This window comes from Maribacter algarum (ex Zhang et al. 2020), from assembly GCF_005885635.1.
Lineage (GTDB): Bacteria > Bacteroidota > Bacteroidia > Flavobacteriales > Flavobacteriaceae > Maribacter_C > Maribacter_C algarum.
Genome location: NZ_VATY01000007.1, coordinates 1 through 57,671 on the forward strand (window position 1 = coordinate 1; position 57,671 = coordinate 57,671).

At 38.3% G+C, this 57,671-nt stretch carries 54 protein-coding genes (1 of these 54 running past the window's edge); 31 read left to right on the top strand and 23 right to left on the bottom strand.

The features are described 5' to 3' along the window. The first annotated feature begins 582 nt into the window (after positions 1-582). The gene (locus tag FEE95_RS22210; protein ID WP_171037114.1) at positions 583-756 is read left to right on the top strand and encodes a hypothetical protein; all 174 of its coding nucleotides are present in this window, start codon (positions 583-585) and stop codon (positions 754-756) included. Between the two features lie 561 nt (positions 757-1,317). Here the strand turns inward: FEE95_RS22210 and FEE95_RS21330 are convergent. Next, a complete protein-coding gene (locus FEE95_RS21330) occupies positions 1,318-1,548 on the bottom strand; it encodes a hypothetical protein (RefSeq protein WP_138660078.1) in 231 nt (76 codons plus the stop codon). A gap of 323 nt (positions 1,549-1,871) precedes the next feature. Here FEE95_RS21330 and FEE95_RS21335 point away from each other — a divergent pair, with 323 nt between their 5' ends. Next, a complete protein-coding gene (locus FEE95_RS21335) occupies positions 1,872-2,972 on the top strand; it encodes a slipin family protein (RefSeq protein ID WP_138660079.1) in 1,101 nt (366 codons plus the stop codon). A 37-nt stretch (positions 2,973-3,009) separates the two neighbouring features. Here the strand turns inward: FEE95_RS21335 and FEE95_RS21340 are convergent, their stop codons facing one another. From FEE95_RS21340 to FEE95_RS21370, 7 genes are all read right to left on the bottom strand, one after another. Beyond that, positions 3,010-3,963 (bottom strand): ADP-ribosylglycohydrolase family protein, encoded by a 954-nt coding sequence (locus tag FEE95_RS21340; RefSeq protein WP_138660080.1) that lies wholly within the window; start codon positions 3,961-3,963, stop codon positions 3,010-3,012. A gap of 18 nt (positions 3,964-3,981) precedes the next feature. Then, the gene (locus FEE95_RS21345) at positions 3,982-4,617 is read right to left on the bottom strand and encodes a DUF4291 domain-containing protein (protein WP_138660081.1); all 636 of its coding nucleotides are present in this window, start codon (positions 4,615-4,617) and stop codon (positions 3,982-3,984) included. Continuing rightward, positions 4,614-5,030, bottom strand: a complete 417-nt coding sequence (locus tag FEE95_RS21350; protein ID WP_138660082.1) for an ADP-ribosylation/crystallin J1 — start codon at positions 5,028-5,030, stop codon at positions 4,614-4,616. The genes FEE95_RS21345 and FEE95_RS21350 overlap by 4 nt, the downstream gene beginning before the upstream one ends. Before the next feature lie 9 nt (positions 5,031-5,039). Further along, positions 5,040-5,585, bottom strand: coding sequence for an NADAR family protein (locus FEE95_RS21355; protein ID WP_138660083.1), 546 nt, complete (start codon positions 5,583-5,585; stop codon positions 5,040-5,042). Positions 5,586-5,601: 16 nt separating this feature from the next. Then, the gene (locus FEE95_RS21360) at positions 5,602-6,525 is read right to left on the bottom strand and encodes an NAD(+)/NADH kinase (RefSeq protein WP_138660084.1); all 924 of its coding nucleotides are present in this window, start codon (positions 6,523-6,525) and stop codon (positions 5,602-5,604) included. 1 nt (position 6,526) lies between these two features. Continuing rightward, positions 6,527-7,510, bottom strand: coding sequence for an SPFH domain-containing protein (locus FEE95_RS21365; protein WP_238474638.1), 984 nt, complete (start codon positions 7,508-7,510; stop codon positions 6,527-6,529). 156 nt (positions 7,511-7,666) lie between these two features. Beyond that, a complete protein-coding gene (locus tag FEE95_RS21370) occupies positions 7,667-8,341 on the bottom strand; it encodes an NUDIX hydrolase (protein ID WP_138660086.1) in 675 nt (224 codons plus the stop codon). Between the two features lie 469 nt (positions 8,342-8,810). Here FEE95_RS21370 and FEE95_RS21375 point away from each other — a divergent pair, with 469 nt between their 5' ends. Beyond that, complete coding sequence (locus FEE95_RS21375) at positions 8,811-10,559, top strand: tetratricopeptide repeat protein (protein ID WP_138660087.1); 1,749 nt, start codon at positions 8,811-8,813, stop codon at positions 10,557-10,559. Between the two features lie 78 nt (positions 10,560-10,637). Continuing rightward, the gene (locus FEE95_RS22215) at positions 10,638-10,805 is read left to right on the top strand and encodes a hypothetical protein (protein ID WP_171037115.1); all 168 of its coding nucleotides are present in this window, start codon (positions 10,638-10,640) and stop codon (positions 10,803-10,805) included. A gap of 181 nt (positions 10,806-10,986) precedes the next feature. Here the strand turns inward: FEE95_RS22215 and FEE95_RS21380 are convergent, their stop codons facing one another. Next, positions 10,987-12,087, bottom strand: coding sequence for an adenylate/guanylate cyclase domain-containing protein (locus FEE95_RS21380; RefSeq protein WP_238474639.1), 1,101 nt, complete (start codon positions 12,085-12,087; stop codon positions 10,987-10,989). A gap of 170 nt (positions 12,088-12,257) precedes the next feature. Between FEE95_RS21380 and FEE95_RS21385 the strand changes: the two genes are divergently transcribed. Genes FEE95_RS21385 through FEE95_RS21405 form a run of 5 tightly spaced genes read left to right on the top strand, consistent with a single transcriptional unit; the run spans position 12,258 to position 15,513 of the window. Next, the gene (locus FEE95_RS21385) at positions 12,258-12,548 is read left to right on the top strand and encodes a hypothetical protein (RefSeq protein ID WP_138660088.1); all 291 of its coding nucleotides are present in this window, start codon (positions 12,258-12,260) and stop codon (positions 12,546-12,548) included. Positions 12,549-12,559: 11 nt separating this feature from the next. After that, on the top strand, positions 12,560-13,480 hold the full coding sequence (locus tag FEE95_RS21390) for an NAD(P)-dependent alcohol dehydrogenase (RefSeq protein ID WP_138660089.1): 921 nt from the start codon (positions 12,560-12,562) through the stop codon (positions 13,478-13,480). A 21-nt stretch (positions 13,481-13,501) separates the two neighbouring features. Continuing rightward, positions 13,502-13,954, top strand: a complete 453-nt coding sequence (locus FEE95_RS21395) for a DoxX family protein (RefSeq protein ID WP_138660090.1) — start codon at positions 13,502-13,504, stop codon at positions 13,952-13,954. A 24-nt stretch (positions 13,955-13,978) separates the two neighbouring features. After that, positions 13,979-15,079, top strand: a complete 1,101-nt coding sequence (locus FEE95_RS21400; RefSeq protein ID WP_138660091.1) for a serine hydrolase domain-containing protein — start codon at positions 13,979-13,981, stop codon at positions 15,077-15,079. Beyond that, positions 15,076-15,513, top strand: coding sequence for a hypothetical protein (locus FEE95_RS21405; protein ID WP_138660092.1), 438 nt, complete (start codon positions 15,076-15,078; stop codon positions 15,511-15,513). The genes FEE95_RS21400 and FEE95_RS21405 overlap by 4 nt, the downstream gene beginning before the upstream one ends. Here FEE95_RS21405 and FEE95_RS21410 read toward each other — a convergent pair. The 6 genes from FEE95_RS21410 to FEE95_RS21435 all read right to left on the bottom strand — a co-directional run bounded on the left by FEE95_RS21410 (position 15,460) and on the right by FEE95_RS21435 (position 20,200). After that, positions 15,460-16,323, bottom strand: coding sequence for a hypothetical protein (locus FEE95_RS21410; RefSeq protein ID WP_138660093.1), 864 nt, complete (start codon positions 16,321-16,323; stop codon positions 15,460-15,462). The genes FEE95_RS21405 and FEE95_RS21410 overlap by 54 nt on opposite strands. A 9-nt stretch (positions 16,324-16,332) precedes the next feature. Further along, a complete protein-coding gene (locus tag FEE95_RS21415) occupies positions 16,333-16,728 on the bottom strand; it encodes a DUF6326 family protein (RefSeq protein WP_138660094.1) in 396 nt (131 codons plus the stop codon). Between the two features lie 56 nt (positions 16,729-16,784). Beyond that, on the bottom strand, positions 16,785-17,396 hold the full coding sequence (locus tag FEE95_RS21420; protein ID WP_138660095.1) for a hypothetical protein: 612 nt from the start codon (positions 17,394-17,396) through the stop codon (positions 16,785-16,787). Between the two features lie 93 nt (positions 17,397-17,489). Further along, positions 17,490-18,107 carry a hypothetical protein gene (locus tag FEE95_RS21425; protein ID WP_138660096.1) on the bottom strand — a complete coding sequence of 206 codons (618 nt, stop codon included), beginning with the start codon at positions 18,105-18,107 and terminating at the stop codon, positions 17,490-17,492. Positions 18,108-18,461: 354 nt separating this feature from the next. Further along, on the bottom strand, positions 18,462-19,160 hold the full coding sequence (locus tag FEE95_RS21430; protein ID WP_138660097.1) for a LytR/AlgR family response regulator transcription factor: 699 nt from the start codon (positions 19,158-19,160) through the stop codon (positions 18,462-18,464). 11 nt (positions 19,161-19,171) lie between these two features. Beyond that, positions 19,172-20,200 (bottom strand): sensor histidine kinase, encoded by a 1,029-nt coding sequence (locus tag FEE95_RS21435; protein WP_138660098.1) that lies wholly within the window; start codon positions 20,198-20,200, stop codon positions 19,172-19,174. A 296-nt stretch (positions 20,201-20,496) separates the two neighbouring features. Between FEE95_RS21435 and FEE95_RS21440 the strand changes: the two genes are divergently transcribed. The 13 genes from FEE95_RS21440 to FEE95_RS21495 all read left to right on the top strand — a co-directional run bounded on the left by FEE95_RS21440 (position 20,497) and on the right by FEE95_RS21495 (position 28,611). Continuing rightward, positions 20,497-21,090 carry a Crp/Fnr family transcriptional regulator gene (locus tag FEE95_RS21440; protein ID WP_138660099.1) on the top strand — a complete coding sequence of 198 codons (594 nt, stop codon included), beginning with the start codon at positions 20,497-20,499 and terminating at the stop codon, positions 21,088-21,090. 53 nt (positions 21,091-21,143) lie between these two features. Then, positions 21,144-21,788: a hypothetical protein gene (locus tag FEE95_RS21445; protein ID WP_138660100.1), complete on the top strand. Its 645-nt coding sequence runs from the start codon at positions 21,144-21,146 to the stop codon at positions 21,786-21,788. Between the two features lie 12 nt (positions 21,789-21,800). Next, complete coding sequence (locus FEE95_RS21450) at positions 21,801-22,256, top strand: DoxX family protein (protein ID WP_138660101.1); 456 nt, start codon at positions 21,801-21,803, stop codon at positions 22,254-22,256. Positions 22,257-22,258: 2 nt separating this feature from the next. After that, on the top strand, positions 22,259-22,789 hold the full coding sequence (locus FEE95_RS21455) for an NADPH-dependent FMN reductase (RefSeq protein ID WP_138660102.1): 531 nt from the start codon (positions 22,259-22,261) through the stop codon (positions 22,787-22,789). Between the two features lie 110 nt (positions 22,790-22,899). Further along, a complete protein-coding gene (locus FEE95_RS21460; RefSeq protein ID WP_138660103.1) occupies positions 22,900-23,268 on the top strand; it encodes a hypothetical protein in 369 nt (122 codons plus the stop codon). Beyond that, positions 23,252-23,749: an anthrone oxygenase family protein gene (locus FEE95_RS21465; protein WP_138660104.1), complete on the top strand. Its 498-nt coding sequence runs from the start codon at positions 23,252-23,254 to the stop codon at positions 23,747-23,749. The genes FEE95_RS21460 and FEE95_RS21465 overlap by 17 nt, the downstream gene beginning before the upstream one ends. Before the next feature lie 49 nt (positions 23,750-23,798). Further along, positions 23,799-24,104, top strand: a complete 306-nt coding sequence (locus FEE95_RS21470; protein WP_138660105.1) for a hypothetical protein — start codon at positions 23,799-23,801, stop codon at positions 24,102-24,104. Beyond that, on the top strand, positions 24,091-24,498 hold the full coding sequence (locus FEE95_RS21475; protein ID WP_138660106.1) for a DUF5367 family protein: 408 nt from the start codon (positions 24,091-24,093) through the stop codon (positions 24,496-24,498). The genes FEE95_RS21470 and FEE95_RS21475 overlap by 14 nt, the downstream gene beginning before the upstream one ends. A 60-nt stretch (positions 24,499-24,558) precedes the next feature. Next, complete coding sequence (locus tag FEE95_RS21480; protein WP_138660107.1) at positions 24,559-25,398, top strand: NmrA family NAD(P)-binding protein; 840 nt, start codon at positions 24,559-24,561, stop codon at positions 25,396-25,398. Between the two features lie 63 nt (positions 25,399-25,461). Beyond that, positions 25,462-25,602 carry a hypothetical protein gene (locus FEE95_RS22220; protein WP_171037116.1) on the top strand — a complete coding sequence of 47 codons (141 nt, stop codon included), beginning with the start codon at positions 25,462-25,464 and terminating at the stop codon, positions 25,600-25,602. Between the two features lie 2 nt (positions 25,603-25,604). Further along, the gene (locus FEE95_RS21485) at positions 25,605-26,873 is read left to right on the top strand and encodes a serine hydrolase domain-containing protein (protein WP_138660108.1); all 1,269 of its coding nucleotides are present in this window, start codon (positions 25,605-25,607) and stop codon (positions 26,871-26,873) included. An 88-nt stretch (positions 26,874-26,961) separates the two neighbouring features. Beyond that, complete coding sequence (locus tag FEE95_RS21490; RefSeq protein ID WP_138660109.1) at positions 26,962-27,792, top strand: phosphatase PAP2 family protein; 831 nt, start codon at positions 26,962-26,964, stop codon at positions 27,790-27,792. Positions 27,793-27,858: 66 nt separating this feature from the next. Then, positions 27,859-28,611, top strand: a complete 753-nt coding sequence (locus tag FEE95_RS21495; protein WP_138660110.1) for a hypothetical protein — start codon at positions 27,859-27,861, stop codon at positions 28,609-28,611. A gap of 29 nt (positions 28,612-28,640) precedes the next feature. Here the strand turns inward: FEE95_RS21495 and FEE95_RS21500 are convergent, their stop codons facing one another. The 3 genes from FEE95_RS21500 to FEE95_RS21510 form a co-directional block, all read right to left on the bottom strand. After that, entirely contained in the window at positions 28,641-29,495 is an 855-nt protein-coding gene (locus FEE95_RS21500) for a helix-turn-helix transcriptional regulator (protein WP_138660111.1), read from the bottom strand. Positions 29,496-29,751: 256 nt separating this feature from the next. Then, positions 29,752-30,297, bottom strand: coding sequence for a BfmA/BtgA family mobilization protein (locus FEE95_RS21505; RefSeq protein WP_138660112.1), 546 nt, complete (start codon positions 30,295-30,297; stop codon positions 29,752-29,754). Between the two features lie 329 nt (positions 30,298-30,626). Further along, entirely contained in the window at positions 30,627-31,886 is a 1,260-nt protein-coding gene (locus FEE95_RS21510) for a site-specific integrase (protein ID WP_138660113.1), read from the bottom strand. 609 nt (positions 31,887-32,495) lie between these two features. Here FEE95_RS21510 and FEE95_RS21515 point away from each other — a divergent pair. From FEE95_RS21515 to FEE95_RS21535, 5 genes are all read left to right on the top strand, one after another. Continuing rightward, entirely contained in the window at positions 32,496-35,330 is a 2,835-nt protein-coding gene (locus tag FEE95_RS21515) for a DUF1549 domain-containing protein (protein ID WP_138660114.1), read from the top strand. Positions 35,331-35,371: 41 nt separating this feature from the next. Further along, on the top strand, positions 35,372-36,835 hold the full coding sequence (locus FEE95_RS21520) for a DUF1501 domain-containing protein (RefSeq protein ID WP_138660115.1): 1,464 nt from the start codon (positions 35,372-35,374) through the stop codon (positions 36,833-36,835). 115 nt (positions 36,836-36,950) lie between these two features. Continuing rightward, positions 36,951-38,870, top strand: a complete 1,920-nt coding sequence (locus FEE95_RS21525; protein WP_138660116.1) for a glycoside hydrolase family protein — start codon at positions 36,951-36,953, stop codon at positions 38,868-38,870. A 24-nt stretch (positions 38,871-38,894) separates the two neighbouring features. Continuing rightward, positions 38,895-40,232 (top strand): sulfatase-like hydrolase/transferase, encoded by a 1,338-nt coding sequence (locus tag FEE95_RS21530; RefSeq protein ID WP_138660117.1) that lies wholly within the window; start codon positions 38,895-38,897, stop codon positions 40,230-40,232. A 99-nt stretch (positions 40,233-40,331) separates the two neighbouring features. Further along, positions 40,332-41,744, top strand: a complete 1,413-nt coding sequence (locus tag FEE95_RS21535) for a sulfatase (RefSeq protein WP_238474640.1) — start codon at positions 40,332-40,334, stop codon at positions 41,742-41,744. A 59-nt stretch (positions 41,745-41,803) separates the two neighbouring features. Here FEE95_RS21535 and FEE95_RS21540 read toward each other — a convergent pair whose 3' ends face one another. The 4 genes from FEE95_RS21540 to FEE95_RS21555 are packed head-to-tail and all read right to left on the bottom strand — an operon-like array spanning position 41,804 to position 47,253. Next, entirely contained in the window at positions 41,804-43,504 is a 1,701-nt protein-coding gene (locus tag FEE95_RS21540) for a GMC oxidoreductase (RefSeq protein ID WP_138660118.1), read from the bottom strand. A gap of 9 nt (positions 43,505-43,513) precedes the next feature. Continuing rightward, a complete protein-coding gene (rhaM, locus tag FEE95_RS21545) occupies positions 43,514-43,828 on the bottom strand; it encodes an L-rhamnose mutarotase (RefSeq protein ID WP_138660119.1) in 315 nt (104 codons plus the stop codon). A gap of 9 nt (positions 43,829-43,837) precedes the next feature. Continuing rightward, positions 43,838-44,968, bottom strand: coding sequence for a glycoside hydrolase family 88/105 protein (locus FEE95_RS21550; protein WP_138660120.1), 1,131 nt, complete (start codon positions 44,966-44,968; stop codon positions 43,838-43,840). A 23-nt stretch (positions 44,969-44,991) separates the two neighbouring features. Then, a complete protein-coding gene (locus tag FEE95_RS21555) occupies positions 44,992-47,253 on the bottom strand; it encodes a glycoside hydrolase family 3 N-terminal domain-containing protein (protein WP_138660121.1) in 2,262 nt (753 codons plus the stop codon). Between the two features lie 274 nt (positions 47,254-47,527). Between FEE95_RS21555 and FEE95_RS21560 the strand changes: the two genes are divergently transcribed. The 3 genes from FEE95_RS21560 to FEE95_RS21570 all read left to right on the top strand — a co-directional run bounded on the left by FEE95_RS21560 (position 47,528) and on the right by FEE95_RS21570 (position 55,154). After that, entirely contained in the window at positions 47,528-50,566 is a 3,039-nt protein-coding gene (locus tag FEE95_RS21560) for a SusC/RagA family TonB-linked outer membrane protein (RefSeq protein ID WP_212748474.1), read from the top strand. 11 nt (positions 50,567-50,577) lie between these two features. Continuing rightward, a complete protein-coding gene (locus FEE95_RS21565; RefSeq protein WP_138660122.1) occupies positions 50,578-52,131 on the top strand; it encodes a RagB/SusD family nutrient uptake outer membrane protein in 1,554 nt (517 codons plus the stop codon). A gap of 260 nt (positions 52,132-52,391) precedes the next feature. Next, the gene (locus FEE95_RS21570) at positions 52,392-55,154 is read left to right on the top strand and encodes a glycoside hydrolase family 78 protein (protein ID WP_138660123.1); all 2,763 of its coding nucleotides are present in this window, start codon (positions 52,392-52,394) and stop codon (positions 55,152-55,154) included. Positions 55,155-55,161: 7 nt separating this feature from the next. On the opposite strand, the gene FEE95_RS21575 is transcribed toward FEE95_RS21570, so the two are convergent. After that, on the bottom strand, positions 55,162-56,925 hold the full coding sequence (locus FEE95_RS21575) for a sulfatase family protein (RefSeq protein ID WP_138660124.1): 1,764 nt from the start codon (positions 56,923-56,925) through the stop codon (positions 55,162-55,164). A gap of 337 nt (positions 56,926-57,262) precedes the next feature. Here FEE95_RS21575 and FEE95_RS21580 point away from each other — a divergent pair, with 337 nt between their 5' ends. Then, on the top strand, positions 57,263-57,671 hold the start of the coding sequence (locus tag FEE95_RS21580) for a hypothetical protein (protein WP_138660125.1). Its footprint extends 506 nt past the window's final position; only the first 409 of its 915 coding nucleotides appear in the window; its start codon is at positions 57,263-57,265; its stop codon lies beyond the right edge, outside the window.

A 57,671-nucleotide genomic window follows, 5' to 3' on the forward strand; every position in this document is an offset into this window, starting at 1 on the left:
TACCTCTTTAGCTTAAAAGGAAGAGCTGTGGTAAAAGCTATTGATCGTAGCCACGGAGTGATTGGAAGATGTTGTTAGCGGCGTGCCTGCTAATGAATAGAATTTGCAGAAGCACCGAAATGGTCAAAAATCAAAGTAGGGAAGCGCATTTATAGCCAATCTGTTCGTTTCGACGAAAGTGTCAGTTCGAATCTGGCAAGAGGTACAAAGTTCATTGAAATTAGAGGTTCCACAATGGAGCTTCATCGTGTAAATCGTCATTTCTTTTAAATGACGGGGCGGCTTATCGTCCTTAGATAAACTTGGTAACAAGGATAAATCTGTTAGCTGGCACAGCAAGCGGAGACTGTTTTTTGCAATACAGTACAGGTAAGCAAGCAACCAACATAAGTCATGATTTGCCAGGGGCGACCGCTTAAGCAGATTAGGACTTATAGCTAATACTTTTGGGTAGGCTTGAGATGGAGACATCAATAGGTGAAGTTGTGGTAATGGGTTACGTATAGGTCATCCAACCTAGCGGAGCTTATTGCAGCATTAAAGGTACCCGGCGGGAAACTGTTCGGTAGCTTAAAGTGCTGTGTGTCGGGAGACATACAAGAAGAAGGTTGGTATTTTGTAGGCAAAATCTACGGAGCCATTCTCGAAGCCCTTCTTCTAGGCCAAATATGTTTAGGTTCGAATCCTAGAGAAACACCTTTTAGTTCTTTTAGCTCAATTGGTGAGCAATACAGCAAAAGACTTCGAGCATTGTAGCAGCTAGTAGTTGCCTAAACCCATTGTGATATATGGGGTGGTAGAGGTGGCAAGCCTATACCATGCGGTGAACATTCTAATAGGTCGCCCTAAAAAGGGACACCTATGAACGGTGGGGGAGCCAACCCCTGTAGTTGCAAAGCGTGACTAAATAGTCACTATGCAAGCCAAGTCTAAGTTGCCGAACAGTTGTAATGATTTATGGCATCGGACAAATACGTGATTTCCAAAGCAACGGAGAAAACGTGGAAAAGTAGGGAACGCTTCGGCTATAATCCTACGAAAGTTTGTCCATAAGCGTGGGTATTCCCAGAACGCTTATTAAAATATTTTCAAACCACTTCGTGGTTTGCTAGAAGTTCCCCGCAACAACGAGGGGTGTTGTGGGGCATATCAAAAGTTCATTGAAAATAAGATTCCTGCCTTCGCGGGAACAAGATATCAAGCTAGTCTTGTTGGGTGTTTCTGTATAGCACTATTGTGTGAAGTTTTGCTGAGAAGTATTAGGTCTTCATATACAACTTGACTTGAAGGTTTTGGCTGTTTTCCAAAAAATAGTCACTACTCTGTAGGACATGGGTTCGATTCCCATTCTCGTTTTTGACGAGGTAGTTCAGTGGTAAGAACAACAGACGTAGGTGTCGCGGGTTCGATTCCCGTCAGGTATAAAAACCTGTAGCTCAGTGGGTAGAGCACTACACTTTTAATGTAGGTTATGGACTCAAAATCCATTTTCAACAAGAAGGTCACTTGTAAAAAGACCACCGGACGGTCACTCCGTATAATTGACAAAAAGCCGTAGTTATACCTCGGTTGGTTTTTCTTCGGATGAGCCAACAGTCTTGAAACTACTTTGAATTACTGAATTTTTGATGTGAAAGGCAATTTCTTTTTTGAATATCCTTCCCTCGGAAAAACCAATAAATAGTATTGGAAACACCGACCGAAGCATACCAAAAAACAAGTCGTAACGAGCTTCGAAAACCAATATTTCCGTATCGAATAGATGAGTTATTGTTGCGGTTTTTTAAAAGAGAATTAAACCAATTAATAATAAATGAAAATAGTTTAACCCGTTCGTCCGTCAATCGACTGGCGGACACAAATTTTAAGTAATGAAAAGAGTAAGAATCAATGCAGGAAAAGTAGGTTTGGTCTTCAAAAGAGGCGATTACCAAAAAGTTATTACCCAAGGTACACACTGGGTAGGCTTTCAAAATATGGTTAAGGTCTATGACCTTACCAAAGCCTTTGTTGCTCCTATAGCATTAGAAATCTTGCTAAAGGACCAAGGATTGGAAGCTATGTTGCATATCATCGAAGTTAAGGATGCCGAATTGGCCTTGGTTTCTGAAAACGGAAACTTGAAACAAGTCCTAACTGCTGGTAAGTACGCTTTCTGGAAAGGTCTGATAAACTTCGAGTTCGTTATGGCGGACCTGAGTAAGATCTACATCACAGAAGCTATCAGTAAAGCGATGCTAAGCCATCCTCAGTTGCGAGCGTATGTTCGTACTTTGGAAGTTGCGGCTTACGAGAAAGCCGTCCTTTTGGTCGATGATGTTTATGTCAAAACGCTGGAAAGTGGTACCTACCATTTCTGGAAGAACGACATTTCCATCAAAATCGCCAGAGCGGATATGCGTCAATTGCAATTGGAAATTTCTGGTCAAGAGTTGTTGACTAAAGACAAGGCCGCTATTCGTATCAACTTCTATACACAGTATAAAGTTGTTGATATTGAAAAGGCTTTGCTAGGTAGCAAGGACTATGAAAAGCAATTGTACATTGCGATGCAGTTGGTATTGCGTGCCTACATTGGCACCTATACCTTGGATGAGCTTTTAGAGCGAAAAGAAAGTATCGCTGAAGCCGTATTTGCAGATATCAAAACAGCAGCTACCCAGTTGGGTGTTGAAGTTTTGAGCTGCGGTATCCGTGATGTAATCTTAACTGGTGAAATGAAAGACATCATGAACCAGGTTTTGGTTGCTCAAAAGAGAGCTCAGGCGAATATCATTACCCGACGTGAAGAGACTGCGTCTACCAGAAGTTTGTTGAACACCGCAAAGTTGATGGAAGACAACGAAATGCTCTTCAAGTTGAAGGAAATGGAATACGTTGAAAAGATCGCCGAAAAAATCGGCAAGATTACCGTCTCTGGAAACGGAGGTATGGTAAAGCAATTGAAGGAGATTTTCTCCGTCAATAAGTAGGTTGGTTAGAATGCGTCAATGTGAGTTGGCGCATTTTTTATTTCCATTTTTCTTCAAGTCGATTAGCCAGTTCTTCTATTTGTTTTGTCATTACTAAACCATCAAGCCAATTTTCGGGAAACGATTCATAACCATAATAAATACCAGCCAATCCACCTGTAATTGCAGCTGTAGTATCAGTATCTTCTCCTAGATTCACAGCTTTTAAAATACAGTCTTTATAGCTTTCACTCTTCAAAAAACACCATAAAGAAGCCTCCAAGCTATCAACTACATAACCACTTGATTTAATTTCATTCCTATCTAAATCTTGAATATTGTTTGTAATAATCCTATCAAATTGTTGTGTTTCACTTGTAACGATTTCACGTTCTTGAAAGAATTTATTAATTCGTGTTCTTGTATTAAAATAGGCTGTCGCTTTTTCTCTTTCTTCCATTAACTCATCTACCAAAACTAAATATATTAAACAGGAAATCGCTGCCCTTATATGACCATGGGTCAATGCAGAAACTTCCCATATAATTTCAAATCCTTTTTCAACACCTTCGCCCTTTAAAACATGATAAAGCGGAAGTATTCGCATAAGCGAACCATTTCCATTTGTGAATTCGTCTACTTCATACCTTAAGTATTTCAGGCTTTCCCAATCCTTATCTTGATTGATTTGAATTAATTGATTTATGGCTTTCATTGTTTGAATACCTATATCAAAAACTTCATCATGCGCTGTCCATTTAGCATTGAGTTTCCAGGCTATAAACTGCTTCGCAATATCAGCTAAATCAAAACCGTCACATAAGCTATCGGCTAAACAAAAAGTAAGTGAGCTATCATCGGACCAAGTTCCTGGAGGTTGATGATGAGTGCCGAATCCTTGCATGTCAGTAACTGGGCTTTTATCCAGCATAACTCGAGATTGAAATTCAACAGGCACGCCAATGGCGTCCCCAATGGCTAAACCTAAAATTCCATCCTTAATAGTTTTCATAAAATATCCTATTTAGGCTTATTTTAGTTTTAATCGTTTACAAACCTCCCGTTCCTTTGGCATATATGCGGTTTCCTCTGGAATCAACAGCTTGTCTAAAGTGTTTTGAACTACCCATTTTCGTTGTTCCTTAACATAATTCGAAATATCTTCGATTTTCAGAATATCTTCTTTTGCGAATTTTTCTATTTCCTCATTACGAATCCCTATTTGAATCGCTCTTCTTTCAAGTTTTGCCCCATACGGGTCATGATCAGGATCCCATTGCAATCGTATATTTGAGTTCTTTACCGCTTCAGACCAAACATTTCGATCTCCGTAAATATCTTGTTGGTAGCTTGAATAAACGGCAAGACTTAAGTAGCGTTCAAAAGCTTCGCGTTTTAAGTGAAGCGCTAAAACAACTTCTTGACCTTCTTTTGTTCCCCATCCATTTCGATACATCATCCAGAGAAAATTGGGTTTAATCCAGGTCATTCTGGCTAGACTGAAATCACCTCCAAAATATTGGTTTTTAATTGCAAAATCACCTATGCTTGGTCTATATGATTGGTATACAATGACTTTATCATCATCATACTGGGCCATTATATGATATCCGTTATCTGGCCACAATTCGTTTTGTTCTATATATAATTTCGTTTTTAAGTTCATTTTATTTCTGTTCTTTTGATTATCCCATCAACGACGCTAGTCACCTTGGGAACGAACTGTTTTCCTAAAAAGGTTTTAGTTACATAGATTTTATCTTGAATGTTTTTGTTAAACTCCTCAAGTTCTTTAGACGGAACCCACAGCTCATTATGAATCTTATTCCCCACATTTTGAACTTCGTATTTTTCAATAAAATCCGAACTCATAACAAAGGCAGTAACAAATCCACAATAGCCTGAAAATTCATCAATAGTATTCCATTTAAGAGCTATTTCAATAGCGTAATCTTCATTCATCACTGGATAGAAGATTGGTTGCCAATCTAACCTGGGTGGAAAAGCTTTAAAATCATTTTCTATAATTAGCTCCAATTCTTTTAAACCTACAGGACGATATAAGGTTATATTCTTCATTTTGTATAGTTAAATAAGTTCATCCCTCACCTCCATTAAAGCAAAACCCAACAAGTTTTCACCTCTCCAAAATTCTGGGTTCTGAGCTTTTTCGTTCGATTGCGCCATACCGATTCCCCAAATTCTATCTCTTGGACTTGCTTCTACTAAAACACGGTTTTTTGTATTTAACAAATACTCCTTTAAATCCTGATGCTGTGAGAATTTGTACATATTTCCTTGTTTTACGATTTGATATTTTTGTTTATCCCATTCTTCCGGTATAAACCCAACTACTTTCCTTCCCCATTTTTTGGCTTCGGCAGGAGACTCACAATTAATAATCTCTCCTAAACTATTTCCGTCATTAAACAGTCTTGCCTTTTCTGCCATCATCCAATGTTCTGTACTTTTATAAGTAATTCCATCTACAATAAAAGGAGCAATCCACCATTGACTAAAGCAGCTTTTACCAATACTCCCGTCTTTGTTAGCTGCATGGCCCCAAAAGAATAAAAACTTGATTTTACTTTCGTTATGAAAATCATTAACAAGCTGTTGTCTATTATATTTCATTTTCTATTTAATAAACTTATACTATCAAATTTGCTTTTTCTTTAGCTATACTAATCTCAGCAATACTTCCTGAATTAAAATTCAAAAAATCAGATTCAATTCCATCACTAAAAATTACTCCTTTGGTGGGCATTTTGGACTCGATTTTCAAAGTCTTACCTCTTGTAATGGTTCCATAACCTAAGCCTATCTGCGACATTTTACTGAGAAACGGCTCACGAACCACAAATAATAACTTATCATCTTCCCAATCCACTCCAGAATCAAATTCTCTCTTCTGATTATAAAAATAGCTGTTAATATTATTGGTCATGTTAAAAACAGAACTGATCCATCCGGTGGAGCCAGCGCCTGTTGACACTAAAACACCACTGGAAGATTGGCTTTCTCTTTTTCCTCCAAATTCAAGACTATATCGTGAAGATACATGTGAAGCAGCCCCAATATAAAAATCGTTAAATGCTAAAAGAGATTGTCCGTCATTCATTGTTGCCTTTGCCATGGTTACCATTTTCGATGTATGATTTCCATGAACAAAATTCTTTATTGCTGTTAGAAAAGTCTCTGGGTTATGAGGTAATAAAACCCCATCATAACGTTCTGCATCTGGGTTAACGGCCACCATTGGTAAGCCATTTATATACTTGGCTGTATTGGCAACCAATCCGTCTTGTCCTATAACCACAATCAAATCTCCTTCGGCAAACATATAGGTGGGTAAAAAAGAACGAAACAATACTTTATGCTTAAATGATGTAGAAATTGCTTTTTCAACTTCACTCAGCGAGTTATAAAAAGTATCATGTTCCTTTTCGTAGAACCCAAAGTCTTCCCCTGAACGTTCTAAATAAAACTTGGCTTGAGCTTTTGAGTTGAAACGCTCGATGAGCTGCTCAAGCCTTGTTTTATCTCTGATGACTATTACCTTATCTAGTTCCATCTTACTTATTCTTGGTGCTCATTATTGATTCCAACAACTCTGGCGAAATATTGAGGTTGCCAATTTTATCAGCATTCTCAGCCAATTCTCTAAAGGCAAGTGCAATATGGTTTCTCGGGTCAACACCTTTTGAATTGATAGCCATGAGTGTTTTCCAATCCAATTCTTTATACGGACGAAGATTGGCATGTAAAACATATTCTTTAACATCAGCTTCTTTCTTCTCGTTTTCCACCTTTATTTCGATTAACTTCTGTTTGCTATCTTCAAGTGAAATGTTGGAAGCCATATCCATTTCTTTAAGCTTCTGCTCATTTTCTTGTTTCACCACTTCCGTTTCCATTTGCTTTTCAGCAATCTGTTTTTGTTTCTCCTCAATAGCAATTTCAGTATTCAATTCGGTTTCCTTAATAATACGCTCTTGTTCAACTGCGAAATTTCTTCGTTCATAGATGGCTTGATCAGCTTCTTTTTGAAGAGACTCACGCATTTGAGCTTCTAAAGCCCGAGCCATTTCAGGGTTAGGTGTTACTCCTAAAACATTCACACTCAATATTTCAAGTCCTAGCATATTCACAGTTTTAGAATTTTGAACACTATCCAAAATCTGTGTTTCTATTTGCTGCAGTTGACGCAGTGCCTCTTTCAAGCTCAATTTTTGTATAACTCCAGCACTAGCAGTTTGGGCTTCATTAATGATACGCTGTTGAATTTTTTCGTTATCATCTTTTACATAGTAACCTTTACTATCTACTGTGAAATCAAGAACTTCAGCCAGTTGCTTTGGGTCTTTTACCTTATAGGTTATTTGCCCTTGAATAGAAACTTCTTGGTAGTCTTTCGTTGTTTCGTTAAAAATGAACTGAAAATCTTTACTCTCCATAGGAATGGAAACTATGGAAGAATTCGGAGCAAAGTAGAAAAAAGACAATCCCCTACCTTCATTCCTGATATTTCCATTTTTGAAATAGATAACGTAATTCATTGAATCGAATTTGATATAGTTTATTCCGAACATAATATATAGTTTTAAAAAATTAATTTGTGTATTTATTACGCAAATATAAAATGTGTTTTTGAATCACGCAAGATATTTTGTGTTTTTTTTACGCAAATTAAAATTCAAAGCTTGTAGATAAGGCTATATTTCGAAGATGATACCTTCCATTTTTAGTTGGAAATAGCGTTTCTTATTAAAGCTAAAAAGGCTGGCAGGCCTACCTCTGCCTATAGAAACCTTCTCGTCTAATTCATCTAAAACTTTCAGGCTAGTAATTTTCTTTTTGAAATTTCTTCTATCAATTTCACGATCCAGCAGGGTGGTGTAAAGCTTTTCTAAATCGGAAAAAGGGAACTTTTTATCGAGTAACTCAAATCCGATAGGCTCATATGTAATCTTTCCTTGTAGTCTTTCAATGGCAATTTTTAAGATTTTTTTGTGGTCAAATGCTAACTTAGGCAACCGTTTAATATCGAACCATTCTGCTTTCTTTGCATCAGTAGACGCGGTCAACTTGAAGGCATTTGGTTTGACCAATCCGAAGTAGGCCACTGAGACCACCCTACCCCTCGGGTCTCGTCCTAAATCTCCAAAGGTGTACAATTGTTCCAAGTAGTTAATTTTAGCTCCCGTCTCTTCGGACAATTCTCTTTGAACCGCTTGTTCCAAATTTTCATTTTCCAATACAAAGCCTCCTGGCAGTGCCCAACCATCTTTAAAGGGTTCGTATTTACGTTTGACCAGAAGTACAGATATATTCCCAGAATCATAACCAAATACTACTGCGTCGACGGTAAGTTGAATTTTGTTTTTCATTATATGTGTATAATATACACAAATATAGCTAAGATTGTATTTAATTCTGCTAGATACTTTAAAACAAAAAAGCCAGTTCAAAAAATGAACTGGCTTTTGTCGGGGTGGCAGACTTAAAATAACTCATATACCACTTTGACTTTCAATACTTTACCTCGCTAATTTAAAGCTATACACCGTATTGCAATTTTTAACCTATATAGACACAAATGATGTAATTCCTTATTAGCTAAAAGTAAGAAAATATTTTCTTGAAATCAATAATTGCCAATTGGCTATAATATCATTTGATATTATCATATTATGCTAATTTTAGAGTACAAAAAAAATCGAATTTATAAGGATTCAATTTTTATCTTAGTATAACTAGTAACCACCCAGTCAATCACTGCGTTTTTAAAAATTGAATTTATCGAGTTCTAATATAGCATCCATAGACAAATCCATTGCCGTATTACCTTTTGTGAATATGAGCAATAGCATTGATAATGAATATTTTTGTGACGGTCTTACAGAGGAAATTATCAATGCGCTGGCAAAAGTTAAAGAGTTGTCAGTTACCTCAAGAACCTCTTCATTTTACTTTAAAAACAAAAAAGTAACCTCAAAAGAAATAAGAGAGCAACTAGGGGTATCTGTTTTTATTGAAGGAAGTATCAGAGTATCGAAAGATACAATGAGAATTACGGTTCAGATGATAGACGCTCTTAATGATTTCCATTTTTGGTCAGAAACCTTTGACAGAAACCCAGAAGATGTTTTTGCTATTCAAGACGAAGTAAGTCTATTTATTGCCGAAAAGTTACGTGAACATATAGGTCATATTGAGATTGAAGACAAATTAGTTGAGCCCATTGATGTGCCAATCCATATTTATAGAGAATATCTAAAAGGAAGATATTATTTAATGAAAATGGGGTATGAAAACACGGTTAAAGCAATTTCAATTTTTGAAAGTATTATCCAAAAAGCACCAAACTTTCCGAATGCATATATAGACATAAATCACGGCTATACCTATATGGGAGCTATGGGACTGATGCCTGCTTTTGAAGGCTTTCAAAAAGCACAACCTTTTCTTAAAAAAGGGTTAGAACTTAATCCAAACCTTTATCGTACGCAATTAAATTTATCTTGGATAGAATGTTGGCAAAATTGGAATTTAAAGAAAGCCTATTTGCACGCAAACAAAGCATTAGAAATTCAACCTGCCGATGAGATTTATCTTACTATTTCTAATTATTTAACGGTAGAGGGCAAATTAAATTCTGCTCATAATTATATTGATAAGGCCATAGAACTCGACCCTTTCTCCCCAATGAACATTCATTACAAGGGCTTTTTATTATACCTACAAGAGGATTACAACGAGGCACTGCCATACTTTCAAAAAGCGTTAGCGCTAAATCCCATTTTGCCATTTCCACCATTGTATATTGGAGAATGCCTTTTATTTTCAGATAAAAATCAGGAGGCATTAAATTATTATAAAGGGCTAAATGGTGTCTCCATAAACGATTTAACGCAATTAGGCGGCATCACTATGTGCTATGCAAAAATGGGTGACATTGAAAAATGTAATGAAAAGATTCGTGAGCTAGAATCTTACTTAACATCTGAAAAGATGGATAAAGCCTTCAATTTTTTAATTTTGGTAAATGTTTTATTAGAGAATTATGACAAGGCTTTAGAATGTATAGAGAAAGCTTTTGAAAATCATCTACCTCTAATTTTATTATTGAATACTGAACCTATTTTAAAGCCAATAAGAAATCTTGAGAGGTTTAAAAAATTAATGGTTCAGGCTATACCAGATAATAATAACTACAAATCACAAAAAAAATATAAGCAAATCTTATTGAGTGATGATGAAATTGAAACACACGGCAGTGCGTTGAAGAAAATAATGAAAGAACATAAGTTGTACTTAAATCCAGATGTATCTTTAAAAGATTTAGCTTCTTATCTAGAACTTCCGACTAACTATGTCTCACAACTTTTAAGTCTGGGTTTTCAAAAAAACTTCTCTGAGTTTATCAATACGTATCGAGTTGAAGAATTTAAACAGCGTGTCATATTAGAGGAAAATAAAGGTTTAACCATTATGGCGGTAGCTTACGATAGTGGTTTCAATTCTAAAACAGTCTTTAATACGTTTTTCAAAAAGATTGAGGGTACTACACCCAATTCTTATCTAAGAATGAATAGAAGGAATTAGTTCCGTTTTCTAAACACGAACTTTTTTCGACTAATCCTACTGTAGATTTGTCTCATATTAATCGTAAAACGAAAAATTATGAGAAAGACTAGAAAAATTATACCAGGAGCACGATTGGCATTTGGTATTATCTTAGGTTGTATAGTTGGCTATTTAACTTCAAATACAAAAGTGTGGTTTATTTTGGGTATCGCTATTGGTGCTGCCTTAGAGTACGGCAACAAAAAAGCAACAACCAAACAATAGATAAAGTGAGCTAGTTATTTCAGTTGCAGAAAAACAATCTAATTTCAAACAATCATAATCTAGGCTACACTCCATCTTAATAATAGAGTAATGTCCTAAGGAATCGAAAATAAAAACTAATCGTTAATCAATATTAATTCTTTAAAAAAAAAGAAATTTAATAAAGTGTAGGCTTCCCCTATTATGATAAATAATGAACTGCACATACCTGAATCGACTTTGTTTTACCTTTCAGGATTTTAGTTCCTAAATTTTCCAAACTATAATCTTCCGAAGTTTCCAGCTTTCGCGAAAGCGGTTCAGAAATTAAGATATCTTCTTTTAATTCCGTAGTTAATCCTAGAATCCTTGCTGTGGTATTGAGCACATCGCCCGTAAAGAAAATGTCTTTTTTTAATGCGCCTATTTCACCTGTGGTGACTTCGCCGAAGTGCATAGCTGCTTTGAAATTTGGAATAGTGTTATACTTCTTTTCAAAATTCTGTGTTTGTTTTTCTAAAGCAGTTTTCATTTCAAAAAAACATTGAATACATCGGTTTTGTTTTAATCCGTCATCCAAATTCCAAGTGATAACAATCTCATCACCCACATATTGATAGACTTCCCCGTAATTCTTGATGATAGCATCAGAAAAACTTCGGTAATAGTCTTTGAGTAATTTGAAGTAGTTTTTATGACCTAGTTTTTCAGCAATAGTGGTACTGTCCTTCATATCTACAAACATAAAGATGCGGTTTTCATCTACAGGTTTATGGTAGCGGCCTGTAAAGAAATTATATAAGATGTTTTGACCTAGATTCTCGCTTACTTCGGCATAAATTAATGAGACTAATAGTGAAAATAACAATTGCACCCAAGTGCTTACGTGCGTTATGCTAGTAAAGAATTGGACATACTGATTCCAGACGGATTTACTGAAGACAGATTCTTTAGATACAATGCTGGCTGCTATCAAGTAAAGTATAAAAACCAGAATAAAAAGTACTGTTGTGTACAGTAGAAACTTACCTATAATTTTTTTTGGAAAGCTTTGATTGTCAAAAAGCTTATTGACTGCAAATACCTCAATCGCACCGACTAAGCAGCCCACTATAAAAACACTTACAGAGGAAAACACAAAAATGGTTGGTGTAATGGGTATCACCCATTCATCCACTTGTGATTGGTCTGCCAACACAGCATAGTCTGACCATAACAATAGTAATGAAATAGCAAGCCAAATGATTCCGAAAGGAAGTATGCGTTTAAGATAGTATTTGTTTTTGGCTGAAAGTGACATCATTACAAAGTTCGTAGAATTCAAACCACAATTCCAAAATCAAGGGTCTAAAAAAGTTTTAATGCTCATCATATAGGTTCTGATTTTCATTTCAGAACAATTGTCTTTTTTTTTAAAATCATCTTTGTACCATCAAATTACAAGAGTTTATTCATCAATCAAATCGATACAGTATGAAAACAGATTTTTATTTACTTGCTACCTACGTGCAAGAGCTACAACTCTTAGCAATACAACCGCATTTAGACGCCATCGTAGGAAAAGGACAATGGAATTTTGACCTTGAGGATTGTGACAAGGTATTGCGATTGCATTGCAACTACTGCACAAAAGAAAAGGTGATTCGTTTTCTTGACCGAAACGAACTTTTTGACAAAGAGCTTCACTATTTAGAAAGTGAGCAATATGCATATATCGGTAAAGTAAGACCGTTATCGGTTTACAATATTCCCATAAACGCTTAAACCTATCAAAAATGAAAGCAGTAGTTTATTCTAAATATGGCGCGCCAGAAGTCCTACAACTTAAGGAACTTGAAAAACCTGTGCCTAAATCCAATGAGATTTTGATAAAAGTGTTTGCAACCTCTGTAACATCTGGTGACGTTCGCTTGCGAGCTTCAGATTTTCCACCACTATTTTGGTTACCGGCACGATTGATTTTCGGATTGTTCCGTCCCAAAAAGCAAATCTTAGGTCACGAATGGTCTGGAGTCATTGAGCAATTGGGTAGCAAGGCATCAAAGTTTAAGGTTGGCGATGAAGTGTTTGGCACCACCACTATGTTGAGGACAGGAGCCTATGCCGAATATATGTGTATTCCTGAACATTGGAGTCAAGGAGTTGTTATCAAAAAATCAAAACAGCTTTCTCACAAAGAAGCTGCGGTATTACCCATTGGTTGTATGACGGCGCTGTTTCTACTTCAAAAAGCAAATATTCAAAGAGACCAAAAAGTACTCATTTATGGTGCTTCGGGCAGTGTGGGAAGCTATGCAGTACAAATTGCTAACTATTTTGGAACACGTGTTACAGGGGTCTGTAGCACTCGGAATATCGAAATGGTTGAACAATTGGGCGCAGAAACCGTAATCGATTACAAAAAACAGGACTATACTCAATCACCAGAGCGCTACGATATTGTATTTGATGCCGTAGGTAAAACTTCGAAGTCGGCTGCTAAAAAGATACTCAAGGACAACGGGAAATTCGTTACTACAAAAATGCTAACAAAAGAAAGTACAGAACTGCTTTTACAAGCCCGTCAATTGGCAGAAACAGAAAAAGTAAAACCATTTATAGATAAAGAATACAACCTAAAAAATATAGTTGAAATACACCGATATGTAGATTCTGGCAGAAAACGAGGAAATGTATCCGTGGTCATGAATCATTAAAATATCTAAATCAAGAGAATTATGAAACCACTCATTGTACTTATTGTAAGTTTTGCTATCTCAATTTTGGCTATCAAAATCATCAAAAAAGAATATGATTTTACTTTGTCTGCAAGAATAGCGATGGCCATAATGCTCGTTTTCACAGCCATTGGACACTTTGTATTCACCAAGGGAATGAAAATGATGATACCCGATTTTATTCCTTTTAAGGAGAGCTGTGTTCACTTTACAGGAATATTTGAAATCATTATGGCTGTTGGTCTTCTTATTCCAAAGTATCAGTCATTATCTGGTTGGGCACTCATCATTTTTCTATTACTGATGTTACCTGCCAATATTTATGCATCAGTACATCAAATAAATTATCAAACAGGAACATTCGACGGACACGGTCTTGTTTATTTGTGGTTTAGAATTCCATTGCAATTACTTTTTATAACTTGGACGTATATCAGTACCATCCGAATGTAGTTTCAATACAAAGCGACACTAATTATGAAAACACTAGTCCTATTTTTATCAATGTTCCCATTTCTTATGAATGCCCAAGAGATTTCCAAACTTTTGGAGGTAAAACTAATCGATAGTACAGATAATCCCATTAACGGTATATCTGTGTTGCTTGAGGAAAAAGGGAAAACATTAATAATTGAAGCTGTTGGCAAACGAAAGAAAAATGCAGATGTTTTACAAGTTACTGACCAGTTTAGAATAGCTAGTAGCACTAAGACATTTACTGCAACTATAATTTTGCAGCTGGAAGAAGAAGGCAAGCTTTCACTTTCAGATAATATCTATTCATATTTAAAGGATATTGAATATTTAAGACTGGACGATTTTCATTTTTATAAGAATGCCGCTTTCGCGAAAGTAATAAGCATACAGCAATTACTATCACATAAAAGTGGACTAGCTGATGTTTTTAACGACAAACAAGAAGCCTTTTTTGGGCGTGTAATGCAAAACCCAGAGCAACAGTATCAACCCGAAAATGTGGTAGACTTGTATTTTGAATTTGGGCTTCATAAGGAAGCAAAATTCAAACCTGGAGAAGGTTGGCACTATTCTGATATGAATTATCTATTGCTCGGGTTACTAATCGAAAAACTAGACCAAAAATCACTAGCGCAATCCATTAGAGAACGTATTGTCAAGCCTCTTCATTTAAAAGACACCTATTTAGAATATTATGAGAGTGCGAGAGACAGCAAACCTAGATTGCATCAGTACGTAGGCACCATCGATTTTAATAGTGTAAATACCTCTTTTGATTGGTCAGGTGGAGGGCTGGTCAGTACGCATCAAGACTTAGCTACATTTATCAAGGCGCTGTTCAATGGAAAGCTTATTTCTGAAAAGTCATTACAAAAGATGATAACCACCGAAGCAACTTTTGAAAATCACCTTCCCTATGGGCTTGGAGTCTATAAGTCGGTCTATAATGGTCAAACCTTTTATGGACATTATGGCTTTTTTGGTACGTATATTGGCTACTGTCCAGAAACCAAAACAGTACTTTCGTATTGCGTCACTCAGGCTACGCCTTCTTTTAATGTTTATGAATTTGTAAATTACATTGTCGAAAATTCAAAATGAATACACGTAAATCCATAGCTATTTCTTTCTTTTTAATCGCCTTGGTGATGGGTGTTGTATTCTATTCATATTTGAATTTTCCTGTAGGTTTAGAAGGGTATTTCACAAGGTCGTATTATGCCCAGTTTGCTGCGCTTGCCATTGCCATAGAATTGATAATCGCATCATATTATTTGTTTCGGGGAAATAACAAAGCAAATTTCTATCTAGCACTATTCGGTTTTACAGCTGTTTTGGATATACTATTTCATATCAGCGGTTTTCTCACAAGTAATGTTCCGATTTATGGAATGATTATGTTTGGAATCTGTGCTATCATCTCCTTTTACATTTCATTTTCAAACTCTTTTAATTTAGGCAAGATATCCCTTTGGGGTGCCTTATTGAGCTTTGTAATGGGGAACGCTATTGAGTGGTTTTTTAATTTTAGTTGAATTGTTTACACTATTTCTTGATGTGTAAATAGCTTGAATGGGAGTACCGAATTTTAGTTTATTTTCTCTTGAGTAAGGTAATGCCGTAATTACATAATGTCTCTCATTTTTGTGTTTTTTATTATCACATACAAATTCATAATAAATGTGATTATCTGAAACCCAAGTAAGTTGGCTTTGGTTATTTACTAATGCATAATGCGGATTTTCATAATCTAGCTTTCCTATTGTATTAAAATGATATACGTGGCCTAAGATGATTGTTTCCTCCCCTTTCTGAATCAAATAATTCCATCCAAATCCATCTCCTGTAAAACAAGTTTGAAAACCGATTATTTTAAACAATTCATTAATTTCAAGATTAATTTCTTTGAATGGAAGCCAAAGATGCCTTACAGGCATCGATTTCCATTTACCACTCCATTCACCAGAGAATGTATTTAAAACACTTCGGACTTTTAAATTTTTGGAATTACTCTTAGATGGTTTCTTCAATGGATGTTTTAAATCTTGGTAATTAATGAGTTCCCTTTCAATCATTCGATTTAAGTTAGACTGTTTCATATAATGAGACGACTGATGAAAATTGAAAGACTCTAAAGCTCCTTTATGAAAAAAGGATTCAAAATTTTCTTGTGTGATTCCATAGAGCTTCATTTTTTCAGAAAACTCTAAAATTTCTAGGAAATCCGTTGCCAATTGTTCTCTAAGCCTTGAAGAATTCAATTTGCCATTTACAGTATCAAATTGATTACTCGAAAAACAAGTCATTAATACTATCAGTCCTTTGATATAGATTTTGGCAATCACAACTGACTATTAGAGGGAGTGATTTTTTTTAGATTGTGGTAATTTCCACGCTATTCGTAAAATGATGAGAAGAAGAATATTTTCAACAATCACAAAGAAAATATCATCCATATCAGCTGCTGGTAAAGTACTCAAGAAACCCAAAGATGTAATTACTGCAGCAACAGTATTGTACCATTTGTTGGCCTTGTTTTTTAATATTCTTGACAAGAGTATCATAAGAATGGGTACTTGGGCCACAAAACCATAAAACAACATATTTATTTCCGGCACTTGAAGTGACATCATTTGTTCTATATAGCCTTCACGTAAAAACTCGTGTAGGTCTCTTACTATCATATTAAACAGTATGACAATCCATAAGGTAGATAGCAGAATTTTTGGGTCTATGTTTTTTGTGTTCATAATGCATTATTTTATAATTTGTTTGTTGTGAACCATTAGTTTGCTTGTACTAAATTTTAAATGGTTATGAATTTTAAATCATCTATTACGGCATTAGATTGCCCCCAATAATAACTATCATCACTGCCAGATATAATCTGAATGACAATAGTTAAATAAGTATTCTTAGGAATTTCGTTGATATCTAAATGAAACCACTCAAATTGTGCTTCAGGCGTAGTTATGTTTAGTATTGTAGCTTTTTCAGGAAGTGTAAAAGGAGTTTCATCCATTGAACTTTCAGAAGAAAAAACTGCAATGCGTAAAGTATCCTTAGCAGTATCAATATCTGAGCCTGAAAATTTATAACGCCCAACTAGTCGGAGGTTTTTTTTGTTTTGAGGAATTGAAAAACTTGTGGTTACACTATTAGCTTGTACATCATATGTCCTGTGTAACACCAAAGCATTTTCGTTGGCATCTGGTAAGTAATATTTGTACGTAAAACCTTGTCCATCATCTAGTCTTGAAACTTCATTTTTTGGATGCTCTTTCCAACCTACAGGAACGTCATAAGTGTGTTTGTCGGTGATAATGGTTTCAAATTCATTAAAGTCACCATTTGGAACTTCTATTTGCGCTACCATTTCAAATGATACGCAGAGAATTAATAGTATTATTTTGTACATAATAAAGTATTTGAAAGATTTTGTTTTGAATGCCAATTAGAAAGGCGGAAGGGTTGTGGTAACAAATTGCTAAGTGAGCTTTTTTTTGTTTCATCAAAATTTATAGCCTATGAAAAACCAAAAATTGTTTACGAATTTATGAGCTGAAATTGTTGTATCTCCCCATTCTGTTTCTGGAATGTCATTAAAATAGTATCGAAACGGTATAGATATATTAGCATATAAATGCTTAAGACCAAATAACTTCTCTTTTCTATAGCCAATGGCAAACCCAACAGTAGCTGTTTCATTTTCTAGGCTGTTATCCGAAATAAGGTGATTGTATTCGTCCTTGACGTAGGCTATACTGCCGCCGTAATAAAAATTCTTACGTTTTCCAAAATATCGGTCGTAGTATAATTCATAGATTCGGAAGTACCCTTCCACATTATCTCCATCAACAGCTGCAGATTCCCATTTACTAGACAAGTGTCTTTCTGTTAGGTTGACTTCCCCAATCATTAATCTTATTTGATTTTTATCACCGAAACGATAGCCTACCTCACCTGCAAAATTTTGAAACTTATTCATAGTCATTTCAAAGGTTTCATAACCAATAAAAAATGATGACCGGTCCTTGTCCTGAGCCTTAACTGAACTAGCTAGTAAGCAAATAATAAACCCAACAATTATTTTGAATTTATTGCTAATTGAATTTATTTTTTTAGTCATAATAAAAGATTTTAACCTATTAAATAGTTGATTATGAGGCAAATATTAGCATATTCAAATAACTAAAAAATTGTATTATGCAAGGTCTGTATAGCTATCTGCGAAATGGTCTTTTTAATCTGCAAAAGATTTTGATTTAAGAGCTGTTTTAAAAAAAAGTAATGGAGAATTCTGAAGTGGTTACCATAAATATCTCAGTGGTAAACCAATACTATAATTCTAACTTTTTAATCATATGGTGAAGAGGTATGATGCGAAAGTACCCGATAAAAAAGCGATTAGTTTCTAATTTGAAACTAATCGCCATATATGAAAAACCCATTTACAGGCTTTGTTTTGTATTATTTTATGAAATCACCATTTACTGTTACTTATTTGCTCAAAAAAACTAGTTTTATACGTTTCTGAAATAGGAATGAGCTGGTCTGCAATTCTTATTCTATTTCTTTCTATGGAATCGATTTTACTTAAGGAAACCATATAGGATTTATGTACTCTACATACCAAATTGGGCGGTATAATTTGTTCAAATTCTTTGAAGTTTTGCAAGGTCATAATCCTTTTATCAATAGTATGTATTCTTCGATAATCACGCATTCCTTCAATGTATAAAATATCTTGAAGGTTAATTTTCTCTAATCGATTCTCTGTCTTAACAAAAATAAATTCAGGAGTAGTAATTGCCCCTACTTTGTTTAAATTATCCAGAGCTTTATTAGCTGCTTGAAGAAATCTATTAAAAGTAAAAGGTTTTAGTAAGTAATCGGTAACGTTTAGCTCATAGCTTTTTAGTGCATATTCTTGGTAAGCCGTAGTAATGATTACTTGACTTTCTATTTTTGAACTTTCTAGTAATTCTACTCCAGTTAACTCATCCATATTAATGTCCAGAAAGAGAACATCTACTTTTTGGGTTTTCAGAAAAGCAAGACCATCCAGGGCATTGTCAAAAGTAGCTGAGAGCTCAAGAAACGGCACTTTTTGAGCGAACTGTTTCGTTCTTTCGAGTGCCAACGGTTCGTCTTCAATGATTATACAGTTAAATGGTCTCATTTCTTATAAATTTATTGAATAATGGTTAACCTAACACAATATTCCTCTTTTCCTTTCTCGACTTCTAAAGTGTGTTTCTCTCGGTAGAGAAGGTTTAGCCTCTTTTCAATTAGTGTATTTCCCAAACCACTATTTTCATGCCTCACTTTTCTATTTGGATTAAACTTGTTTTTACATTCGAATTTCACGATTTCCTTATGTACGGCAATGTGAATTGTAATCGCATTATCCAGTTTCTTGTTTGTGGTATGCTTAAAGGCATTTTCAATAAAAGGAAGAAAGACCATAGGTGCAATGGTCTTACCATTTGGCGAACCTGTAATGCCAAAATTTACGTAACTGGAATTGGCCGTTCTTATTTTTTGTAAAGCGATGTACTTTTCAATGTATTCAATTTCTTTGGATAGTAGAATTTTGTCCGCTTTGGTTTCGAACAACATAAAGCGCATAATATCCGACAGTTTATTCAGGTATTTGGAAGCTTCGGTGGCATCCTTTAAAATAAGGATGTCGATATTATTCAAAGTGTTGAACAAAAAATGTGGATCCAGTTGCGACTTGACCAACGCCATTTCCATTTCATGATTTTTTTGTTTGAGTTCCTCTTTCAATTTTAATTCTTCGTACCAAGTGATGAACCCTTTAGTGATTAGTGCTACCATACCTGTTGCTAAACAGACAAAAAAGCTGAAAACGATACCAACCATCATAGATTCCTCGCGTTCCGTCAGGCTCTCTAACCCTAAAAAAATGTAGATTAAAAGATTTCCAATTATAGATGCACCAATTGCAAACAAAAGTGCATATGCAATGGTGAGCACAAACTTCTTTTCACGAATCTTAGGAAAGACAAGAAAATAGAATAAATAGTAGCAAATAACAGAAGGAATTACTGTAAAATACAGGACTCTTTCAGTCGTTTCATCTACAATAGCATTATTATCCTCTCCACGTAATGAAAGGACAACTAAAACAATGGTCAAGACCAAGTAGCATAACCAAAACCCAATATGTAACCCAACAACAATTGATTTTTTCACGATTTCAAAATACTGAATAATTCTAAGTAAAAATCGATGTATTCCTTGTCTATAGAAAATAGGTTCTGCAAATTGGGAATATTTGTCTGTCAAATGATGTTTACTGAATGTCACGCAGATTTATGCAACAATTGATGAGACGAGGAATTCGAGAGTGTTTGAGCGCAAATAGGATTTAGCTTTGATGGTCATAGAATACTATTCCAAGTCTATTTTGAGTAGTTAGTCATAGTATTATAGAATTTCTAAATCTGAGATTTATTATTTAAATTATAGTCAATCAAATTTCACAAGAATTGAATTATAAAGCATCACAAACGCTTATACTTAACAATGTATCTCGGTTTATCGATTTAACGGAGTTAGAAAAGCAGAAATACATCTCTTTACTGACTGAAGTTAAGGTAGAGAAAAAAGACTTTCTGATGCAGGCGGGTGAGATTGCCAAGTATGAGTACTTTATAACAAAAGGATGCTTGAAAGTCTATACCTTAGATGAAGATGGGGCACCTCATATTTCAATGTTTGCTATTGAAGATTACTGGACTGGTGATTTGTCAAGCTTTATGACCAAAGAACCTTCTAGGTATTATATTAAAGCAACGGAACATTCAGAACTTCTGGGAATTTCGAGAGAGAATTATGATTTGTTGTTTCGAGAGATTCCAAAATTTGAACGGTTTTATCGAATCTTATATCAAAAGTCTTTAATCAGTTATATCAGACGCTCAAACTACGGCATATCACTAACAGCTGAAGAACGATATTTAGAATTCAAAAAGAAATATCCGCAAATTGTCAATAGAATTACTCAAAAAGACTTAGCCGCATACATTGGGATTACTCCAGAATTTATGAGCAAAATAATTACAAAAGTCAACCGAATGTAAAAGTCTTAAACTAGTTCATTTTTTTTCACACTTCACCATCGCAATTTTGAAGTGTGAAAAGAATAAGACTCATATCGGCAACATTCCTAATTGGTTTTGTAAGCACCTTACAAGCTCAATTTACCCAACTAGAACTCTTTTCGGGTTTTGAGAAAACAAACTTCACTTTGCTGTCTAGTTATTCAATTAATGACAGCAACACCTTAAGCATAACTACCCTAGCTTTCTTCCAAAAATTCAGAGAAAAAGAAAATCAAATCTTTGATGAAGTAGGCATACAACCTACATTATTCTGGAATTTTAATGAGACTCTATCCGTCGGACCTTCCCTATACTATAATAGTTTCGGAGGGTTTTCAGAAAGATTATCAGCTAAGCTCACCTTAAATGATTCCAACGCTCTATTTATTGTTATTCCAACTATAGCATATTCAGAAAAGAAAGATGCGGGACTAGGTGAATTCTTTATCCAATTTCAAATACAAAAACCACTTAATACAAAAGTAAGTCTATGGCTAAACGGGCAGTTCCTAACGGTCTGGGATAATTTCAAATCGCATTCCAGAAGTTTTCAACAATTACGTGTAGGTCTATCCTACAAAGGACACCAATTTGGACTTGGGGTAGATTATGACCAATACGGACTTAAACCTATTCATAAATCCTCTTTCGGATTGTATTACCGTAAAACATTTTAAACCCTATATATTATGAAAAATTCATTCAAAAAATTAGTAACGACACATCCTAATCTAGGATACAGTATTGCACGTTTAACACTTGGTTTAGTACTATTTCCACATGGTGCACAGAAATTACTAGGGTTCTTTGGAGGCTATGGCTATTCAGCTACTATTGAAATGTTCACAACACAAATGGGTCTGCCCAGCATTGTAGCCTTCTCAGTAATAATGATTGAATTTTTTGGCTCTATTTCCTTAATACTCGGTCTCTTTAGTCGGTTTTGGGCATTGTCACTTATTGGAATGTTCTCGGGTATCATTTTCACAACCCAACTAGAACACGGATTTTTTATGAATTGGTTTGGCAACCAAGCAGGAGAAGGATTCGAGTATTCTCTACTAGTCATTGGTTTAGCACTAACAATTCTAATAAATGGAAGTGGAAAATGGTCAATTGATTCTATAATCTTAAAAAACAAATAATTATGAAAAAAATAATCACGATTGCAGGCAGCAACAGTCAAAAATCAATCAACAAAGCTTTAGTAGGTTACACAGCTAGCTTATTGAAAAATGTAGAAATCATATCTATCGATTTGAATGATTATGTACTTCCTGTTTACGGGGAAGACTACGAGGCAGAGAATGGCATCCCCACAGCCGTCAAGAGATTAGATGAAATCATCAATACGGCAGATGCATTTATTATCTCTTTAGCAGAACATAATGGTTCCTATGCCGCAGTATTTAAAAATACCTTAGACTGGTTATCACGTTTAGATATGAAAATTTGGAAGGAGAAACCTATGCTACTTATGGCAACTTCCCCCGGAGGAAGAGGTGGAGCAACTGTACTGCAAGGGGCAAGCACCTATTTTCCATTTCTTGGAGCAAATCTCATAGGAACATATTCGTTACCATCTTTTTATGACAACTTTAAGGAAGGTGAAATCATAGAGGAGAGTTTTAGAAAAGAATTAGAAGATAAAACAGTCAGATTTTCTAAAGAACTCTAAACCAGTTTATGGGAATGAACTTTTCGAACAAATCATATTTCCGCTCGAATAAATGATGGGGAGTATATCTGCGCAACTTTGTATCATCATTAACAATCAACCTTTTAACAATGACCACATTAGTGAAATTAATTGTCGCCATCTGTCTAACAACTATGACAGGGCAAAATGACCCTCAGACATCATCTGATGGATATGAAAGTCTAGCGTATACAGGTCTATCTAAAGAACACCCGATAGAGGAAAGAGCGTTTACGGTTCTTACAAACAAATGCAACGTCTGTCACGAGAATCGTAATCGTAGACGTGTCTTCACTGAAGATAATATGAATGGCTGGTCAAATGATGTATACAAGCAGGTGTTCATTAAAAAGCGAATGCCCAAAGGCAAGAAAATAAAATTAACTAGCGAAGAATATCAAGATTTATTAACCTGGATATCATTCATAAAAAATAATGAAAATGGAAATCAACTTTAAAATTATCGTATTGATGCTAGGCATCTTATTTACAGGGCTTACGGCAGGATTATGTTTTACGTGGTCTAATGCCATAACCCCAGGAATCGGCAGACTGGATGATTTAGGGTTTCTGCAATCATTTCAGGCGATGAACCGAGCCATCATTAACCGCAGTTTTCTCATCACCTTTTTTGGGCCAGTAATACTACTATTCATCAATGCCTATTTGCATCGTAATGCACATCCCACGACATTTTGGTCATTTATGCTAGCTGCTATTTTATTCTTAGCAGGAATTGGGCTTATAACGGTTTTCAAAAATGTGCCGCTTAACGAAATGTTAGATAAAACAGTGCTCGAAAGTCTTTCGGCAATTGAGCTCAAAGAGTTGCGAACCAAATTTGAGCAGCCTTGGAACCGCTGGCACATACAGCGTACCATTGCTTCTTTCACATCCTTTTCGCTACTGCTAATAGGATTGATTTACTCAAAATTTTAGTGCTTTTGCTAAAGCAAGTAGAAGTAACAACAGCATGAATACGGAAATTATGAAAACAGATTTTTATTTACTCGCTACGTATGTTCAAAAGATACAGCTTCTAGCTATCCGACCGCATTTGGATGTTATCGTGGGTACTGGTCAATGGAATTTTGACCTAGAGGATAATGATAAGGTTTTAAGATTACACAGTAACCATTCAACCAAAGAGAAGGTGATTCGTTTCCTAAAACGAAATGAACTCTTTCATAAGGAACTTCATTATTTGGCAAGTGAGCAATTTGCGCATATAGGTCAAGTAAGACCGCTTTCATTTTACAATCAATCAAAAACGAACAGTTATGAAATATTTTAGAGCTATCAGTATTGGAATTATTATCTGGATTATTGGGGTGAGCGTATACAATATATCGTTTTTCATACCCATTTTAGAAAACCCAGCAGAACAAGCAAACACTGCGTTATTCATTGCAGTAATACCATTGGTGTGGTTTGGAGCAAGGCGGTATTATGAGAAGGACAATCATACCCAAGGATACAGGGTTGGACTAACATTCTTTTTAATTGCAGCCATTCTGGATGCATTGATAACAGTACCTCTTTTTATTATTCCAGACGGAGGTTCTCATTACGAATTCTTCACAGACTTGGGCTTTTGGCTGATAGGTCTTGAATTTATAGTCATAGCTGCACTGTATTGGTTTGCTAAAGTCTATACCAAAAGAACCATATCAAATTTTCAAAAATAGAATCAAAAAAGACTTCAAGAGTTGAAGCACAATTATTTATCAATTTAAAAACAAATAAAAATGAAAACTGAAAACATCGTAGTTATCGGAGGAACTGGAAAAACTGGTCGCCTAGTAGCAAAAAACTTAAAGGAAGCTGGATACAACGTTCGAGTTGTCGGCCAAAAAACGAGTCCCGCTTTAGATTGGGAAAATCCGGAAACCTATGACGCCGTACTAGAAGGTATGGATAGAGCTTATATTGTGTATTACCCAGACTTAGCTGTACCAGGCTCGAAAGAAGCAATAACTACCTTAACGAAAAAAGCTATAGCTGCTGGTATGAAAAAAGTAGTATTGCTTTCTGGTAAAGGGGAAACCGAGGCTGAAGCTTGTGAACAAATTGTGGCTAATTCAGGCTTAGATTACACCTTGGTAAGAGCATCTTGGTTTAATCAGAATTTTAGCGAAGGTGCTTTTATAGATTTTGTATTAGATGGTGTTGTGGCATTGCCTATGCCTGAAGCTAAAATTCCCTTTGTAGATGCTAATGATATCGCAGATGTGGTCTCTAAGGTGCTGGTAGATGATTCTTACAATGGACAAACTATAACGGTTACGGGTCCAAAAATGAGAACTTTTGAAGAAGTTGTTGGGATTATGGCAGCGGCTACAAAAAGACATATTCAATATGTTCCTATTTCTATTGAAGAATTTAAGGAAGGAATGCGAAAAGCCGGGTTACCGGATTCTTATGTATGGCTTTTTGGCTACCTATTTAAAGAAGTATTAGGAAATCCAGATAACCAAGAAGTTTCTTATGACGTTGAAAAAGTTCTGGGTAGAAAGGCTATCGACTTTACCGAGTACGCAGCAAAAGTGGCAGCGACAGGTATTTGGAAACAAAAGAGTTTAGCATAAAAACATAGAAAAAAAAGGCTGTGTTCACGTCATAGGTGTAACACAGCCAATAAAAATGATAAAATGAAAAAGAAATTGATATTAGGGTTGATTTTTGGAGCAGGAATCGGGCTTTGCGTCGGCATCTTCACCAATACGATTGCAATAGGACTAGCACTTGGAGCTGGCATAGGTTTAGTTTTTGGAAGTATTATTAAAAAATAGCTATGAAACGATTTTTGAAATATTCTTTTCTATCATTTATACTCATAGCAGTATGGGTGATAGTGATTTTCTTAGGCACAGATAAAGGCTGGTGGCACGCACCATTTACTCAGGAAAATGAGCCTAATAAATTTATCTCCTCAGTAGAAGTGGAACTCCAAAATGATTTCGTCGGAAGTATGGCTATTGGAGTATTTAAAGATGGAAAAATAGTGAAGGAATCTTTTCACTCGAATGGTAAGACTGTAGATAGAAACACCGTTTTTCAAGTGGCATCATTATCTAAGTTTGTTTCTGCCATTGGCGTGATGAAACTTGTACAAGATGGAAGATTAGATTTAGATGTTCCAATAAACCAATACCTGACCAGATGGCACTTACCAAAAAGTGACTTTGACGATTCAAAAGTAACAGTTAGACGTTTGTTAAGTCATACCGCAGGATTAACCGATGGTCTCGGTTATGCGGGTTTTGAAAATACAGAAGATGTTCAAACTTTAGAAGCATCCTTAACCAAAGCGAAAGATGCGGACCTAGGTAGTGATGGTAGAACGGTCGTTGGTATCGAGCCAGGAATTGAGTGGCGATACTCAGGTGGTGGTTTCACCCTTTTGCAAATTATTGTTGAAGAAGTAAGTGGGCAATCTTTCGATGCCTATATGAAAACTGAAATTTTTGAGCCATTACAAATGACATCGTCCTTTTATGAATGGGATGAACGCTTTCGCGAAAGCGTAGCAGATTTCTACAATTCAGATGGTTCAAAAGCAAGACATCGCTATTATACAGCACAGGCAGCAAGTGCGCTTTACACCACTTTGGCAGACTTAGAAAAGCTCCTTTATTTATTTGATAAAGACCATATTAATCAAAAACCATTATCAACTGATTTTCAAAAAATGATGTGGCAGGCGGAAGCAGAAACACTTGGAGCTCCCATTTATGGGTTAGGCACCTTTTTATATACCGAAATAGACAACCAAAACTTTATCATAGGTCACGACGGAAAGAACAATCCTTCCATAAATACAGCATTTCGATATAATCCCATAGCAAATGATGGCATTATTATTTTAACAACGGGCAGTAATGATTTTGCAACAAGAATTGCAAGCGACTGGGTTTATATACATACCGCAAAGGTAGATGCACTTTTGTTTGCGATGCAACAGGGTCAAATGTTACAGTGTATGGCAATAGGAGGTATGATAATCATTCTGGGAATAATCATAATTGCGTTTTTTCGAAAGCATCAAAAAAGAAATAAGTAAGTAAAATAGTCAGCGTACAGAATTATGTCGGGTGCTCATCACACCCTTAGAGTTTATTCATCAATATCATTTAAAAAACAATCAAAAAATGAAAAATCTAATAGCAGTCTTTCTAATAATTTCAAGTCCAATTTTTGGGCAAGATAAATTCGAAAATAGTTCTGAAACTATTTGGAATCTTCTCAAACATGATGCAGGAAGCATCATTGGCGGTATGGGTTATGCATATAGTAGACCGATGCATTGGAAAGAAAGTCAATGGCTTACATTTGGGGGAGTTGCAGCTGGAACCGGAACATTATACATTTTCGACGAAGAATCTTCAAAATTCTTTAGGAATCAAAAAGACGATACTCCTCAGAGTATCAGAGACTACGGGTACAAAGTAGGAAGTCCACAAAATAATTACATGTTCACAGGGGCCATATACCTTACCGGACTATTCACTAAAAATGAAAAGCTTAGAAGAACAGGTGTTTTACTGATATCTTCCGCTTCCGCCGCTGGTCTTTTACAACAAGTATCCAAGACTGTTATAGGTCGAGCACGGCCCACGAGTGGAAAATCAAAAGATACTTTCGCTCCATTTAGTTTTGATAAAAACTATGATTCTTTTCCTTCAGGTCATACCATTTTAGCCTTTACCAATGCCTATGCCATCGCCAAACAGTTTAAAAGCCCTTGGATAAAAGGAGGAATTTATGCAGTGGGACTCGTACCTGGTGTTTCAAGGCTATGGGAAGGAAAACACTGGTTTAGTGATGTAGCTCTTGGAGTGGCAATAAGCATCTTTACCGTAGAGGCTATTGACAAGTATCTTGATAAGCGTTACAACCAAAAATATAACGAAGGGACTAAAAAAATAAGTTGGAATCTAAACTTTGCTCCGGGACAAGTCGGGGTTGTAATGAACTTTTAGAAAATAACCATACCTGATTTCTTAATTGATATTAATACGTAAAGCTTTCAATAAAAATCAATAGTCATGCTTATATCCTATCCTTTAATCAGGCCAAATTATTACTGGTCTCTAATTAAAGATTTGAGGAATTTCATAAAGTCTCCTAGACTTAACCCATCGGTTGAAAAATCTGTAAAAAATAAAGTGTACGATACCATTGGCCTCTTTTTAATCAAAGTGGTTTTTTCAGTAGTAGTCGCATCATTGCTTCAGTTTATCTATGACCCTGAAAACTTGACGTCCACAAGTATGGCGGAACGTTTTTCTCCATTACTCTTACTGCTAGTAGGTGGAATTGTGTTACCTCTATTCGAAGAAATGACCTTTAGACTGTCATTAAAATTTAATCCAATGTATCTAGCCCTGACTGCGGGAGGTTTTACCTATTACATTCTAACTAAGGTAGTCTTTAAAAGCAGATTATCTCTTATGGATGATACGTTTTGGTACAGAGTAATTAGCGCTGTTATTATTGTTTTGATTGTTTATGCGGTATGTAGCAGAAAAACCGTCAATGTAAATGTACAGCGGTTTTGGGAAAGGCATTTCAGAATGATATACTACTTGTCTTGTCTAAGTTTTGCTTGGTTACACATTTTTAATTTTGAGTTGAGTTTAGTCAATCTATTATGGATGCCTATTCTAACACTTCCGCAATTATTTAGTGCTACCATAGCGGGGTATACAAGAGTAGCTTTTGGGTTTCAATATCCACTTCTCGTACATATGATAACTAACATTTTCTTTTTGAGTCTCACATTTTTACCGATAGACTAAGTTGGAAAGACTAATGAAAAAAGGTTCAGCTATTTAATTTGACTTGGGCGATAGCCAAACTTTTTCGCGAAAGCATTAGAGAATGAGCTAAGGCTATCGTAACCCACTTGCCAAGCGGCTTCTTGTACTGTAGCTTCATTTTTACTTATGAGTTTATGTGCAGAAGTTAGCCTTTCGTTTTGTAGATATTTAAAGACAGGAACACCAAAAATAGCTTTAAATTCTTTTTTAAGTCGGGTAGTGTTAAAACCAATGGCTTTAGAAAGCTCTGAAAGTGAAGGTGGGTTTTCCATATTTTCAAGAAGAATATCTTTTGCCTTATTCAACTGCTCTCTATGTAGTGGCTTCGAAGCTTCTTCTTGTTTTAATGCTAGTTGACCAAAGAAATGAGATAATAACGCGGTAATCTGACTCCTAAAAAACATCATTTTTGTTTTTCCCGAATAGCTATTTGAGAAAAAGGCATCAACGATATGTTCCATCTCTGGTGTCATAAAGAAACTAGGTCCTTCTACATAATGGTCTTTAGGGTTCACCAATTCTTGCAAAAGGTCAAAGAACAATTCGCCTTCTTGATTAGGTAGCTGTTCTAGATTACTCAACTTAGTTGCTACAACAAGACACTTCAGACTTTTATCAGCGCTCACCGTATGCTCAAATTCAACTTCTTGGTCAGCATAAAAAGAAAGTGCCAGGCCCTTCGTGTGTTTAAAATCCTTGCGCTTTTCACCATATTTTACTGCCAAATCTACATTCCCCCAACCATAAAAAGCTACAGCAATAAGAGGCTCGTCGAAGTAACACGAATCAACTTCTATTCTAGTTGTATTTGCTTCCTCAACAAGAATTACAAAATCATTGATATGGATAAAATCACGGTTCATAGGAGCATTATAAATTTACACAAATAGAATGAAACTTGAATGGATGGACACAAGGAGAAAGTTCAGAAAGTCTCAACAAAGGCTTATTAATTTTTGTACTCTTAATTAGCAACTTTAAAAAAAAATTAAACAATTATAACTCTTATTTAAAATTTCACCTGTCATTGTAAGTTGCAAAGCGAGCGAAACGAAGTTTCGTGCTGCAAGTCCCAAATCCTTACCAAACTAATCTGCTTGCGAGGCATCTAATTTCATATTAATTTGTGAATTGACGTTTAAGTTTAGCCAATTCCATTGGACTTATTTCTATTTTTAGGTATGGTTTCCCAAATCGTGGTTCTATCTTTTGGACCTTATTCAAAGTGTTTAAAATTATCTCCATATTGGAATCGTGTTTTTCCTTAAGCCGGTCATACTTGATTCGTGAGACCTTGTTTCCCTTTTTGTTCCATTCTTCCCTTGTGAGCTTTTCGAACTTCGTTTCTACCAATTTCGGCTCTTTTCTTTTCCGTACGATTTCATGCTTTCCGAACAAAGCTTCCAACATAATATTCGTTGGCAGCGTTTGCGTCTTCTCGATGTTTCTAATTATGGCAATAGCCGCTTCTACCCTCTTCCTCGTTTTCGCTTCTTCTTTGTTGATTTGGTCTGCAAAACGTTTCGATGGTAAGATTCCATGCCACTCGAAAAAGTCCATAACCGCTTCAAGGGTTTCCGAATAGGAACTTTTGAATTTCCTTGAAAACCCCTTGAACCTTTTAATGGTTCTATGATGTAGCCTTATGGTTCCGAATCCGTCCATTTTTCACCTCTTATTCGCACGATTGTTACAATTTCTTTCCCTTCTCATTGGGCCTATGGTATATATTGTTACAATTTTGACAATTTCAATTGTTTTAGAATTTATTTTAATATATTGATTTTCAATACCTTATACGCTATTTATAAAACACAACGTCGCTTTAGCGCGTTGTCCTCTTGCTATTCAAATCTTCTCCGTTTCACTCCTAAGTTTTGAATACCCTAAAAAGGGCTCTTCAATAACCAAAAAGTAGGATGCGCCCTATTCCATTTTTGCTTTACGCTTACCTATCGGGACGCTACAAAAATCAAACAGGGACCATGCGCATTTCAGTTATGGTAGGATTTGGGGGCTTCGCTTCTTTGTTTATTTTTGGCCTCTAACAGGTCCATCAGGTTTTGCATGTCCTCACCTACTTTCTTCTGTAATACCCTTGCATATATCTGGGTGGTGGATAGCTTTGTATGACCCAATAGTTTTGAAACCGTCTCAATCGGTACTCCATTGGATAATGTCACCGTTGTTGCAAAGGTATGCCGTGCAACATGGAAGGTGATGTTCTTATGGATTCCACAGGCCTTGCCGATTTCCTTTAGGTATTTATTGGTCTTTTGATTGCTGTAGACTGGGAGTAGTTTGCCCGACAATTCCTGTTCCTCTTTGTACTTTTCTATTATCCCGCGCGCCCTCGGTAAAAGTGGAATTTTCAGTGGCTTGTTGGTCTTTGTCCTTTTGGTATATATCCACTGGTTGCAATCTATGCCCATGAGAACGTGTTCCGGTTGTAACTCTCTGATATCAACATAGGAAAGGCCCGTATAGCAGCTAAAGAGAAAAATATCCTTTACCCTTTCAAGACCATTTGGAATAAATGAGGTGTTTTCCAACAAGTCCATTTCTCTTTCTGTTAGATAATCCCGCTCGTTTTTGACAAACCGAAGTTTATAGTTCTTGAAAGGGTCTTTTTCCAACCATTCCATCCTTATGGCCATATTCGTTATTTTCATAAGTCTAGAGAGGTGTTTCATCACCCCGTTATTGGTACACGTCCTTCTTTCCATTTTCGGCTGGTAGGTCCTTATGAAGTTCTCGAAGTCTACGATGAACCTATAGTTGAGCTGAATCAAATAGATGTCATCCGTCTTTAGGCTTTCCCTTAAAAACTCTCTTAGGTATTTCTCCGTGGAAAAGTAGTTCTTTAAGGTTCCAGGTCTGAGAGCGTTGTTTAAATTTCTGTTATGGTACTCGACCGCTTTCATCAAGGTCATTCGGTCTTCGTCCTCCCCGAGGTACCTTAGCTTGATCGCTTTGGCGGTAATGAGTTTACGTTCGGAGTGCAATTGCTTGTGTGCATTGAGGACTTCAGCATGTACATCGTCCAAATAGGAATTAAGCAGAATCAGGTTTTCGCTCGTTTCTTTTGCACGACACCTGAAAATGTCCCAATTGCACACCGCAATGTCACGTTTTATACTCAGTTCCGCCCGCTGTTTGTTGACTGTTATCCGCACATAAATATCCAACCTCTCGGGATCGTTCCGTTTCTTTCTGGTGAAGAAAATCACTCCTAAAGTACTGTCTGTTCGCATGTTGTAAGTCTTTTTAAGTTAAACATCATTAGTTTAAAGACTACATCCAGAAGGCCTAAATGCTACTTAAATTTACAACAAATTGCGTACCGCTTTGCACACCGAATTGCACACCAAAAAGGTGGTTTCAGATGATATCATATGAATGCAAGGAAAATGAAAATCCCTGCTAATCAATGAATTAGCAGGGATTGATACCACCTTAAAAGTGGTTCGTCGGGGTGGCAGGATCTGAAATCCTACCCTACTCCATTATAAATCAATATTTTACAATCTTATTTTCAAAATAGGACACCTAAAAGGACACCTATTGCAGCGGTTTGACGCTTTCGTAAAACAAAGATAAAAAAGCCATGCGAATGATAGCAAAATGATTCAAATATAATTAGGTCCTGGAATAATAGAAATTAGCGGTATAGTACAGGATGCAAATTCACAGAATCTCCCTTAAAATTGTTTTATGGCCAAGATTTCATTCCATTGCAATAAGCGGGGTTGAATAATTAGACCATTCCCTTAAATTACTAACTTACATGGGGAACTTGAATTCTCTATTTTTCAAGCTTGAATAATCGTTTATAAATCTCAAAATTTTAGGGATACGCCCATATGGAAAATTTAAATTGGATATTTCAGTTTCTAGGTCGACTACATCCTTTGCTAGTCCATTTTCCTATTGGCTTATTAGTGGTTGCATTATTCATGGAACTATTGACCATTGGCGGAAAACGGAAAGGACTTCGAGAAGGTACCCATTGGGTAGTTTATGTGGGAACGGTATTCGCGATACTCTCCGCCCTATTTGGTTGGCTGTTGCGCACGCAAGAAGAATACAGTGGGGAATTGGTGGACAACCACCAATATACAGGCATTGCAACGGCTGTTTTGGCCACATTGACAACGATTTTACTCAGGTTAACCATTAAGGGTAAACTGCCAGATTTCCGAGCGTACAGAGCAGGACTTTCGGTAACGGTGGTATTCTTGACCATCGCAGGCCATCTGGGTGCATCGCTAACCCATGGTGAAGATTACCTAACCAGTGTTTTACCAGGTAATACAGATGTATACGACAATACAAAAGGGTTGGCCTTACTGACGGAATTGAAGAATTCCGATTCTATTTCCTTAGCACAGCAAGACAAATTGAACTTGGAGGTTAGGGCCATATTCGCCCATAATTGCTACCAATGCCATAGCGAGAACAAATCGAAAGGCGAATTGGTCTTGGAAAATAAGAAGGGGGTTTTCAGAGGTGGTGAATCGGGGGTCATAATTGTATCTGGAAAGCCAGATGAAAGTGAATTGTATAAACGAATTACCCTTTCCCCAAATGAGGAAGGCGTAATGCCCAAAAAAGGGAAAGTCCTTAAGAAAACCGAAATCGAATTAATCAAATTATGGATTCAAAATGGGGCACATTGGTCCGACCAGGCCTTAAAAGTATTTCCCGAGGCGGAGATGGCGCTTGTAAAACCGGAGTTACCAGAATCCAACCAAACAAATCCCGTAGATAAAATTACAGCTACTTATTTTGAAGCCAAAGATGTAGAATGGTCACCTATCGTTGAAGACCGCATTTTTATGAGACGCGCCTATTTGGATATTGTGGGGCTGTTACCCGAACCTGAAGCTATTTCCCAATTTGCCAAGGATGGGAACCCCAATAAAAGGGAAATTCTTATTGATACCTTATTGGCTGATACCCATAATTACACACAACATTGGTTGAGTTTTTGGAATGATTTACTGCGGAATGACTACAGCGGCACGGGCTTTATCACCGGTGGTAGAAAACAGATTACCGATTGGTTGTACACTTCCTTGGAAGAAAACAAACCTTATGATCAAATGGTTGCGGAGCTGGTTAATCCTGTTGAGGGTTCAGAGGGTTTCATAAAAGGAATTCAATGGAGAGGTGTCGTCAATGCGAGTCAACGTACGGAAATGCAAGCAGCGCAAAATATCGGGCAATCCTTACTAGGAGCCAATGTCAAATGCGCCTCCTGTCATAATAGTTTTGTGAGTAACATGACCTTAGAACAGGCCTATGGATTCGCAACTGTTTTTGCCGATTCCGTTTTAGAATTGAATCGCTGTGACAAGCCCATTGGCAAAATGGCCACTCCGAATTTTTTGTATCCCGAATTGGGAAGTGTCGAAGGCGAGACCGTTCAAGAGCGCTTGTACAATCTTTCAAAATTGATGGTCAAACGCGAGAACGGCAGACTGTATCGAACCCTAACCAATCGTTTTTGGCACCGTTTGATGGGAAGGGGTATCATCGAACCTCTTGATGAAATGGACAATAGCCCTTGGAACGGTGATTTGCTGGATTGGCTCGCCGTTGATTTCATCGAATCGGGACATGATTTAAAACATTTGATAAAAAGAATTATGATGTCAAAGGCATATCAATTGCCCACAATAAAATATGCCAAGCAGGAAGAATTAAAGACAGATTATGTATTTCAAGGACCCATTACCAGACGCTTGAGTGCCGAGCAATTTTCCGATGCGGTGAGCCAGGTGATTTCCCCTGTATATCATGCTGTTGAATATAGCCCTAGCGAGGCGAAACTTTCGGCTAAAAGAGTATGGCATCCGGAAATAAAATTCGATCGCAACGTGCTTCCCGAACCTGGCAAGCGTTATTTTAGGAAGTCCTTTACCCTTCCCAACAAAGCCATTACCGAAGCCAAAGTTTTGCTTTCCGTAGACCACTCTTATCAGTTATTTATCAACGGAATCAAAGTATCGGAAGGCTCCGATTGGAAAAAAGTGGCAAAACTTGATGTTAGCGAATTTCTAAAACCCGGAAAAAATAGTATTGCAATAGAGGGAAGCAATGAAGGAAGCATCGCGAATCCGGCAGGAATTTTATTCTCCATGAAAATACAATACGATTCGAAAGAAGTGGTTCAAATCGACTCGGATACCAGTTGGAAAAGTGTCGCCGAGGCTCCCCACCCAAATTGGACTTCTGAGGATTACCATGATATCGCATGGACGGAAGTCCGTAATTATGGCACTGCGAATTGGGGTCGTCTAATCGATTTTACCTTTGAAAACCTAAATGGCGCTTTTGCAAGGGCAAGTTTGGTAAAACAGCATCCGTTCATGAAAGCGCTGGGGAGACCAAGTCGTGAAAACGTGACCACATCAAGAGATGAACAAGCCACCCTATTACAGGCTTTGGAATTGACCAACGGTGAATTTTTTAACGGGGTTTTAGAGGAAGGCGCAACCCTTTGGCTGGAGCGATACAATTATGATAGTAAAAAAATAGTCGAAAACTTGTATCTAAAATCATTGGGCCGAAAACCCTCTGATTCGGAGAAGGAAGTTTTACTGAGCGTTTTGGGAGACCGACCGCAATTAGAAAATGTGCAAGATGTTTTCTGGTCGACTATGATTTTACCGGAATTTCAATTTATCAATTAGTTCCAATATGCCTGCTACTTGATTAAAAAAAGTAAATAGTGATGGACAACCAAAATACACGGCGAGAGTTTCTAAAAAAGATGACGGCAGCGAGTCTGGCAGCTTCGGCGACCACGATTCCATTGGCCAGCTTTTTGAGTTCTTGCTCGACTTCGGTTCCTAAAATTCTATCTACAGCGGATACGGTTATTCTGCTTTGGATGGCAGGTGGCATGGCACATACGGAAACCTTTGACCCCAAGGCCTACGTACCTTATGAAAAAGGTGTAGAAAGTAAAAGAGTACTCAGCACCTTCCCAAAAAAACCAACAGCGGTCGATGGACTTGATTTCTCAGAAGGCCTCGAATCGATTGGGAGTGTCATGGACAAAGGAGCTATCATACGTTCATACAAATCGGCCGATCTCGGGCACATTCTCCATACACGTCATCAATACCATTGGCACACCTGTTACGAACCGCCACAGTCGGTACAAGCACCACATATTGGCGCATGGATTGCAAAGGAATTGGGTCCCGTCAATCCTGTTATTCCGCCTTTTATAAGTATGGGGCAACGCTTTACGGTCGGTGAAGCGGAGGAGTTAAAAGCCTTTCATTCGGCCGGTTTCCTAGGTACGGAATTCGGACCTTTTTTAATTCCGGATCCTTCGGGCGGACTTGAAAGTGTACGTCCCCCACAAGGGATGTCCCTTAAACGCTTTGAAGCGAGGTACAAACTCTATAAAGAACTGGCCAATAAAAGCAAGGTCATGGAAGAAGGGAGTGACTACCAACGAGAATCGTTGATGCGTTCTATGGAACAATCGTATCGATTGTTAAATTCCCCTGAGGCCAAGGTTTTTGATTTATCCGAAGAACCCAAAGAAGTGTATGACACCTACAACACTGGACGATTCGGACTGGGTTGCCTCCTAGCCAAAAGACTAGCCATGAATGGCGGACGCTTCATCAGTGTTTCCACAGAATATGAACCTTTTTTAGGGTGGGACACCCATGAGAATGGACATACCCGTGCCAAGAAAATGAAAGAATTAATCGACAGGCCTATAGCACAATTGATTAAAGATTTGGATGAAAGTGGCCATCTAGATCGAACCCTGATTATCTTGGCCAGTGAGTTCAGTCGTGATGCCATTATGGAGGGTCGCCCCGGAGAACCTGTAAAAGACCAGGTCGATCAACCCGATATTATCGAAGACGAAAAGTTCTACGGAATGCACCGCCATTTCACCGATGGCAGCTCTATTTTGCTATGGGGCGGGGGGATAAAGAAGGGATTGGTTTACGGTAAGACGGCCGATGAGCGACCTTGCTCATCTATCGAAAACCCAGTGGTTATCGATCAGGTACATCAATCGATATATCACGCTCTAGGTATGCATCCTGAAACGCAGTATACCATTGAGGGCAGACCTTTTTATACTACCCCAGATGGGCACGGGAAGCCTATTTTGGATTTGTTTGGAAATCCGCTTCAGAAAGATTCTGGCGGCGCAAGTTGAGTAAATCTGAGATTCATCTTAACAGCACGGTACAGGATGCCTATTCATGTGAAGTCCATTATACTTGTAAGGCTACTTGTTTCAGAAAGAAAAACCTAATGCAAAATAACCATAGATGAAGCGCAAAGATTTTGTTCAACTTTCGGCATTGGGTGGTTTAGGTCTAACCCTTCCCTCGGTTACTTTGCTAAATTCTTGTTCTGATAAAACCGCAGCCGCACATTCCCTGGAATTCAAAAACCTAACATCAACCCTCTTAAAAGATTGGTGCGACGGAATGATTAGGGTACAAATCAATAATCCATCCGATTTAGAAGAGCATGGTGCTATGGGCTGCCCTGCCTGTTCACATATACATGGGCGTTGTATGGATGCCGTGTACCCATTTTTATATATGGCAGATGTAACCGGCCATACGAAATATTTAGATGCAGCTGTTTTGGTCATGGATTGGGCCGAGAACAACGTATCACAAGAAAACGGAAGTTGGACGGTAGTATCCAATCCGAAATCATGGAAAGGAATTACGGTTTTTGGAGCCATCGCCTTAGCGGAGGCATTGCACTATCACGGTCATGTTTTAGATAAAGAAAGACATGCAGCTTGGACCAATCGTTTGGAAAAAGCTGCCAACTATGTGTATGATACGTTTACCATTGATTTTACCAATATTAATTATGGAGGCACCGCTATTTACGGCTTGAGCCTGATAGGACATTTACTTAAAAACGAGAAGTTTCTTAAAAAGAGTAAAGAATTGGCCGAAGGTGTGAAATCTTATTTTACCGCCAATGAGGATTTACTCTTCGGTGAATGTAAACCCCATGCAAAAAAATTAAGTGCCAAAGGGCTACATGGGGTAGACTTGGGTTATAATGTTGAAGAAACATTAAATAGTTTGGTCATGTATGCCTTAAAGGAAAAGGATGATGAGCTTATACAAATTCTTACGAAATCTTTAAATAGCCATTTGGAATTTATGTTACCCGATGGCGCCTGGGACAACAGCTGGGGAACACGACAATACAAATGGAGTTACTGGGGAAGCCGCACCTGTGATGGCAGTCAACCTGCATTTGCAATGATGGCACATATCAATCCGGCCTTTGGAACAGCGGCCATAAAGAATACCGAACTATTGAAACGCTGTACTGCACAAGGTTTGATACATGGTGGTCCGCATTATATATCCCATGGAATTCCACCCTGTGTGCACCATACATTTACACATGCCAAACCATTAACGGCCTTGCTGGACCATTGGGAACAGCTATCAGAAGTGAACACGAACACAATATTACCGAGAGTCACGGCAGATGGAGTCAAAAATTTTAAGGATTTGGATGTCTCTCTTTTTGCCAAAGGCGATTGGCGGGGGACTATTTCGGCATATGATGCCATTTACAAAGACGGCGATTATCGTCAAGCTACGGGCGGCGCACTTTCGGTATTGTACCACAACAAAGTGGGATTGTTATGCACTGCGAGCATGGCCATCTATAAAATGGTCGAGGCCTATAATCAACAACCTAATCCAGGCGAAGATTTCGCCCTGACGCCTCGAGTTGAAACCTTTAAAGACGATGTTTGGTATAGCAATATTTTTGATAGAGCGGCAACAATTCATTCCGAAGAGAATGACATTGATATTCGGTTGCTTGCGAAATCCGCACTAAAAAACAAATCGAATGAAATCGTAACTGAAACAGCATCGGATTTTGAGTTATCGTATCAGTGCTCAAACGATTCCTTGCGAATCATCGCTAAAACTGACCAATCCATTACTGAACCCACGGCATTTGTTTTGCCGATGGTTTCTCCAACCGGAGAAAAAGTCGCACAACCCAATCCGAATGAAATCACCATTCAAAAGCCTGAGGGTCTTGTAAGTATTAAGGCAAGCGTACCTCTGAAATTAAAAGATACCCAAAAGGAAAGAATATTCAATATGGTGCCGGGTGTGGAAGTGGTTCCAATAATAGCTTATTTCAAAGACAAATCCCAAGAGTTGGAAATACGAATAAAGGTTGCGTAAAACAGATGTTAAAACAAAAGAGAAATGAAAAATTGTACTACTCTACTCATAACCATATCAGTCATTATAACAATTGTCTCCTGTAATGAAACCAAGAAAGAGGTAAAAGAAAGCCCAACGGAAGAACAACCACCTAACATTGTCTTTATAATTTCAGATGATCAGGCATGGACCGATTATGGCTTTATGGATCACGAGGCCATCGAAACGCCAAACCTTGATAAGCTTGCCAATGAAAGTCACACCTTTACCCATGGATATGTGCCTACCTCTTTATGTGCACCATCTTTGGCTTCAATTATAACTGGCGTTTTTCCCAGAGACCACATGGTCTTGGGTAATGACCGGGTATTGCCAGGTGATGACAAAGGAGGAAAACCGGCATGGCTATCCACCTGGAGAGCGGATAACTATTCTACCGTAATAGAAGATTTTAAAGAGCTGAATACCCTTCCAAAGTTGCTCAAAGAAAAAGGATACCTCTCTTTTCAAACTGGTAAATGGTGGTTGGGTAATTATGAAAATGGAGGTTTTGATGATGGAATGACACATGGCAATCCAGAAAGAGGTGGACGACATGGTGATTATGGACTCGAAATTGGCCGAAAAGGCATGGATACCCTTAACAACTATATCGATTTGGCCTTGGAAAAGAAAAAGCCTTTTTTCATGTGGTATGCGCCCTTCTTACCGCATTCCCCTCATAATCCGCCAGATAGTCTTTTACAAAAATACCTTCCCAAAGCACCTACTGAATTTGTCGCTAAATATTGGGCGATGTGTGAATGGTTTGACCAAACCTGTGGCGAACTGACGGATTACATCGAGGAGAAAGGACAGACAGAAAACACCTTGTTCGTTTATGTCTGCGATAACGGATGGGTGCAAAACGAAAACAATAGCAGGTACAATCCGATTTCAAAACGAGCGCCCTATGATTATGGCATGCGCACCCCAATCATGTTCAAATGGAAAGGCAAAATCGAACCCATGCTCGATGATAGAACCTTGGTGAGCAGTTTAGATATGCTTCCTACAGTTTTGGATTTAGTGGGAATCGAACGACCGAAAGAATTGGATGGCATCAATGTATTGAATAAAACCGAACTTGAAAATAGAGAAGCTATTTTTGGTGAAATCTACGCCCATGACTTCAACACAGTCGATGAAAGTCTTTTTTATCAAATAGTAATAACGGAACCACATAAGCTTATTGTTCCTAACGAGGTCAACAAACCGAATGAAAAAATCCAATTGTTCGATATTTATAAAGACCCTTTTGAACAAGAAGATTTGGCCGATGAAAATCCGGAAATTGTTATGAAACTAAAAGCCCAGATTGAAGAATCTTGGAATGAATAAACCATACGTACATTGGGTAAAATTAAAAGTAGGCACTTTTATATAATTGGGCTAAGCCTGTTTGTACTTTGCGCCTGCGTGGATAATAAGAAAACCATAGTGTCCGAAAAAAAAGTGGCGCCGAATGTGTTGTTCATTTCTGTCGATGACTTAAACAATATGTTGGGCGTCCTAAAAACCTATCCCAATGCGAAAACTCCCAACATCGATAAACTAGCCTCTAGAGGTGTTCTTTTTTCAAATGCCCATTGCCAAGCACCTTTGTGCGGACCATCACGAGCTTCAATAATGAGTGGTTTACGGCCTTCCACAACGGGCATTTATGGAATGATTCAAGATGATAAGATACGGTCGGATAATCCCGCAACGAAAGATATTATTTTCCTTCCCGAGTATTTTAGCAACAACGGCTATCATACTATGGGAATTGGCAAATTGTTCCATAGTCATGCACCCGAAGGAATGTTCGATGAATCTGGAGGAAGGGTAGCACGGTTTGGTCCTTACCCAGACGAACGATTTGTATGGGACGGTTTTGGCACATCGGATAGAAAAAACTACGGTCGTACGAATACCGATTGGGGTGCATTTCCTGAAGCGGATTCGCTTATGCCAGATCACCAATCTGTAGATTGGGCAATCAATCGGTTGAACAAAAAATACGACAAACCCTTTTTTATGGGTGTTGGTTTTTTAAGACCCCATGTACCGCTATACGTACCTCAAAAGTGGTTTGATTTGCATCCGTTGGATAGCATAAAAACAGTTCCTTACGAATCGGATGATTTAGAGGATGTTCCGCCTGTGGCAGTGCAAATCAATGATTTGCCCATGATGCCATCAACGGATTGGGCGATCGAAAGAGGGGAATGGCCTAAAATCATTCAAGCCTATTTGGCCTGTGTCAGTTTTGTGGATTACGAAATTGGTCGCATGTTAGAAGCTCTTGAAAACAGTGAACATGCGGAAAACACCATCATCGTATTTTGGTCCGATCACGGATATCGATTAGGGGAAAAAGGCACTTTTGCCAAACATGCCTTATGGGAATCAGCTACAAAGGCACCTTTGCTGTTTGTTGCTCCCAATCTTCCGAAAGGAAAAGTCATTGACCAACCTGCAGAAATGCTTTCTATCTACCCCACCCTATTGGAATTATGTGGGCTTCCAGCCTATGAAAGAAACGAAGGCAAAAGTTTAGTGTCTCTAATGCAAGGGAAAAACAAGGAAACTTTTGTGGCCATTACGACCTTTGGCATGAACAATCATACAGTGAAATCAGATCGCTTCCGTTATATTCAATACGAAGATGGCGGTGAAGAGTTTTACGATCATAACAACGATCCGAACGAATTTACCAATCAGGCTAAAAACCCTGAATATCAGGATGAGATGGCCGCATTAAAAAAGTTATTGCCAAAAGCGAATGCGACCTGGGATCCGAACTCTTCCTATAACTTTCAACCATACTTTGTGGAACAAAAGGCAAGAACCAGTGGCGCTAAGAAATAAGTTGTTGCCCTAATGTTGATTCAGAAACAATGGCTTCCGTTGAATTGCTTTGAATCAAATTATAAATTCATCTTTTTCAACTCATCGGCAGCGTAATTGGCGGCTCTTGCTGTCAACGCCATATAGGTCAACGAGGGGTTTTGATTACCTGCGGAGGTCATACAAGCCCCATCTGTAACAAACACATTAGGCACTTCATGCAATTGATTGTATTTATTCAATACCGAAGTTTTTGGGTTGCGCCCCATTCGAGCAGTTCCCATCTCGTGTATTCCTCCGCCCATGTACGAATCTCTATATGTTGCACGAACATCTTTAAAACCTGATTTTTCGAGCATTTCTTGGGCCTGGATTATCCAATCCTTTTTCATGAGCTTTTCATTTTCTTTGAACTCAGCATCAAATACAATGGTGGGCAAGCCATACTTGTCTAATTTATCATGATTGAGGTACATCTTATTTTCATGATACGGTAGGACCTCCCCAAAGCCTAATAAATTTATTCGCCATTCACCAGGTTCCAATATTGCTTTTTTGAGGTCTTGACCATAAGCCGCTTCGGCAACCATAGTCCTGTAGTCACTGCGACCTGCGCCACCTTGATACCCGTATCCCCTTATAAAATCTACTTTCTCAGATTTCGAATTTACATTTCTGAATCTCGGAATATAAATCCCATTGGGTCTTCTTCCACTATAGTACTTATCTTCATACCCGTCTATTTTAGCGGTTGCACCAGATCCTAATTGATGATCCATGATGTTATGTCCCAATTCTCCGCTAGCATTGCCCATTCCATTCGGAAAAGCTTCCGATTTCGACTGCATTAAAATAGAAGTAGAAGCCATAGAAGAAGCACATAAAAAGACGATTTTTGATTTAAATTCGATGATTTCCTTTGTTTCCGTATCTACAATACGCACCCCGGTCGCTTTCCTTTTATCTTTATCATAAACAACCTCAAATACAATGGAATTTGGTCGGAGGGTCATATTTCCTGTTGCCTCGGCCATCGGCAATGTTGAGGAATTTGAACTGAAATAGGCACCATATGGGCATCCTCTTTTGCAACGATTTCTGTATTGGCACGTTCCCCTACCCGCACCTGGTTTTGACCCTTCGGTAATGTGCGCTACCCTTCCAATGGTCAAGACGCGATCCTTATAATTTTTTGCAATCCCCTTTTTTAAATGCTCTTCGACGCAATTCAAATCCATAGGTTTTAAAAACAAGCTATCGGGCAGTTGTGGCAAGCCCAATGCTTCCCCGCTGATGCCCACATGTTTTTCTACGTATTCATACCAAGGCTTAAGGTCTTTGTATCGAATGGGCCAATCGACCCCGATACCGTCTTTTGCATTGGCTTCAAAATCGAGATCGGACCAACGATAGGTTTGTTTTCCCCAAATAAGCGAACGACCACCAACCTGTGTACCTCGAATCCAATCGAAACGCTTCACCTCATCATAGTCATAGTCTTCATCCTTATTAAAAAAGTGTCGTGTTGCTTCATTAAAACCCCAGCGGGATTGTTTTGGGTACTTGGCCAAAACCTTTGCCGGCGTCTTTCCTCCATTAGGCATGTCCCATGGGTCCAAATGCATGGTTGTATAATCCACAGGATGCTGCACCATTCTGCCTCGTTCAAGAACGAGTGTTTTGAGCCCTTTTTCGCACAGCTCTTTAGCTGCCCATCCACCACTTATTCCGGTTCCGACTACTATCGCGTCAAAAGTTTCTCCAGATGATTTTATTTGCATTTTTTATTATTATTTCATGAAAAAAACTTCTTCTAAGGGTATAGATACAGGTGAATTATCCGGATTGACCTCCATGATATCCGACATAAAATTCCACCACTTTTTCACAATTGGGTTTTCAGCCAAATCTTGGGAGCCTCCTTCGCCAGTTACTTTTTGAAAAGCGAAAAGGGTATGTGTGTCCTCATCAAAAAAAATGGAATATTCACTGACTCCAGAATCTTTAAGCAGTTCCTTTAATTCTGGCCAGATAGCATTATGCCTTTGGGCATAAGCTTCTTTTTGACCAGGGTTTAGCTTCATTTTGAAGGCTAGTCTTTTCATATTCTTAGTTTAGTCATCCATCTTCAGTATTTCACTACCCGCCAATAAAAAAGCTCCTGTGCCGAAATTTTGCCAACTGTCAACGCTTGCCGGTTGCGGGTCAGCACCAATATTTTGCACCCAACCTACCATTCCGGTATCTTGTTGACACTTTTCTAAAGCAGCCCAAGCTTTATAAACTGAGGACACATACTCTGATTTATCTAATATACCGTTATTGATTCCCCAAGCAAGGGCAAAGGTGTAAAAACCACTTCCACTAACCTCACCATGGTCAAAAGATTCTGGCGAAAGCAAACTAGTGCGCCAGAGGCCGTCTTCAGGTTGTATACTCTTGATTTTTGCCGCCATTTCTTTGTAAAGATTTAGGTAAAAATCTCTGTGCTTATAATCTTTTGGCATATCATCAAGAATAAGAGCAAGCCCACCAAGAACCCATCCATTACCGCGTGACCAGAATATTTTTTTTCCATTTTCTTCCTTTAAATCATCCGCATTCCCTTTCCATTGATAACGCGTGTCTCTTGCAAAAAGATGTTCTTCTTTGTTGTAAAGAAGATTATAAGTCTCCATGTAATACTTGTGCATTGTATCTAAGTGATTCATTTCACCAGTATGATTTGCGTACAACGTAAGCATTGGTGGCGCCATAAAAAGCGCATCACACCACCACCACAGTATATTCTTTACTGGGTCTTTATCCGTACCATCTCTCCACTTGTTGGGTTCGTACAAGTGTTTTTGGATAAAGGTTTCGGTTGGCTTCAAATCCACGTAATTTTTACGCGTATCGTTCATCACCAAATAGAGATAACCATAGGAAACCGTTACATCATCTGCATGAAAGTAGCGGTCGTATGTATTCCACTTGTTCCGATAACCCGTATTTTTCAGGGCTGCAAGGAAAATCTGATTCTGGGTTGTCTTATGTGCCCGTGCGATTCCAACTTGGTATGCTCCATTGGTCCAATCCGTAGGTGCGACTGCGAATATGGGGTGCGCTTCTTGCCACTCCATGGCCCGCACCATGGCCTTTTCAATTTCTTTATTGTTGAATTGTTGGGCAGAAACAGTGTAGACACATAGAATTCCGATAAGAGATATGGTCACTAAGTTTCGGAAAGTCTGATTTTTTTTCATTGTATTCTTCTTAAAGTTACGTTCTATTTTTCAAGTCTGAATTGGGCTGAAACCCCTTCTTTGGATGAAGTGCCTATCATAACGGTGTAATCTCCAGCTTCCCATATTTTTTCCATTTTGGGTCCGGTGAATTTCAGCATCTCGGGAGTTATGGTAAAAGTTACGGATTTTGATTGACCTGGGTCAAGTTCAATTTTCTCGAAGCCCTTCAACTCTTTATCCGGCCGAGTTACCGAGCCGATTTCATCTTTTAAATAGAGTTGTACCACTTCTTTGGCTTTCATTTTTCCGGTATTGGTTACTTGAACACTTACCGTTATTTCGGTGGAGGGTGTCATGGTCATACCGGATAATTGTAATTCGCTATATTCAAAATTGCCGTAGCTCAATCCATATCCAAAAGGAAATAACGGGCCATCCTCCAAGAACAAGTATCCTTTTTTATTGTTGATTTCCTTCATGCTATAGTGAAAAGGTAATTGCCCGATAGATCTCGGAATGGTCACCGGGGATTTCCCTGAAGGGGAAACTTCCCCGAAAATAATTTTGGCCGCAGAAGAATCGCCGAATTCGCTCAGGTCCCATCCGTCTAAAATGGCATCCGCTTGTTCGGCGATTGTGTTAATGGCGAGTGTTCTTCTATGCTTTAAAACTACTATTAGCGGTTTTCCAAGAGCCTTTACCCTTTTAACCAATTCATCTTGCGCGCCAACAGGTTCAATGGTCGCTCGATCTCCAACAGCATTATTGAAATAGGCTTCCTTTGCCGTAAATTCATCTCCACCCAAGAACAAAATGGTCATATCCGATTCATTGGCAACATCGACGAGTTTCTTGATTGTTTTTTCATCGGTAGGCAACAAGCTAGGTGCCCCTTTGTCACCATCGGTCAATTCAAAGCCCTTGTCTGCCACAAACGAAACGTTTTCTCCTGCAACGGATTCAAAAGCGGCTTGGGTTCCTTGATATACCAGTGGCCCCAAGAGTGCAATCTTTTGATTCTCCCTTTTAAGTGGGAGTAAATTGTTTTCATTTTTTAAAAGGATGATAGACTCCAAATCTGCTTGTTGCGCAAGCTCCAAAGATGCAGTTGAACGAACTTCTTTTTCCACCTCTTTAATATCTATATAAGGATTGTCAAAGAGACCTAAAATCATTTTTGTTCGCAATACACGCCTTACGGAACGATCTATCATTTTTTCAATGCTTGGGTCTTTTTTTACCATTTCAGGCAAATACGCATAGGAGTCCTCAGCATATAAATCTACATCGATACCGGCAACCAGACCCATTAAGGCAGCCGCTTGAGGACTTTCAGCAACCTTCATAAAATAAAAAAGACGAGCAATGTCATTGGAATCGGAAACCACATACCCATCAAAGCCCCATTGGTCACGTAAAACACCTGTCAGCAATTCTTCATTCCCATGAGTCGCAATTCCATTCAAATCGCCATGCGACGCCATAATACCCAGCGTGCGCGCTTCTTTAACGGCAGCTTCAAAGGGCGGGTAAATTTCATCGATTAAGGTTCGTGGTGATATCTCTACCGCCGCAAAATTGGAACCTCCAAGTACTTGTCCATATCCTGCAAAATGCTTGGCAACGGCACCGATATGTGTTCCGTTACCTAAACCTTCGTAATTACCTTGTACCCCTTTTATTGCGTTAATGACCATTTGGGTGGTCAGGTAAGTATCTTCTCCAAAGGCTTCCGACATACGTCCAAAACGAGGGTCTCGGACGATATCAGCCTCAGGGGAATGGCACATATGCATGCCGCGTAAACGGGCCTCCCGACCGACCACATCCCAAATTCGATTTACCAATTCAGGATTGAACGATGCCGCGGAAGTTATCGGTCGACCAAATTTGGTACATCCCTCGGCATCTACCCCATTATATGACTCCGTAACAAACAAAGCTGGAATGCCCCATCGGTTGCTTTTGATAATATACTTTTGTAGTTCGTTGTTTAGCTTGGCAGCAGCCAAGGGTGAAATGTGCTCTCCAGGATTTTTAATTCCCGCTATACCCAATTTTAATTTTTCAATAACCCGATCAGACAGTTCCAATTCACCTTTTTCATTGGCTCCAACCCCTATATTGGCGTGAAAAATCCGCATCTGGGCAACCTTTTCTTCCAAAGACATTCTTGGCAACAGATCTTCTACCCTTTCGTTTATGCGAAGGGACTTATCTTGAAAGGGCATCCTTCCCTTTTGTGCATAACCAGCGCCTAAACTAATTAGCACCAGTATAAGGGATAAAATTTTGTTCTTCATTTTCAATAATTCATTTGTGGACTAAAATACCACTATGAATAAATTAAGGTATCCTGCTCTGTCGTGTTAGGAATCTAAATTGGATATGCTAATTATGCTGGTAAATGAGAAATGAAGCCATCCAACAAACCATGTAAATAAGAAAAATTTCACCAAAATTATTAAGTACAGGACAGTACAGGATAGTACAGTACAGTGCAGGATGAACATATAAACGGACTCCAATATTTTTGACCATATTCAACGATAACTCATTCCTTAAATAAACAACTGTATGAAAAAAACAAAATCAACTTCAAACAAAATTTGGACACCGTTCCTGACTTTGTTGTTTGCATTCAGCTCGATGGCTGTGTGGTCTCAGCAAACCGTTACAGGTACAGTATCGGCAGATGACGGGCCTCTACCAGGAGCCTCGGTCGTGGTAAAAGGAACTACAACTGGGGTCAGTACCGATTTCGACGGTAATTTTACCATTGAAGCAGGTCCTGATGATACGCTTCAATTCTCTTACATCGGATATGTGGCCCAAGAAATCTTGGTTGGCACACAAACTCAAATCAATGTAACCTTAGCACCAGGCAACGAACTAGATGAAGTTGTTGTCATTGGTTATGGAACGCAACGTAAATCTGATTTGACTGGTTCCGTCGCATCGGTAAGTGCTGAAGATGTAGCGGCTATACCTGTTTCGAGAGTTGACCAAGCTTTACAAGGTAGGGCAGCTGGTGTGCAAGTTACTCAAGTTAGTGGTGCACCTGGTGCGTCTACTTCCATAAGAGTCAGAGGTGGTAACTCCATTCAGGGTAGTAACGAACCCCTTTGGGTTGTGGACGGTATTATAGTAGGTACGAATTTCAACCTAAATAATATAAGTGCCAATGATGTTCAATCCATAGAAATATTAAAAGATGCCTCCTCAATTGCTATATATGGATCTAGGGGTGCAAATGGTGTGGTATTGGTAACCACTAAAAGTGGTGCCCGTGTAGGCGGGGGTAAACCTCAAGTAAGTGTAGGTTTATATACAAGTATGCAAATGGTACCTGAGCAACCAGCGTATTTAAATCAAGCACAACAAATAGATTATACAAATCAAGATGCCATAATAAGAGGTGTAGCGGAGCCATTTCCAGGAAATCCATCGGACTACCCAGATAACGACTTTTTTGACCTTTTGCTAGGCCCATCACCTATATATAATGCAGATGTTTCTATAGCTGGTTCTTCAGAGAATGGAAATGTTAATTATTACAATTCGCTTAATTTTTTCGATCAAGATGGTCTTATTGAGAATTCAGGAATAGAAAAATATATTTTTAGATCTAATTTGGATTTTAAGTTAAGTGATAAATTAAAGGCAGGTCTCCGTATTAATTATTCAAGAATTAAACAAGAGAATGGTGTTGTTGGCTACGGCGGTCTTCTGGGTATTTTACCAACCCAGCCCATATATAATGATGACGGTTCTTTTAATGGGGCTAATGAAGTAACAGGTAATCCTTTTAACAACCCCGTTGCAACGTCACAATTGGATATAAATGAAACTACGGCAAGCAATTTGTTAGGAACGGTTTATTTAGAGTATAATCCTATTGAAAATTTAACTATTCGTTCTACTTTTAATCCCGACATTACCAATTCTAAAAACAATCGATTTACGTCTAGTCAAAGACCAGATTTACAAACGGGTGACAGTAATGCTAGGATAAGTACTACATCTATTTTTAATTGGAATAACGAAAATACCATTCAATATTCTGGAGATTTTGGTGATAAACATAATTATACACTACTTGGTGGTGCCTCTTTCCAGAAAGATGTTACCGAAACCACTTCGGCCCAAGCTTTTGGGTTTACTACAGATGCCACGACATTCAACTCTTTGGGACTAGGATCTGATCCGTCAAGAAATATAGTAACTTCTGGTTATAATCAAAGAACCCTTGTTTCCTTTTTCGGCAGGCTTAATTATACCTTTGATGACAAGTACTTACTAACCTTAGTTGGAAGAAGTGACGGTAGTTCTGTATTTGCTCCCGGTAATAAATATGAATTTTACCCATCAATAGCTGCTGCATGGAAAATTTCGGAAGAGGCATTTATGGAAAATCAAGATATCTTTCAAGATTTAAAGTTAAGAGCCAGTTATGGTAAAGCTGGTAACCAAGCTATTGGGCCTTATAGGACTTTGGCGCTCTATTCTGAGGGTAATACCTCCGTTAACGGTGTTGAGGTTCCTGGAGCGGTCTTAGGAAGACCAGCAAATCCTAATTTAATTTGGGAAACAACAACATCTTTTGATATTGCTTTAGAAGCTTCACTTTTTGGCGGCAGGCTCTTTACAGAATTTAATTATTATCAGAAAGAGACCAATGACCTGTTATTGGATGTTACCATACCCAGACAAACAGGTTATTCAAATCAATTGCAAAATATCGGATCTTTAGAAAACAAAGGTTGGGAATTTTTACTTAATTCTAGGAATATCCAGAATGAAAACTTCAATTGGAATTCTACCATAACCTTATCTTCCAATAAAAATAAGATTTTGGATCTTGGAGGAGAGGAGTTTATTGACGTAGTGGTAGATCAGATTTTAGGTGCAGGTAACTTAAGGTTAATCGTTGGTGAATCGGCGCCAGTATTTACAGGAGCACAGTATTTAGGAACCTGGAAAAGTCAAGCAGAAATTGATGCTTCGGGGCAAGATCCAGCAACAAATTTTGTTGGTGGTCCAAGATATCAAGATACAGATGGAGATGGCATCATATCCAATGAGGATTTTGAAGTGTTAGGTAATCCATGGCCAGATTTAATTTATGGATTTGAAAACAATTTTTCCTATAAAAACCTTGATCTAAATATTTATATACAAGGAACGGTTGGTAATGAAGTTTTTAATCGAAGAACGCGTAATAGCTTTTTCATTCGCGGAGAGCTTCCAAAGTATGCAGAAGTTGCTGATTATTGGTCGGCTGATAACCCAACATCAGATGTTCCTAGACCAGGGTTTGTTGAAGGTGCATACCAACCCAACTCCTTTGATGTTGAGGACGGTACGCATCTGCGTTTAAAAAATGTGCGATTGACCTATAATTTCCCAGTGGAAAAAATGGGATGGAATGGTGTAAAAAACATGTCACTTTATGCAACTGGAACTAATTTGCTACTATTTTCGGATTTCAGATTAATCGATCCTGAGTCAAGTAGTTATGGTCGAAATGGTTTGGGTAATCTTGCTCAAGGATTTTCAAATGGGGAATATCCAAACGCTAGAGTTTTAAGTTTAGGCCTTAACGTAACTTTTTAAAAAAAATAGATATGAAAACAAAATATATAGTACTATACCTCCTCATAATAACCTCATTTGTAGGTTGTGAGAAATTTTTAGATGAAGACCCAAGAGATATTATTGCTCCAGAAAATTTTTTTGCTACCGATTCGGATGCAATACAAGGTATTACGGGTATATACTCCGTAGTTAAAAATAACTCTATTTACGGACAAGCTGGGTTGGATAATTGGTATGACAACGGGGTCGATATCATAGAGCCAAATCGATCACATCCAATATTCGAGGTCATGGGTAATTACACTTTAAGTGCAGTCACTGCCGATGCATCAAACCAACTAATGAGTGTATCGGATACTTGGCAAAATCTGTATAGGGTTATCCTAAATACAAATGTTATAATTGACAGGGTTGATGGAAATGAAGCCATTTCAGCAGATGTGCAGACCGATGTTATTGCACAGGCAAGATTTCTACGTGCGTTGGCTTATTGGCATATTACCAACCTTTGGGGTGATGCACCTTTTTATACAGAAGTTCTTACACTAGAAGAGATTGGTTCACTAGCAAGAACTGATAAAGAAACTATTTTAGCCAGTGTATTGGATGATTTGGCATTTGCACAAAGCAATTTGCCGTCTGTAATTCCAGATGATGAAAGGGGTAAAGCCTCTAAATGGGCAGCAGCTATTATTGAAGCAAAAATACATATGAAAGCCCAAGATTGGCAAGCAGGATTGAATAAATGTTTGGAAATAATTAACCAATCCTCACATGCGTTATTGCCAACTTATGCCGAGGTTTTTGATCCAGGCAATGAATACAATGCGGAAATTATTTGGTCTTTGGATTTTGCCAAGGATATTACAGGTCAATTTGAGCCAGCCTTCCCAGGTCGTTCATTTGCAGGTAATAATTATTGGAGACCAAGTCTTTTTAACCCACGTATTAGGGATGAGCCAGTTAATTCAGATGATAGGCAACTTTTAAGGGATGCATTGGCGGCCAATGGAGAGGAATTCAATGGTACTGGACTTCAGATAGCATCAGTAGACTTTGTCAATAAATTTCCTATGAATGATTTACGAAGACCTCTGAATATCATGGGTGATTACGAGGGTATTCCATTGAATCACACTTACATGCCTAAATTTATGAATCGTAATTTTGAGACTTCGCCACGTTTTAATCACGGAGATAATCGATTGGTATTTAGACTTGCAGATGTCTATTTAATGGCTGCCGAGTGCGAAAATGAACTGAATGGCCCAGGAAATGCATACCAGTATATCCACCCGATTCGCCAGCGCGCTTATGAAACACAAGCCGAATGGGAACTTGTCGGGTTAAGCGCACAAGAGTTTAGAGAGGCTATTTATGATGAGCGTAAATGGGAGTTGGCAGCGGAAGCAACAAGAAGATATGACTTAATTAGATGGGGTATCTATTTGGATGTTGTTCGCAATGCTGAATTTAAAACGTATACTCCTAATACGAACATACAAGACCATCATGTTTTGCTGCCAATTCCTTTAAATCAGTTGCAGTTAAACCCGAATTTAACTCAAAATCCGGGTTATTAAGAGTCAAATTAGCTTTGTTGGAATCAGACCCAATAAATAATGGGTATCGCTAACCATTAACTGAAAAGATTTAGAGTTCAACGAAATCATAGATTGTTAGTTTGAGTTAGTTTTGAAAATGGGGTAAACGATATGTTTGCTCCATTTTTATTTTATTGATATTGCTAGTTTTTAGGAAAGCAGTATGGTACAGGACACCATAACTAATCCTGAAGGCTATTTTTAGGCGTGGTAAATAGCACGTGAATAAATTTTATTTCATGAAAAAAGCAATACAATTCGGATTCTTGTTAGTGTGTCTGACACTAACGACATCCTACTCCTTGAAAAAAGACGAAGTCGTCAAACTTGTATGTGAATATCATAAAAACCCTGTCGGCATTGACGTAGAAAAACCCCGACTAAGCTGGCAAATTATTTCAGAGAGCCAAAATTGGATGCAATCAGCCTATGAAATACGGGTGGCCGATTCTAAAAAGGAGCTACAAAGCGGTAAGAACCTTATCTGGTCTTCGGGCAAGGTAGAAAGCGACCAGTCTGTAAATGTGGTGTACGTTGGGCCAGCACTCAAATCGATGCAACGGGTATATTGGCAAGTCCGGGTTTGGAATAATAAGAACAAGGCCTCTTCATGGAGCGCCCCTGCTTTTTGGGAAATGGGAATTTTAGACAGCTCACTTTGGACTGCCTCCTACATTGCCATGGAGGACATTACTACCGAAAAGAAATCGCACCCGGCCCAATATTTCAGAAATGAATTTAAGACCAGTAAACCAATTAAATCGGCTAAAGTACAGGTTACCGCATTAGGTCTTTATGAATTGTACTTGAATGGGAAAAAGGTTGGTAACGACCTTTTTACACCAGGATATACTACCTATAACAAAAGACTGCAATATCAGACCTACGATGTTACGAATATGCTTCAAACAAACAATGCCATCGGGGCTATCGTAGGCGATGGTTGGTATCGCGGCAATATCGGTTGGAAGGGCGACTATGCCTTTTACGGGAAACAATTGGGACTATTGGTACAATTGAACATCAACTATACCGATGGTACAAGCGAAACTGTTGTAAGCAACGGCGATTGGAAAGCTTCGTACGGACCAATCTTAGAATCCGATATTTACAATGGCGAACTATATGATGCCCGTTTAGAAATGGACGGCTGGGCGGAAAGCGGATTTCTGGACGACCAATGGACAAAGGTCCAAATCTTAGAACATTCGAAAGAAATTCTGGCTGCTCCACAAGGGCCAGCCGTAAAAGCTATTGAAGAAATTAAACCTAAGGAATTGATTACAACACCAAAAGGAGAAATTGTATTCAATCTAGGTCAGAATATCGTTGGCTGGGCCCGTATGAAAGTTAAGGGAAAAGCCGGAGATAAAGTCACCCTAAAATTTGCCGAGGTTTTGGATAAAGAGGGTAATTTTTATACCACCAATCTTCGGGCGGCCAAAGCTACGGATACCTACATTTTAAAAGGGGAAGGTGAAGAAGTTTTTGAGCCCCATTTTACCAATCACGGGTTTCGTTACATTCAGGTTATCGATTATCCAGGTGATTTGAGTCTTGATGACATTACCGGAGTCGTCATCCATTCCGATATCAAACCTACTGGTAATTTTACCACATCCGACCCTATGATAAATCAGTTACAAAGCAATATTCAGTGGGGGCAAAAAGATAATTTTTTGGATATTCCTACCGATTGTCCACAACGGGACGAACGCGCCGGTTGGACGGGAGATGCCCAAGTGTTTAGCATGACGGCTGCCTATAATTTTGATGTCGCTGCCTTCTATACGAAGTGGTTAAAGGATTTGGCTCTAGACCAGCATGAGAATGGGTTAGTACCTAATGTGATTCCAGATATTCTAACGGGAGCCAAAGGGGTTGCAGCCAAGGGAGGTGCAACAGGTTGGGCAGATGCGGCGGTTATTATTCCTTGGACCGTATACCAATCTTATGGAGACAAGCGCATTTTAGAAGAGCAATATGAAAGCATGAAGGGCTGGGTCGACTATATGGCCAAAGAATCGGGCGATGACTATTTATGGAACAATAACAAGCATTGGCATTGGGGCGACTGGCTCGCCTTTGACGCCAACAATCCTGCGTACAATGGTTCTGTTACCGAAAAAGATTTGATTGCAACGGCTTACGCCTATTACTCGACAACCTTGTTGAGCAAAACTGCGGCTATTCTAGGTAAAACAAAAGATGTTGATAACTATAAGGCCTTAAAAAAAAATATAAAAGAAGCTTTTGTAGAGGAGTATATCACACCAAACGGAAGGTTGGTATCACACACCCAAACGGCCTATGCCTTGGCACTTTCATTTGATTTAATTCCCGAAAACCTAATCGAAGAAGCAGGAGCATATTTTGCGCAAGATGTGGAGAAATTTGGGCATCTGACCACAGGGTTTTTGGGCACTCCCCTACTCTGTACCACATTATCTAAAATAGGTCGTGACGATTTGGCCTTTATGTTACTGAATCGAAAGGAATTCCCCTCTTGGCTCTATCCTATCACAATGGGTGCAACCACCATTTGGGAACGCTGGGATACCCAAAAACCAGACGGGACCATCATTGAAGGTATGAACAGTTTTAACCATTATTCGTATGGTGCGGTTGGTGAATGGATGTATAATTATATCGGAGGATTGCGCATAGACCCTGAAAATCCGGGATACAAGCACATACTTTTTCATCCACATCCTGGCGGGGGACTAACTTCTGCCAATGCGGAATTCTTGTCCGTTTATGGAAAAATAAAATCCAATTGGGAAATCAAGGGCAATGATTTCAGCTATGAAATAGTAATTCCTGCGAACACGACTGCCACAATCACTTTGCCTGAAGCCGAACTGGAAAACACTATTTTAAACGGTCGTAAACCAAAATCTGATGTACAAAAAAAAATGAAACAAACTGATGATGGCGTTGTATTGGAGTTGGGCTCGGGTACCTATCAGTTTAGCTATCCTGCAAATAACTTAAAGTCATAACAATATTTTAATTGCCTTCAACGATTTCACTGGGTTCGAATCCTATTCGATGTGCTTGGGTCACAATTCTTGCTTCTCTTGGAAGCTCAAATGGCTCTTGATAAATAGTCCAAACTTTTGGAACTGTTCCACTTTTAGGAATGATTTTATACCCCAAAGAAGCTCCTGGAGTTTTTGAACTAATAGTGATTTTTCCTTTGGAAGAAACAATGGTCGGCTCTAAAGTTATAGGCTTGGTTTTTTCACCCTTCCATAATTTTGCAATGAGTTCTTTTTCCGGTAGGTTGGGTTCGTCGCCTATTGCATCCAACCATCGATCCATCTCAGTTCGCAGTTCATTTAGTTTTTCCGCATGTTCAGGATTCTTGGCCAAATTATGGAGTTCAAAGGGGTCGGCCACACAATCGAATAATTCCTCAGCGTCTTTACTGCTTCTAAACCACTGGGCTTGAATACTATCCAAATTTCCCTCTTTACGCAAGCGCAACAAATCTTGCATAGCAGGTATGCGTTCCCGATATTCAACTGGCAAATAATAGCCTTGGTTAGGCCTATAATTCCTAATGTACTTGAATCGTATATCGCGGACCGCACGAATGGCATCCGTAAAGCCATCAAAACGGTCCGCCGCCGCGTGAATGTACTTTCTCTCTTTCTTTGCTTTATGGTCTCCTAAAAAAGCCTGCCCTTGCATATATTCTCGAGGGGTTATTCCAATAAGGGAAAGTAAGGTAGGTGCGAAATCAACAAAACTTACCAATTCATCATTTCGAGTTCCAGCATGCAATTGATTTGGAAAGCGGATGATCATCGGAGTGTTTAATCCCGTATCATAAATCAGGCGTTTTTCCCTGGGTAAGGGTCCCCCATGGTCTCCGTAAAAAATGATGATGGTGTTTTCTAAGAGTCCGTCATCTTCCAATTGTTTTAGAACAGCACCGACTTGTCTGTCCATCTCAGCAATATTGTTGTACAATTTCCACATATCACGGCGAACGAGTTCGGTGTCAGGTAAATACGGCGGAATGTTAAATTTAGTGTCTTTAGAAATATGAATCGGTGTGTCTTCTTCGGCCATTCTGTTTTGAGCCTGCGAGGCTCCATAATTCTTCCATTTATAGTTGCGATCGCCCGATTGGTAATGCCTTGTTTCAATTTCTCGATAGCCATAGGGTTCGAACAACCCAGATTCATGGGTCTCAGTAAAATTGAAAATCGAAAAGAAAGGTTGGCCTTTGTCGCGATTGTGCCAATGCGCATACGGACTACTTTCATCCCAAGCCGTTACGGGTGCCTTGAATTGGTAATCTTCTTTGTAGTTATTCGAACAATAATAACCGTTCATACGGAGTAGTTCACTAACCATGCGGGCTTGCAGAGGCGGAATCGCCGCGTATTTAGGTAGGCCGGTCTCCTCGGTATTTGAAGTGGTACGCATGTGATTCGCACCGATGCTGGAAGGATACATTCCCGTGGTGATTGCAGCTCTACTCGGGGCGCATACACCTGAGGTCGAAAATAAGTTTGGATACACCACCCCCTCTTTAGCCAAACGACTCAAGTTAGGTGTTACGATGGTGGAATCTCCAAAAGGTGGAATGTACGGACCCATGTCTTCGGTAACTAGCCATAAGATATTTGGACGTTTTGGCAATTCTGCTTTTACTACGGCTGTTGAATCTATCTTTGCATCTTTGTTCTTTGTTTGACAGCCCAGGCTAAGTAGAAATATTGTCAAGACCCCTCCAAGAAATTTAGTGCTACGTTTCATCTGTAACTAATTTATGTATTATGCAGTGTTCTACGGTTTTTCAATTTGACTTAATTAACGATATACACGAGTTCTATTGCAATCTGTAGTCTTGAAACAAATCTTTTGCTTTAAGATAAATGAGTTGTTCTTCTTAAACAAACCTAGACTTATTTGTTCGTTTTTTAATCCTGTGGTGTCATGGTATGAACTTCTGCTATACATGAGTCAGAAGCCAATTCAATTGGAAGAGGCATGAATAGTCATTCTTTCAAAACTTTACTTATGCTTCGGTATACCACAGGATAGTTTAGAACACCTATTACCATAGTTTAGCTAAACAAAAGCTCTCATCGATATGAAAAAATCAAAGCGCCAATACCCGATTATCTTAACACTTTTGGTATCCTTTTTCACAACTCTTATTTCATGCCAATCGAATAATGAACCAGCTGAAGAGAATGTCATCAACAACCCTGAGCAGGTTGATGCCAGTGATGAAGAAATAGGCGAAATTACCATTTGCACAGACGCCGGTACAAACACGGTAAGAGAAACAGATATAGCCAACCCCGTCAATGTAGGAACTATTGATGACCGAAGTTGTTACGCGAACTACAAAGAAGAAAATTTTAATGGTACTGTTTGGGGCGTATACAATATTACACATGAATCAAATCATTTAGATGCCCCCAACACACTACAACCCAGAATAGAACGCTCATTATCAAGGTCTCAGAAAACTGGTGTTGGCAGTTACGCGAGTT

Excerpts from the sequence above, each read along its gene's own strand:
- FEE95_RS21335 (WP_138660079.1), top strand. The coding sequence starts at position 1,872 with ATGAAAAGAGTAAGAATCAATGCAGGAAAAGTAGGTTTGGTCTTCAAA.
- FEE95_RS21340 (WP_138660080.1), bottom strand. The coding sequence starts at position 3,963 with ATGAAAACTATTAAGGATGGAATTTTAGGTTTAGCCATTGGGGACGCC.
- FEE95_RS21345 (WP_138660081.1), bottom strand. The coding sequence starts at position 4,617 with ATGAACTTAAAAACGAAATTATATATAGAACAAAACGAATTGTGGCCA.
- FEE95_RS21350 (WP_138660082.1), bottom strand. The coding sequence starts at position 5,030 with ATGAAGAATATAACCTTATATCGTCCTGTAGGTTTAAAAGAATTGGAG.
- FEE95_RS21355 (WP_138660083.1), bottom strand. The coding sequence starts at position 5,585 with ATGAAATATAATAGACAACAGCTTGTTAATGATTTTCATAACGAAAGT.
- FEE95_RS21360 (WP_138660084.1), bottom strand. The coding sequence starts at position 6,525 with ATGGAACTAGATAAGGTAATAGTCATCAGAGATAAAACAAGGCTTGAG.
- FEE95_RS21365 (WP_238474638.1), bottom strand. The coding sequence starts at position 7,510 with ATGAATTACGTTATCTATTTCAAAAATGGAAATATCAGGAATGAAGGT.
- FEE95_RS21370 (WP_138660086.1), bottom strand. The coding sequence starts at position 8,341 with ATGAAAAACAAAATTCAACTTACCGTCGACGCAGTAGTATTTGGTTAT.
- FEE95_RS21375 (WP_138660087.1), top strand. The coding sequence starts at position 8,811 with ATGAGCAATAGCATTGATAATGAATATTTTTGTGACGGTCTTACAGAG.
- FEE95_RS22215 (WP_171037115.1), top strand. The coding sequence starts at position 10,638 with ATGAGAAAGACTAGAAAAATTATACCAGGAGCACGATTGGCATTTGGT.
- FEE95_RS21380 (WP_238474639.1), bottom strand. The coding sequence starts at position 12,087 with ATGATGTCACTTTCAGCCAAAAACAAATACTATCTTAAACGCATACTT.
- FEE95_RS21385 (WP_138660088.1), top strand. The coding sequence starts at position 12,258 with ATGAAAACAGATTTTTATTTACTTGCTACCTACGTGCAAGAGCTACAA.
- FEE95_RS21390 (WP_138660089.1), top strand. The coding sequence starts at position 12,560 with ATGAAAGCAGTAGTTTATTCTAAATATGGCGCGCCAGAAGTCCTACAA.
- FEE95_RS21395 (WP_138660090.1), top strand. The coding sequence starts at position 13,502 with ATGAAACCACTCATTGTACTTATTGTAAGTTTTGCTATCTCAATTTTG.
- FEE95_RS21400 (WP_138660091.1), top strand. The coding sequence starts at position 13,979 with ATGAAAACACTAGTCCTATTTTTATCAATGTTCCCATTTCTTATGAAT.
- FEE95_RS21405 (WP_138660092.1), top strand. The coding sequence starts at position 15,076 with ATGAATACACGTAAATCCATAGCTATTTCTTTCTTTTTAATCGCCTTG.
- FEE95_RS21415 (WP_138660094.1), bottom strand. The coding sequence starts at position 16,728 with ATGAACACAAAAAACATAGACCCAAAAATTCTGCTATCTACCTTATGG.
- FEE95_RS21420 (WP_138660095.1), bottom strand. The coding sequence starts at position 17,396 with ATGTACAAAATAATACTATTAATTCTCTGCGTATCATTTGAAATGGTA.
- FEE95_RS21425 (WP_138660096.1), bottom strand. The coding sequence starts at position 18,107 with ATGACTAAAAAAATAAATTCAATTAGCAATAAATTCAAAATAATTGTT.
- FEE95_RS21430 (WP_138660097.1), bottom strand. The coding sequence starts at position 19,160 with ATGAGACCATTTAACTGTATAATCATTGAAGACGAACCGTTGGCACTC.
- FEE95_RS21450 (WP_138660101.1), top strand. The coding sequence starts at position 21,801 with ATGAAAAATTCATTCAAAAAATTAGTAACGACACATCCTAATCTAGGA.
- FEE95_RS21455 (WP_138660102.1), top strand. The coding sequence starts at position 22,259 with ATGAAAAAAATAATCACGATTGCAGGCAGCAACAGTCAAAAATCAATC.
- FEE95_RS21460 (WP_138660103.1), top strand. The coding sequence starts at position 22,900 with ATGACCACATTAGTGAAATTAATTGTCGCCATCTGTCTAACAACTATG.
- FEE95_RS21465 (WP_138660104.1), top strand. The coding sequence starts at position 23,252 with ATGGAAATCAACTTTAAAATTATCGTATTGATGCTAGGCATCTTATTT.
- FEE95_RS21470 (WP_138660105.1), top strand. The coding sequence starts at position 23,799 with ATGAAAACAGATTTTTATTTACTCGCTACGTATGTTCAAAAGATACAG.
- FEE95_RS21475 (WP_138660106.1), top strand. The coding sequence starts at position 24,091 with ATGAAATATTTTAGAGCTATCAGTATTGGAATTATTATCTGGATTATT.
- FEE95_RS21480 (WP_138660107.1), top strand. The coding sequence starts at position 24,559 with ATGAAAACTGAAAACATCGTAGTTATCGGAGGAACTGGAAAAACTGGT.
- FEE95_RS22220 (WP_171037116.1), top strand. The coding sequence starts at position 25,462 with ATGAAAAAGAAATTGATATTAGGGTTGATTTTTGGAGCAGGAATCGGG.
- FEE95_RS21485 (WP_138660108.1), top strand. The coding sequence starts at position 25,605 with ATGAAACGATTTTTGAAATATTCTTTTCTATCATTTATACTCATAGCA.
- FEE95_RS21490 (WP_138660109.1), top strand. The coding sequence starts at position 26,962 with ATGAAAAATCTAATAGCAGTCTTTCTAATAATTTCAAGTCCAATTTTT.
- FEE95_RS21495 (WP_138660110.1), top strand. The coding sequence starts at position 27,859 with ATGCTTATATCCTATCCTTTAATCAGGCCAAATTATTACTGGTCTCTA.
- FEE95_RS21500 (WP_138660111.1), bottom strand. The coding sequence starts at position 29,495 with ATGAACCGTGATTTTATCCATATCAATGATTTTGTAATTCTTGTTGAG.
- FEE95_RS21505 (WP_138660112.1), bottom strand. The coding sequence starts at position 30,297 with ATGGACGGATTCGGAACCATAAGGCTACATCATAGAACCATTAAAAGG.
- FEE95_RS21510 (WP_138660113.1), bottom strand. The coding sequence starts at position 31,886 with ATGCGAACAGACAGTACTTTAGGAGTGATTTTCTTCACCAGAAAGAAA.
- FEE95_RS21515 (WP_138660114.1), top strand. The coding sequence starts at position 32,496 with ATGGAAAATTTAAATTGGATATTTCAGTTTCTAGGTCGACTACATCCT.
- FEE95_RS21520 (WP_138660115.1), top strand. The coding sequence starts at position 35,372 with ATGGACAACCAAAATACACGGCGAGAGTTTCTAAAAAAGATGACGGCA.
- FEE95_RS21525 (WP_138660116.1), top strand. The coding sequence starts at position 36,951 with ATGAAGCGCAAAGATTTTGTTCAACTTTCGGCATTGGGTGGTTTAGGT.
- FEE95_RS21530 (WP_138660117.1), top strand. The coding sequence starts at position 38,895 with ATGAAAAATTGTACTACTCTACTCATAACCATATCAGTCATTATAACA.
- FEE95_RS21540 (WP_138660118.1), bottom strand. The coding sequence starts at position 43,504 with ATGCAAATAAAATCATCTGGAGAAACTTTTGACGCGATAGTAGTCGGA.
- rhaM (WP_138660119.1), bottom strand. The coding sequence starts at position 43,828 with ATGAAAAGACTAGCCTTCAAAATGAAGCTAAACCCTGGTCAAAAAGAA.
- FEE95_RS21550 (WP_138660120.1), bottom strand. The coding sequence starts at position 44,968 with ATGAAAAAAAATCAGACTTTCCGAAACTTAGTGACCATATCTCTTATC.
- FEE95_RS21555 (WP_138660121.1), bottom strand. The coding sequence starts at position 47,253 with ATGAAGAACAAAATTTTATCCCTTATACTGGTGCTAATTAGTTTAGGC.
- FEE95_RS21560 (WP_212748474.1), top strand. The coding sequence starts at position 47,528 with ATGAAAAAAACAAAATCAACTTCAAACAAAATTTGGACACCGTTCCTG.
- FEE95_RS21565 (WP_138660122.1), top strand. The coding sequence starts at position 50,578 with ATGAAAACAAAATATATAGTACTATACCTCCTCATAATAACCTCATTT.
- FEE95_RS21570 (WP_138660123.1), top strand. The coding sequence starts at position 52,392 with ATGAAAAAAGCAATACAATTCGGATTCTTGTTAGTGTGTCTGACACTA.
- FEE95_RS21575 (WP_138660124.1), bottom strand. The coding sequence starts at position 56,925 with ATGAAACGTAGCACTAAATTTCTTGGAGGGGTCTTGACAATATTTCTA.